The organism is Streptomyces sp. NPDC058000, from assembly GCF_042886435.1.
Taxonomy (GTDB): Bacteria; Actinomycetota; Actinomycetes; order Streptomycetales; family Streptomycetaceae; genus Streptomyces.
In genome coordinates this window covers 55,895-111,055 of sequence record NZ_JBHVQS010000023.1, presented here as the reverse complement: position 1 = coordinate 111,055, position 55,161 = coordinate 55,895, and the positions used below count along the sequence as shown (strand labels likewise).

The following is a 55,161-nucleotide window of genomic DNA, read 5'->3' as shown; positions in this document are numbered from 1 at the left end:
TGGCCCTGCGCGCGGCCGGCCTGACCGGGCTGGACGACCGGCACTCGGGCGGCACCCCGGTCAGCCGCCACCGGGTGGCCGCCGCGCTGGCCGCCACCCACCGGGGGCTGGCCCCGGCCACCGTGGCGATGGCGGCCTCGGCCGGCGCGGCCGGTGTCCTGGCGGCGGGCGAACCCGGGCTCTGGACGGTGCTCACCGCCCTGCTGCTCGCCGTCGTCCTGTTCTCCCGGGCCCGCGCCTACCCCCTGGCCGTTGAGGTGGTCGCCCTGCTCGCCGCCGGAACGGCCGTCTGCGTACGGCTGGTTCTGCTCTGCGCGACGGACGGCGGGGCGCCGGGGCTCGCACTGGCCGTATTGGGCTTGCTGGCCGTCCTCCCGGTGGCGGCGCTCGCGGTCCGGCTGCCGGAACCGCTACGGAACCGGCTGCGGCGCTGGCTGGATCTGGTGGAGTCGGTGAGCATGGTGGCGCTGATCCCGGTGGGCCTCGGCGCGTTCGGGCTCTACGGGCTGCTGCTGGGCGGGTCCTGACGGGGGACGGGTTCGGTAGAGCCGGATGAGCCGGATGAGCCGGGAGAACCGGGAGAACCGGAAGTAGGGGAGGGCCGATGCCGCCGGTGAAGCTGGGGATGACAAGGGTGCCGGGGGTGACGGGGGCGACGGGGACATCCTGTGAAGACACGTGGCCGCCGGAACGTTCCGGTCGGCTCGGGGAGTTCGGAACGCGGGGGCGCAATGCCGGGGAGGAGGTGAGGACCAGGTGACGACGGAGAGCGCGGCGCAGCCGACGACTGCGACGGGTATGCCTGATATGCCGGGTGCGGCCAGTGCGACCAGCACGGTGAGTGCGGAAGGTATGGGCGGTCCGGCGGTGGATGCGGTGAACGCGGTGAACGGAGGCGCGGCGGGCGGAGCCGCCGGCCTCGCGGGCGCTGCTGCCAACAACGTTGGTTCTTCCGGTTCTGCCGGCTCTACTGGTTCTGCCGGTTTTTCTGGTGCCGGTGCCGGTGCCGGTGCCGGTGCCGGTGCTGGTGGTGCTGCTGGTTTGGGTGGCGCGGCGGTGGCCGGTGGTGCGCCGGGCGCACTGCCCGCCGCGGTGCCGATGCCACCGGCCGCGTCCGCGCCGGCCCCGACCCGCCCGATGCCCGCGGTGGCCGAGCCGTCCCCGTTCGACCCGACGCCGTCCCCGTTCGACCCGGCCCCGGCCCAAGTGCCGACGGCTGCGCCCGCACCGGCCGCCGCGCCTGCGGCCCCGGTTGCCCCTACGGGCCCGGGTGCCCCGACGACCCCGATCGCCCCTCCGATCACGCCAGCCCCTCCGATCTCACCGGCCCCGCAAGCAACGCCGGCCCCTCAGGCCATGCCAACTCCTCAGGCAATGCCAACCCCCCAAGCCCCCCAGGCCCCTTCGGCCTCCCAGGTCCCTTCGGCTCCCCCCGCCGCTCCGGCCCCGCCGCCCGGCGCCCCGTTGCCGCCGGTCGCACCCGCCCCGGGCCACGCCCCGGGCCACACCCCCGGCCCCGCCCCATCCGCCGGCCCCGTACCGCCGGCGGCCGCGCCCCCTGCCCAGTCGCCTCCCGCCCCCGGGCGCTACGGACGTGCCGGGCTGCCCGCGCGGACGCCCGTCTCCGTACCGCTGCTGCCGCCCGAGCTGGCCGACGGGCAGCCCCGGCCGCGCCGCGGCGACCCGCTGGCGCGGCGCGCGGGCCGGGCCCTGCGCCGGGTGTTCGCGTCCTCGCCCGCCGCCGAGACGGCCGCCGTCACCCAGGCCGCGTACGCCATCCAGCAGCCGGTCTCCAGCGGTCGGCAGATCGCGGTGTCCAGCATCCGCGGCGGTGCGGGCAAGTCCACCGTCGCCGCCCTGCTCGCGCTGACCTTCGCGCACTACCGCTCCGACCCGGTCCTCGCCGTCGAGGCCGACCCGGCGCTGGGCACGCTCCCGCACCGGCTCGGCGCCCGCGAGGTCCGCTGGTCGGGCAGCGACCTCGCGCAGATCCTCGACCCGTCGATGCTGATCACCGACCTGACCGGCTACCTCCTCCCGTTCTCCGGCGGCGGCTGGTTGCTGCCCGGGAGTCAGGGCGCCATCGGCACCCGGCTGGACATCGACACCTACCGGGTGGTGATGACCTCGCTGCGCCGCCACTTCGCCGCGACGGTGGTGGACTGCGAGACGCTGCCCGCCGAAGTGGCCCGCACCGCGCTGGTGACGACCCAGGCCCGGGTCCTGGTCACCCCGGCGACCCCGGAGGGCGTGGCCGCCACCCGTTCCGTACTGGACTGGATCGGCAGTCTCCACCCCGGCCTGCTGCCGACCACGGTCGTGGTGCTCACCCACTCCTCGCCGGACAGCGGCGTCGACGTCCGTAAGGCCGCCGCGCATCTGGGCGCCGGTGGCGCGGCGGTGTTGCCGCTGCCCTACGACCGCCATCTGGCGGCGGGCGGCGCCATCCGCAGCGAGCTGCTGGGGGCCCGAACGCGGGAGGCGGCGGCGCGGATCGCGGCCGAGGTCATGGACCGCGCGGTCTCCCGGGACGGGTCCCGGCGCCGCTCGCCGCACCAGGAGCCCCCGCGGCCGTCTTCCCAGGGGACGCCCCGAGCGGAGCGATCGGCCCAGGCCCCCATGCCCCGGCCGCCGGCCCCGGCCCCCCAACCGCACCCGACACCGGCCCCGCAGGGCTACCCCCAGCCTCAGCACCAGCCCCAGCCTCAGCACCAGGCCCAGCCTCAGGCCCCCACCGGCCCCCCGCTCCCCCCTCAGCCCCAGCTGCACCCCCAGCCACCGCTGCCGCCCACCGACCCCCGGACCCCGTACGGCGGCGGCACCCCGCGCTGACGAGACCGCGGGCTGACGAGACGCCGCGCTGACGAGACGCCGCCCCGAGCCGGGGCCCGAGCCAGAGCCGAGGCCGGGGCCAGGGCCCGAGCCAGGACCTGATCCCGGCCCCGGACGCGCCACCCGCCTCTCTCTTCCCCCCGATCCCGCCAACCGGACGGCCGCCGTCCGGTCCGTGAGACACCTCATGAGACGACCGGACCAGCCGTCTACGCTGCCGGCCACCCAGGTAGGGCGAAGTGGGGACAACCCCGCCATCCGCGATCATGCGGCTGCCCAACGCGACCGGGGCAGGGCCTAGACTCCCGTTCGTACAGATCGTGTAAAAGTCGTTTCAAGAAGCGCAGTCAGGGAGCGAGGGGCGGACGTGCCGGACGCGACCGTACGCACCACCGTCGCCGCGGACTATTTCCAGGGCTATTCGGCCGTCGGGATCATGGCCGTGGTCGGAGTGCTGTTCGTCGCCGTGGCCTTCGGGGCCGGGCGGCTGCTGCGACCTGTCGTGCCCACGCCCGAGAAGCTGCTGACCTACGAGTGCGGCGTGGACCCGGTCGGCGAGGGCTGGGCGCACACCCAGGTCCGCTACTACGTCTACGCCTTCCTCTACGTCATCTTCGCCGTCGACTCGATCTTCCTCTTCCCCTGGGCGACGGTCTTCGCCGCACCGGGATTCGGTGGGGTGACGCTGGCGGAGATGTTCATCTTCCTCGGCTTCCTCGCCATCGGCCTCCTCTACGCGTACAAGAAGGGCGTCCTGGAATGGACGTGACCCCCGCCTCCGCCGGCTCCGAGGCCGCGCCCCGGAGCGCCGCCCCCGAGTTCCTGCCGGAGCCGCGGCGCCTCGGCGCACTGGCCCGGCTCGCGCCCGAACCCATGAAGGTGGTCCTGAACTGGGGCCGCCGCTACAGCCTGTGGGTCTTCAACTTCGGCCTGGCCTGCTGCGCCATCGAGTTCATCGCCGCGTCCATGGCCCGGCACGACTTCATCCGGCTCGGGGTGATCCCGTTCGCGCCCGGCCCGCGCCAGGCCGACCTGATGGTCGTCTCCGGCACCGTCACCGACAAGATGGCGCCCGCGGTCAAGCGGCTCTACGAGCAGATGCCCGAGCCGAAGTACGTCATCTCCTTCGGCGCCTGCTCCAACTGCGGCGGCCCCTACTGGGACTCGTACGCGGTCACCAAGGGCGTCGACCAGATCATCCCGGTGGACGTGTACGTCCCCGGCTGCCCGCCCCGCCCGGAGGCGCTGCTCCAGGGCATCCTCAAGCTCCAGGAGAAGATCGCCCGCGAGTCGCTCGGCGAGCGCTACGGGCAGGCCGCCCGGCCGTCCGCAGCGGCCCTCCGCAGCGGCCTGGTGACCCCGCCGGCCGCCCCGGGACCGGACGCGTCCGGCACCGCGGGGGAGGAACCCCGATGACTGAGCAGCCCCAGCAGCCCCAGCAGCCCCAGCACCCCGATCAGCCCCAGCAGCCCGAACAGCCCGAGCGGCCCCAGCAGCGGCCGGAAGAACCGACCGGGGAGCCGGCCGAGGAACAGGCCACTGCGGCAGCCGTCGAGCCGGCAGCCGCCGAGCCGGCCGCCGAGCCGCTCGTCGGCTGGTTGCCGCGGGCCGCCGGTGAACTCTTCGGCGCCGGCGCCACCGCGGAGCTGGCGTACGACCTGCTGACCGTCGACGTCCCGGCGGACGCCTGGCTCACCGCGCTGACCGCCGCCCGCGACGACCTCGGCTGCACCTACTTCGACTGGCTGAGCGCCGTCGACGAGCCCGGCACCGGCTTCCGGATCTGCGTCCACCTCGCCGACGTGGCGCGCCCCGGCACCGTACGCCGACTGATCGTCCGGACCACCGTGCCGCACGACGCGCCCGTACTGCCCACCGCCGTGGGCGTGTTCGCGGGCGCCGGCTGGCACGAGCGGGAGACCCACGAGATGTTCGGCGTGGACTTCACCGGCCACCCGCACCTGGTGCCGCTGCTCCTGCCGGACACCTTCGAGGGCCATCCGCTGCGCAAGGACTTCGTTCTGGCGGCCCGGGTCGCGAAGGCGTGGCCCGGTGCCAAGGAACCGGGGGAATCCGAGCACGGTGGGCCCAAGCGGCGGCAGATGCTGCCCCCGGGAGTGCCCGACCCCAACGAGTGGGGCCCGCTCAAAGGCCAGCTGCCGCCCGCCCCGGCACGGCCGGCCCGCGGTGCGCGGGCGGCGGGTGCCGCCGGCGAGCGCCCGGCCCGGCGGACCCGGACCGCGAGCGCGGGCTCGGCGAGCCAGCAGGCGGCGGGTGCCGAGGCGGCAGGTACCGAGGTACCGGCCGGCACCCCGGCCGAGCCTCCGGCCCGCGCCGCGCGCCCGGACCGGCCCGTCCGGCGCGCCCGCTCGGCGAGCGGGGGCTCGGCCAGCCAGCAGACGGCCGCCGCCGAGGACACGGGACCCAAGGACACTGAGCCCAAGGACACCGCGCCCGAGGGCACCGCGCCTAAGGACGCGGCGCCCAAGGCCACCGCTGGGGGTACCGCTGCCGGCGGGACCGCCCCGGCCGACGGGCGCCCCGCCGCGCCCCCGCGCTCCGCCGACGCGCCTTGGCACCACGCCCGCCCGGCCTTCGACGCACCGGAAGCCGCACCGGAAGCCGCACCCGAGCCCGGACCGGCCGCCGCGCCGACCGGCGAGCCGAAGTCGAAGCCCGAGCCGAAGCCCGAGCCGAAGCCCGAGCCGGAAGCGACCCCGACCCCGGCCCCAACCCCGGAGTCCACCCCGCAACCGTCCGACGAACCGTCAGGCGCACGCCCCGAAGGCCCCGAAAGCCCGGAAGCACGGCCCGACACACGGCCCGACGCACGACCCGAAGGAGGCGACACCCCATGAGCGACACCCTCGCCCTGGTGCTGCGCCTGCTCGCCGTCTTCGTCGTCTTCCTGGTGTTCCCGCTGGTCATCGGCCAGACCGAGCACAAGGTCATGGCCCACATGCAGGGCCGCCTCGGCCCCATGTACGCCGGTGGCTTCCACGGCTGGGCGCAGCTGGTCGCCGACGGCGTGAAGTTCGCGCAGAAGGAGGACATCGTCCCGGCCGGCGCCGACCGGCGGATCTTCCAGCTCGCGCCCGCGGTCGCCCTGCTGCCGTACCTCCTGGTCCTGGTCGCCATCCCGATAGGGCCGCACAACGCCGTCGGGCAGGCCATCGACGCGGGCATCTTCTTCGTGCTCGCCGTGATGGGCGTCGGCGTGCTCGGCTCCCTGATGGCGGGTTGGGCCTCGGCCAACAAGTTCTCCCTGCTCGGCGGTCTGCGGACGGCCGCGCAGCTGCTCGCCTACGAACTGCCGATGCTGCTGGCCGCCGCGTCCGTCGCGATGGCCGCCGGCACCCTCTCGTTGCCCGGCATCCTCGACGCCTTCCACTGGTGGTGGGTGCCGTGGCAGCTCGTCGGCGGTGTGGTGTTCTTCGTCGCCGGACTCGCCGAGCTCCAGCGGCCGCCGTTCGACATGCCGGTCGCCGACTCGGAGATCATCTTCGGCGCGTACACCGAGTACACCGGACTGCGCTTCGCGCTCTTCCTGCTCGCCGAGTACGCCGGCATCGTCGTGCTCAGCGCGCTGACCGCGGTCCTCTTCCTGGGCGGCTGGCACGGCCCGTTCGGCGCCGACGGCCTGGGCTGGCTGTGGACGCTGGTGAAGACCGTGGCGCTCAGCTTCGTCGTCATCTGGCTGCGGGTCACCTACCCGCGGCTGCGCGAGGACCAGCTGCAGAAGCTCGCCTGGACGGTCCTGATCCCGCTCGCGCTCGGCCAGATCGCCCTCACCGGCATCATCAAGGTGGTGATCTCCTAAATGGGAATCCCCGGTTCCGGCTTGGCCAAGGGCCTGGCCGTCACCCTCCGCACGATGACGCGGAAGTCCGTCACCGCGCAGTACCCGGACGTCCAGCCCGACCTCCCGCCCCGCACCCGCGGCGTCATCGGGCTGTTCGAGGAGAACTGCACGGTCTGCATGCTGTGCGCCCGCGAGTGCCCCGACTGGTGCATCTACATCGACTCCCACAAGGAGACGGTGCCGCCGGCCGCCCCCGGGGGCCGCGAACGCAGCCGCAACGTACTGGACCGCTTCGCGATCGACTTCGCGCTGTGCATGTACTGCGGGATCTGCATCGAGGTCTGTCCCTTCGACGCGCTGTTCTGGTCGCCGGAGTTCGAGTACGCCGAGACCGACATCCGCGATCTGACCCACGAGCGCGACACGTTGCGCGAGTGGATGTGGACGGTGCCCGAGCCGCCCGCGCTGGACCCGGCGGCCGAGGAGCCCAAGGAGATCGCCGCCGCCCGCAAGGCCGCGGACAAGCTCGCCGCCCAGCAGGCCACCGCAGCAGCGCAACCGCAATCCGACGGGACCGCTGCCACCCCCGACACCGACACCACCCAGGAGGGAACGTGACGCTCGCCGCCGCAAGCCACGGCTTCCTCTCGCCCACCGGCGTCGAGATCGCCTTCGTCCTCGTCGGCATCGCCACCCTCGGCGCGGCGCTGATGACCGTCACCTCCCGGCAGTTGGTGCACGCCGCACTGTGGCTGGTGGTCGCCCTCGGCGGGGTCGCCGTGGAATACCTCCTGCTCACCGCCGAGTTCATCGCCTGGGTCCAGGTGCTGATCTACGTCGGATCGGTGGTCGTGCTGCTGCTCTTCGGGCTGATGCTCACCAAGGCGCCGATCGGCCCGTCCCCGGACGCCGATTCGGGCAACCGCTGGGCCGCGCTCACGGTGGCCGGCGCCTCGGCCGCGGCCCTGGTCTGGGTCGTCGTCGACGCCTTCCGCGCCACCTGGATCGACCTCGACGGGACCGTGCAGGGCTCCGCCGAGGTCTCCGGGCGCAGCCTGTTCCGCTTCTGGGTGCTGCCCTTCGAGGCGCTCTCCGTCCTGCTGCTCGCCGCGCTCGTCGGGGCGATCGTGCTGTCCCGCCGGGGTGGCGATGCCAAGGGCGCCGCCGAGACCTCGGCCCCCGCCGCGGGGGAGGAGCGGCACTGATGCATCTCGCGTACCCGGCGGTCCTCGCCGTCCTCCTCTTCTGCACCGGCCTGTACGGCGTGCTCGCGCGTCGCAACGCGATCCTGGTGCTGATGTCCGTCGAGCTGATGCTCAACGCCGTCAACCTCAACCTCGTCGCCTTCGACGTCTGGCTGCGCGACACCCTGCACGCCGGCCAGGCGCTGACCCTCTTCACCATCGCCGTCGCCGCCGCCGAGATCGGCATCGGGCTGGCGATCGTGTTGCTCGTCTACCGCAACCGCGGCAGCTCCGACATCGACCGGCTCCGCGACCTCGCCGAGCGGCCGGACGGCCCGGACGGCCCGGACGGCCCGGACGGCCCGGACGGCCCGGACGGCCCGGACGGCCCGGACGGCCCGGACGGCCCGGACGGCCCGGACCGTGCGGACGGGGCGCGGCAGCCGCAGCCGGACACCGGGGCGGAGGCCACCGCGTGACTCTCACGACCACCGCCGTACTCGTTCCCCTCCTGCCCTTCCTCGGGGCCGTCGTCGGCCTCCTCCTGGGGCGCCGTTCGCCCAGTTTCGTCCGGCCGCTGGCGGTGCTGCCGACGCTCGCCGCGGCGGTGCTGACCGTCGCCGTCGCCGTCGGCCAGGGCGGTGGCCCGGCCACCGACGTGGCCACCCGGCTCACCCCGACCGGCTCGCTCCCCATCGACCTCGCGCTGCACATCGACGGCTTCGCCGCGCTGATCGCCGTCCTCGTCGGCGTCGTGGCGACCTGCGTGCAGATCTACTCCACGGCGTATCTGCGCGACGATCCGCGCTACCCCTCCTACGCCGCGCTGGTCTCGCTCTTCACCTCCGCGATGCTGCTGGTCGTCTACACCGGCGACCTGATGGTGCTGCTGGTCGGCTGGGAAGTCATGGGCATCTGCTCGTACTTCCTCGTCGGCCACTACTGGGAGACCGAGGCCGCCCGCGCCGCCTCGCTCAAGGCGTTCCTCGTCACCAAGCTCGGCGACGTCCCCTTCCTCTTCGGCATCTTCGCGCTGGCCGCCGACACCGGGACCTTCCGGATCACCGGCATCCTGGGCCACGTCGCCCGCGACGGCCTGCACCACCCGACGCTGATCGCGCTGCTGCTGCTGGCCGGCGTCGCGGGCAAGTCCGCGCAGTTCCCGCTGCACACCTGGCTCCCGGACGCGATGGCCGGCCCGACGCCGGTCTCCGCGCTCATCCACGCCGCGACGATGGTCGCCGCCGGTGTGTACGTCGTGGCCCGCCTCCTCCCGGTCTTCGCCGCCTCCGCGGCGGCCCTGGTCGTGCTCGCCGTCCTGGCCGCGGTGACCATGGTCGGCTCCGCCCTGGCCGCGCTCGCCCAGGACGACATCAAACGCGTGCTGGCCTACTCGACCGTCGGCCAACTCGGCTACATGACCGGTGCGCTGGCCGTCGGCAACCGCGGCGCCGCCGTCTTCCACCTCCTGTCGCACGGTGCGTTCAAGGCCCTCCTCTTCCTCGGCGCGGGCGTGGTCATCCACGCCGCGGGCACCAACTCGCTCGCCGCCATGGCCCGGATGGGCGGCCTGGCCCGCCGCGTCCCGGACGCCGCCTGGACGCTGGCCGTCGCCCTGCTCGCGCTCGCCGCGATCCCGCCGTTCGCCGGCTTCTTCTCCAAGGAAGCCGTCCTGGGCGCCGCCGAGCACGCCGCCACCGGCCACGCGGCCGGCATCCCCGGCGTCGCCGGCTGGACCGTCCTGATCTCCGGTCTGCTCACCGCCCTCCTCACCGCCGCCTACGCCACCCGGCTATGGCTGCTGACGTTCTGCGGTACCGGCCCCGAGGCCCCCGACCACGGCCCGCAGCCGCGCGCCATGACCGCCGTGCTGTGGGTGCTCTTCATCCCCACCGTCGGCTTCGGTCTGACCGCCCCCCTCCTGCCCGCCTGGTTCGACGGGCGCTCACTCACCCCGACCCTCACCACCTCCGTGCTGGGCACCGGTGTCGCCCTCGTCGGCGGCCTGATCACCTACGCCGCCTGGCGCCATACCAGCGCCCTCGCCACCCGCACCCCGCTCGGGGCCGTCGCCGTGGCGGAGGACGCCGGCCCCGCACTCGCCGAGGAACTGGCCATCGTCACCCACCCCCCGGCCTACGGCGACGTCGCCGGAGCCCCGGACCCGGCCGACCCCGGCCGGCTCCTGCTCGGCCCGCTGCACCGCCACGCGGCCGCCGGCTTCCACCTCGACGCGGTCTACTCCGCGCTGTTCGTCCGACCCACCCGCGCGGCCGCGACCCTGGTCCGCTTCCTGGACCGCGCAGTCGTCGACACCTACGTCAGCGGCGCGGGCACCGCCCCCCGCTGGCTGGGCGCCGCCGTCCGCCGCGCCCAGACCGGGAACGTGCAGACCTACCTCGGGGCGCTGCTGGCCGGTGCGCTCGTCCTGGGCATCGCCGCCGTCCTCGTCGCTACGGGCACGGGAGCCTGACCGTGCCGCCAACCACCGGGGGCCGACCCCCGCACCCCCAGCCGACAGTCCTCGTGGCCTGCCTCGCCGGAGCCGAAACCCTGAGGAGGGCCTGACCCGTGAACCACACCGCCCTGCAGATCCTCCTCGCAGGCTCCGTCGTCCTCCCGCTCGTCGGCGCGCTCGCCGCACTGCTGCCGGCCCCGCCCGGCCTGAAGGGGAAGAACCCCGACCAGGCCGTGCTGCGCCACGGCGTGACCGTCTCCGGCGTGGTGCTCGCCGCGACGATCGCGCTGGCCGTCGGCTTCGACCACGGTCACCCGGCACGTATGCAGGCCACCACCGACCTCAGCTGGATCCCGGCGCTCGGCATCCGTATCCACCTCGGCGTCGACGGCATCTCGCTCCCCCTCCTCGTCCTGACCGCCCTGCTGACCTTCCTCTGCGCCCTCTACAGCTACTTCAACATGCCAACGGGCCCGTCCCCCAAGGCATTCGTGGCGCTGATCCTCGTCCTGGAATCCGGCACCCTCGCGACCTTCGCCGTCCTGGACCTGATGCTCTTCTTCCTCGCGTTCGAGATGGTCCTCATCCCGATGTACTTCCTCATCGCCCGCTGGGGCGGAGCGGGACGGCAGGCGGCCGCCTGGAAGTTCATCCTCTACACGCTGCTCGGCTCCGTCGTCATGCTGCTCGGCCTCCTCCTCATCGGGCTGAAATCCGGCACCTTCGACATGGTCGCACTCGCCACTGACAACGGCCCGAAAGCCCAGCTCAGCCACACCGTCCAGGTCATCGCGGTGCTCGCCGTCGGCATCGGACTGGCCGTCAAGTCCCCGATGTGGCCGCTGCACAGCTGGCTGCCCGACGCGCACACCGCCGCCCCCACCGCCGGCTCGGTGCTGCTGGCCGGCGTCCTGTTGAAGATGGGTACCTACGGCTTCGTCCGGATCGCGCTGCCGATCACCCCCGAGGGCATGCACGCCTTCGCGCCGTACCTCGCCGCACTGGCCGCCGTCGGCATCATCTACGGCTCGCTGGCCTGCCTCGCCCTGGTCCGCACCGGCGCCAAGGGCGACCTCAAGCGCCTGATCGCCTACAGCTCCGTCGGCCACATGGGCTTCGTCCTGCTCGGCATCGCCAGCATGACCCCCACCGGCGTCAACGGCGCGCTGTTCGCCAACGTCGCGCACGGCCTCATCACCGGCCTGCTCTTCTTCCTCGTCGGCGGCCTCAAGGACCGTCTGGGCAGCACCGACCTGGACACCCTGGCGGGCACCACCGGCGCCGCCCTCTACGGCCGCGCGCCCCGCTTCGGCGGCCTGCTGGCCTTCGGCGCCGTCGCCTCCCTGGGCCTGCCCGGACTGGCCGGCTTCTGGGGCGAGATGCTGGCGATGTTCGGCGCGTTCCACCCGGCCGCCGGCCTCAGCCGCCCCGCGTTCCTGACGTTCATGGCGCTGGCCGGCCTCGGCACCCTGCTGACCGCCGCGTACCTCCTGCTGGTCGTCCGCCGGATCTGCATGGGCGGCACCCTGAAGGCCCCGACGTCCCCAACGGAAGCCGGCGGGCCGGCCACCGCCCTCCCCGACCTCGCGCGCTACGAATACGCGGCCTGGAGCCCCCTCGCCGTCCTCACCGTCCTCACCGGACTGTGGCCCGCGGCCCTCCTCGGCCTCACGAACCCGGCCGTCCAGCAGCTCCTCGGAGGCGGTAAGTGATGAGTCAGGTCACCTCGCTGGTCCAGTCCGTCGACTGGCTCGCCATCGCCCCGCCCACCCTCACCGCGGCCGTCGCCCTGGTGGTGCTCGTCGCCGACCTCTTCCTGCCCACCGCCCGGAAGCCGTTGCTGGGCTGGCTCGCGACCGCCGGCCTGGCCGCCTCCGCGCTCCTTCTGCTGCCCCTCCTGGACGGCCACCGCCGCACCTTCTGCCTGGCCGGCACCCCCGAGGCGTGCAGCTATGTGGCCGATCACTTCACCCTGATCGTCCAGTTCCTGGTGCTCGCCGGGGCCCTCCTGACCGCCCTGCTGTCCATCGACACCATCAAGGACCACGACCTGCCCGCCGGGGAGTACTGGTTCCTGCTGCTCTCCTCGGCCGCCGGCGCCGCCCTCCTGCCGGCCTCCCGGGACCTGGCCACCCTGGTCATCGCGCTGGAGGTCGCCTCGCTGCCGGCCTTCGCCCTGGTCGGACTGCGCCGCGGCGACCGGCTCTCCTCGGAGGCGGCGCTGAAGTTCTTCCTCTCCTCGGTGGCCGCCACCGCCGTGATGCTGCTCGGGGTGAGCTTCGTCTACGCGGCCACCGGGAGCCTCCACCTCTCCCGGGTGGCGCACGCCCTCACCGCCCTCCCGGACCCCCGCCTGGCCACCCTGGCCAGCGTCGGCGTCGCGCTCACCCTCGTCGGCTTCGCCTTCAAGACCGCCGCCGCCCCGTTCCACTTCTGGGTGCCGGACACCTACGTCGGCGCGCCGCTGCCGATCGCCGCGTACCTCTCCGTGGTCGGCAAGGCGGTCGGCTTCTCCGGCCTGATCCTGGTCGCCGTCCAGGGCTTCCCCGCGTACGCGGACGTCTGGGGCCCGGTGCTGGCCGTGCTCGCCGCGCTCACCATGACCGTCGGCAACGTCGCCGCGCTCCGCCAGGACCCGGCCCGCACCCACAGTGCCGTCCGCCTGCTCGCCTGGTCCTCCGTAGGCCAGGCCGGCTACCTGCTGGTCCCGATCGCCGCCGCCGGCTACGCCCACGACCCCGCGCACGCCATCGGCTCCACCGTCGCCTACGCCCTGATGTACGCCGCGGTGAACCTCGGGGCCTTCGCCGTCGCCACCCTGGTGGCCCGCACCCGCCCCGCCAACCGCCTCGCCGACTACCAGGGCCTCTACCACCGTCGCCCCCTGGTGGCGCTCGCCCTCGGCTTCTTCCTCCTGTGCCTGGCGGGCCTCCCGCCGGGCATCATCGGCCTGTTCGCCAAGGTGACGGTCTTCTCGGCCGCGGTCGACGCCGGGCTGGGCTGGCTCGCCGTCGTCATGGCCGTGAACGTCGTGATCGCGCTCTACTACTACCTCCAGTGGACCGGGCTCCTCTTCCGGCCCGCGAAGGCCCCGGCCGGCGAGCCCGCCGGGCAGCCCCGCGCCCCGATCCCGGCGGCGCTGTCCACCGCCCTGGCACTCGCCACCGTGCTGGGCGTCGCCCTCTCCGGCGCCCCCCAGCTGGTCCTCCGCTTCGCCGCCGGCGCCCTCCTCTAGAGCCGGCGGTTCCAGGCACCTCCCGGCCGTAGGGCCGCCCGGCAATCCGCCCGGCCCTACGGTCACCCCGCCGGCCGCACCCCACCCGGCCCCCACCAGGCACGGCCTGGGGAACCACCCCTGCTCATCTCGCGTTGACCAGTGAGTAAGGGTCCACTGGAGAGTGGAGAAACGAAGCAAAGGGTTCCCCTGCCGCACCACTTGGAGGGCGTACCGTGCACCGCCGGCACAACGGGCTCAGGACCGCCGTACTCCTTGGGGGACTGTCCGCACTCATCATCGTCATCGGCAGCTTCTTCGGCCGTACGGGTCTGATCGCCGCGGTCCTGATCGCCGTGGGCACCAACGCCTACGCGTACTGGAACAGCGACAAACTCGCCCTGCGCGCGATGCGGGCCCGCCCGGTCAGCGAGTTCGAGGCGCCCCAGCTCTACCGCATGGTCCGCGAGCTCTCGACCGCGGCCCGCCAGCCCATGCCGCGCCTGTACATCTCCCCGACCCAGGCACCCAACGCCTTCGCCACCGGGCGCAACCCCCGCAACGCCGCCGTCTGCTGCACCGACGGCATCCTCCAGATCCTCGACGAGCGCGAGCTGCGCGGCGTCATCGGCCACGAGCTCAGCCACGTCTACAACCGCGACATCCTCATCTCCTCCGTCGCGGGCGCACTGGCCTCGGTCGTGATGTTCCTGGTCAACTTCGCCTGGCTGATCCCGATAGGCCGCTCCGACGACGATGACGAGGGCCCGGGCATCCTCGGCACGCTGCTGATCATGATCCTCGGCCCGATCGCGGCCTCGCTGATCCAGCTCGCCGTCAGCCGCTCCCGCGAGTACCAGGCCGACGCCTCCGGCGCCCGGCTCACCGGCGATCCGCTCGCCCTGGCCTCCGCCCTCCGCAAACTGGAGCTCGGCACCCAGCAGCTCCCACTGCCGCCCGAGCCCCGCCTGGAGACCGCCAGCCACATGATGATCGCCAACCCGTTCCGTCCCGGCGAGGGCCTCTCCCGCCTCTTCTCCACCCACCCGCCGATGCCCGAGCGCATCGCCCGCCTGGAACAGATGGCCGGCCACCACCGCCCCTGAGGCCGGCCGCCGACCGCGCCTTTCGATCATGTGGCCCAAGGACGCAACGTTTCCCGCGGTCGGCCGCGTCTAGGACGGCGGAACCACTCCCCGACCCGCCCCTGGAAGGCTGCCGCTCATGAAGTTCATCCTCAACATCATCTGGCTGGTCCTCAGCGGCTTCTGGATGGCGCTCGGCTACGTCGCCGCCGGAATCATCTGCTGCGTACTGATCGTCACGATTCCCTTCGGCATTGCCAGCTTCCGCATCGCCGGCTACGCCCTGTGGCCGTTCGGCCGGACGACCGTGGAGCGCCGTGACGCCGGCGCCGGTTCGACGATCGGGAACATCATCTGGGTCATCTTCGCGGGCTGGTGGCTGGCCCTGGGCCACATCGTCACCGGCATCGCCCTGTGCGTGACGATCATCGGGATCCCGTTCGGCATCGCCAACTTCAAGATGATCCCGCTCTCCCTGCTGCCGCTCGGCCGCGAGATCGTCCCCACCGACCAGCCCTTCGCCACCCGCTGACCGGACGCAGTGCGCATGTCCTCATGAAGCTGAGCGGGTGTCGGATACAGCGCTACCGTGCTGCCGGACACTCTGGGGAGGGAGATCGGGGATGCTGGATCAGGCATTGGCGGCGTTGGCCGCAGCGGGCGGGACCGCGGTGGTGCAGGCCGCGGGCACGGATGCGTGGACCGGGCTGCGCCAGGCGCTGGCGCGTTGGTTCGGCCATGGCGACGAGCAGCGCGAGCGAGCGGAACTGGAGCGCCTGGACCAGGCCGCGAGCGAGCTGGAGCCCGCCGACGCGACCGGGACGGAGCGGGCACGCGTCCGTCAGGAGGCGGCATGGCAGGCCCGGATGGAAGCTCTGCTGGAAAACCTGGACGCGACGGAGCGGACCCGGGCCGCCGAGGAACTGAGCGCCCTGCTGGCCCAGCACGCCCCCCACGGCGGGGCGTCGGCCGGCGACGGGGGACAAGCCGTCGCCGGGGACGTGCGGATCCAAGCCGACCACGGCTCCGCGGCCGCCTGGACCATGGGGAACGTGACCCTGGGAAACCCTCCCCAACCGGGTCCGCACCAGGGCTGAGCGGCCCCGGAGCCACTCCCGTCACGCCCGGTTGGCCCACCAGCATCTATGCCGACCACGGCGGCCTCGCCGTCGGCTCCGCCACCGGGCCGAGGCCGACCACCTGCGGGCAGCGGTCACAGGCGGGGGCACCGCGGTACTGAGCCAGGCACTGACCGGAACCGGCGGGGCGGGCAAGACCCAACTGCCAGACACGCTCGTCGCCCGCTCCAACCTGGCCTCCTGTCGGGGCGAGGCCGGGGATGCGGCGAGAGCGGCGACCGCGTTCGCCGACCTGCTCCAGGACAACGAGCGCGTGTTGGGCCCCGACCATCCCCGCATTCCGGAACGCCGATGGGGCGGCGCGCTCCCGTGTCGCGCCGCCCCATCGGCTCACTGCGTACCGCACGCCCCCTCAGGGGACGCTCAGCGGTAGTTGACGAACTGGACCGCGAAGTCCAGGTCCTTGCCGCGCAGCAGCTGCTGAACGGTCTGCAGGTCGTCCCGGCTCTTGGAGGTGACCCGGAGCTCGTCACCCTGCACCTGCGCCTTGACGCCCTTCGGCCCCTCGTCGCGGATGATCTTGGCGACCTTCTTCGCGTTCTCCTGCGAGATCCCCTCCTGCATCGAGGCGGAGATCCGGTACTCCTTGCCCGACGCCTGCGGCTCGCCGGTCTCCAGCGCCTTGAGCGAGATCCCGCGCTTGACCAGCTTGGACTGGAAGATGTCCAGGACGGCCTTCACGCGCTCCTCGGCGTTGGCCCGCATCTCGATCTTCTCGCCCGACCACTGGATCGACGCGTCCACGCCCTTGAAGTCGTAGCGCTGCGAGATCTCCTTGGCGGCCTGGTTGAGGGCGTTGTCGACCTCCTGCCGCTCGACCTTCGAGACGATGTCGAAACTGGAGTCGGCCATTGTGGGTTGGCTCCTCGTACGTAGATCCATCAGAGATGCGGCCCTTCCTGGGCCGCCTGCCAAGCCTAGCCACCCGGCCAAGATCCAGCGCTCCCGAATCGAGTGGCAAAGCACCCCCTGTCATCGGGTAAGGTTTACGTCGTTGCCACGGAGCGCCGCCCCACAGCGGGGCTCCCGACGACACAACCCGGCGGTGTGCCCGAGCGGCCAAAGGGAGCAGACTGTAAATCTGCCGGCTTCGCCTTCCCAGGTTCGAATCCTGGCGCCGCCACAGCCAGGAAAGACCCCTGAATCGTAGAAATGCGATTCAGGGGTCTTTCGTGTTGCCGCCTTTCGGGTGGCACCGCGGCCCGGTTCCGGGTCGGGTGGATTTCTGCGTCCCGGTGTGCCGGCGTCCCGGTGTGCCGCCCGGTGGGCCTCACGGTGTCCCGGGCGCGTCCCCGTCGGCCGGCGGTACGGCGTCCAGCAGCCCGACGACCAACGCGCGCAGCGTCCCGGCCACCCGCGCGGTCTCGCCGCGCTCCAGCAGCCGCAGGACGGGTTCGTTCTGCAGGGCCCCGATGAGGAAGTGGGCCAGGAGCCCGGCGTCCAGATCGGGGCGCTGTGCGGCGAGCAGCGCGCTGACGTGACCGTGCCAGAAGGCGTGGAACGGGTGCTCGCCGTGCGGTTCGTCGTCCTCGGTGGCGGGGCGCTGGGCGGTCGTGCTGGCGTGGCAGAGCGCGGCCAACAGCCCCTTGTTGCGGGCGATCAGCTCAACGACGGCGTCCAGGAAGGCCAGCAGCCGTTCGCGTGGGGTGGTGTCCGGCCCCAGCGGCGGCGGGCCGCCGGTGACCGCCTCGCGCAGCGCCACCGCCCGCTCCTCCATCAGGGCCCGCATCAGGCCCATGCGGCTGCCGAAGCGGTGGAAGACGGTCCCCTTGCCGACCCCGGCCGCGGCGGCGACCTGCTCCATCGAGATCTTCTCCGGCGCATGGCGCGCCAGGAGTTCCTCGGTCGCCAGCAGGATGGCGCGCCGGCGCCTCGCCCCGGTACCCGACGGGGTGGACCTCGGCCTGGCCAGCATGCTCCCCATGGCTCGGCCGACGACTGGCCGGAGCGGGTCCGTGAGGCCGCACCCGAGGGCGTGGACCTGGTCCTGGACTCCGTCGGCGGCGGGATCCTGCGGCAGAGCCCGGACCTGCTGGCGCCGTTCGGCCGTGTCGTGGTCTACGGCGCCGTCGGCAACGACCTGCTCGACGTCCCCGTGACCAGCCTCTTCGCCCTGAAGGCGGTCGCCGGATTCTCCCTGCTGGCCTGGCGCACGGCCGCCCCGGAGCAGGCCCGCGCGGAGATGACCGAACTGGCCGACCACGCCGCGTCCGGACGGCTGCGGACCGCCGTCCACGCCCGGTTCCCGCTCGCCGAGGCGCCCGCCGTGCACCGGCTCATCGAGGAGCGGTCCCACCTCGGCCGGATCCTCGTCCTCCCGTAGCGGCCGGCGCGGGCCCCAGTCGACGCTGGGGCGCCCGACGCCGTCCCAACGTCCAGGGAGAGGCGCGCGGCCGTCACAGGGCGGCAGACGCGCCCTCAGGGCCGCGAGGGCGCGTCCGCCGTCGGGCACCTCAGTGCGACGCCGCGTTCCGCACCGCGTCCGCCACCGGCACGTCCCCGCCGATCAGCTCCAGCGTCCGCCCGGCCGTGTCCGGCTCGTCCAGCAGCGCCGCCAGTACGGCCGCCACGTCGTCCCGCGAGACCGCCCCGCGCCCGGTCGCGTCGGCCAGTGTCACCTGGCCGGTACCGGGGTCGTCGGTGAGCCGGCCGGGCCGCAGGATCGTCCAGTCCAGCCCGGCCCGGGCCCGTACGTCGGCGTCCGCGGCGCCCTTCGCCCGCAGATAGGCCGCGAAGACCGGATCGGTGCCCTCCGGGGGCTCCCGGTCCGCACCCATCGACGAGACGACCACGAAGCGCCGTACGCCCGCCGCCTCGGCCGCGTCCGCGAACAGCGTCGCCGCGCCGCGGTCGACCGTGTCCTTGCGCGCGGCGCCGCTGCCCGGCCCGGCGCCCGCCGCGAAGACGGCCGCGTCCGCGCCCTCAAGGTGCCGGACGACATCGGCCACCGACGCCGACTCCAGGTCACAGACCACCGGTTCGGCACCCGCTGCCAGCAGATCGCCGGCCTGTTCCGGCCGCCGGACGATCCCCGAGACCTCGTCCCCGCGCGCATGCAGCAACCGCTCCAGCCGCAGCGCGATCTGACCATGTCCACCTGCGATGACAATGCGCATGCTGCCGACCGTACGCCGAACCGCCCCGGCACACCGGAGGACCGGCCGGTGCGGCGCTCAGCGCTGCGACTGGCGGGGCAGCTCCAGCGCCACATCCACCGAATCGCAGTACTCGCGCACCGCGCTGGTGCGCGCCACCACACGCCCCCGGTGCACCACGATCCGGCTGTACGCCAACGAGAGCACCCCGGCGATCCGCTCCCCGCGCACCGCCAGCAACTCCGCCGGGAAACCCGCCTCGACCCGCACCTCCGGCAGCCCCAGCGTCGCCCGCGCCGCCGAACTCACCGTCTCGTAGGCCGCCTCCGGTGTCGCCTCTCCCAAAGAGGCCAGCAGGTACGCGGCCTCCAGAGGGTCCCCCCGCCCCACCGGGTTCGCTGCGTCCCGCAGCGCCCCGCTGCCCGCCGCCACCCGCACCCCGGCCGCCCGCAGCAGCCGCACCGGCGCCGGCCGCGACACCCGGGTGCCGTTCCTCTCCAGGCCCGTGCAGTCGCCCTGCGGCAGGCAGACGACGGTGACGTCGGCCGCCGCCAACTGCTCCGCGACCCGGGCCGCCACGCTCCGCGGCATCCGCGCCATCCCGGCGCACGGCCCGATCGCCACCCCGGGCCGCAGCCCGCCGCACATCGCCGCGAACCGGGCCAGCCGCGCCGGATCGTCGCCGTCGGTGTGCAGGTCCACCGGGCAGCCGTGCTCGCCGGCCACCTCCAGGACGGTCTCCACGTAGCCGGCCGGGTCGGGGTCCAGGTCCGGGCAGCCGCCGATGACCGTGGCGCCCATCTTGACCGCGTCCCGCAGCATCGCCACCCCGTTCGCGCCGGCCACCCCGGTCAGCACCCGCGGCACCGCCACCGCCGCCAGATCCGCCAGCCCGCGCAACGCCCGCCGGGCCTGGAGCACCGACTCCAGCGCCCGCAGCCCCTGGACGCCGCCGATCCGCACATGGCTCCGGGAGGCAGTGGCTCCGTGCCCGAGCTGGAGCAGCGCCGCCTCGGTCGTGCGGCGCTGGACGTCCTCGGCGGAGTCGGAGGCGGGCCCGTCGGCGTCCGCCGTCAGGGCGGTGTCGCAGTGCGCGTGCGGTTCGGCGGGGGCCGGGAGCAGCAGGTAGCCGGCGAGGTCCACCCGGGCTCCCTGCGGGGCGAGGCTGCCGGCCGTGCCGACCGCCTCGATGCGCCCGCCGCCGAGTCGGACGTCCACGGTGCGGCCGTCGGCGAGCCGGGCGCCGCACAGGACCAGCGCGCCGGATTCCGGCCGGGCGTACCGACCGGCACCCCCGGGCTTCCCGGGCTGCGGCGAACTGCTGTCGGACATCGCGCTCCTCGAAGCCACGGCGTGCAAGATCACGCGGGGTGGTTCCGAGCCTAGGGCGCGGCCCGGAGCACATGGCGCAGGCGCGAAATAGTCGTACCGGTGTGGTGCGGGGGGCCGTTGGGGCGCGACGCGGATACGGATTTCACGTTTGGCGGCGGGCCGTGTAATGTCTTCATCGCTCGCCCCAATAGCTCAGTCGGCAGAGCGTCTCCATGGTAAGGAGAAGGTCTACGGTTCGATTCCGTATTGGGGCTCTGATGTGTGGGGACCTCGTCCTTGGACGGGGAACTCTCGCATCGCAGCGGTGTAGCTCAGTCGGTAGAGCAAGCGGCTCATAATCGCTGTGTCACCGGTTCAAGTCCGGTCACCGCTACTGACAGTAGCCGATTGTGGGGTCGGTCCTCCGATCGGCTACTCTTCTATGCGTTCTAATCGACTACTTGTTCGTCAAGGAGCACTCACGTGGCTGCCACCGACGTCCGCCCGAAGATCACGCTGGCCTGCGTGGAGTGCAAGGAGCGGAACTACATCACCAAGAAGAACCGGCGTAATGACCCGGATCGCCTTGAGATGAAGAAGCACTGCCCTCGCTGCAAGGCGCACACCGCACACCGCGAGACGCGATAACTCAGGCTCGTCTGTGAGGCCGTCCCCATTTCCTGGGGGCGGCCTCGCGGCATTAGCACCATCAGTACAGGGAGGTTGCGAGCCCATGGCGCTCGATCAGTCATTCGTCGGACGCACGTACCCGCCCACCGACCCGTACGAGGTCGGCCGGGAAAAGATCCGTGAATTCGCCGAGGCGATCGGTGACACCAACCCCGCCTACACGGATACCGAAGCCGCCAAGGCGCTCGGTCACTCCGATGTGATCGCGCCGCCGACTTTCGTGTTTGCCATCACATTCAAGGCCGCCGGATTGGTCGTGGCCGACCCGCAACTTGGTCTGGACTACAGCCGGGTGGTGCACGGCGACCAGAAATTCGCCTACCGGCGGCCGGTGCGCGCCGGTGACCGGCTGACCGTGACCTCCACCATCGAGGCGATCAGGTCCATGGCCGGCAACGAGGTCATCGACATCCGCGGCGAGGTGCACGACGAGGCCGGCGAGCAGGTTGTGACCGCCATCACCAAACTCGTCGCCCGACGCGCTGAGGAGGTCTGAGATGACCGCGAAGATTGCCTACGACGACGTCGAGGTCGGCACCGAACTCCCCACGCAGACCTTCCCCGTGACCCGCGCCACACTCGTGCAGTACGCGGGTGCCTCCGGGGACTTCAACCCGATCCACTGGAACGAGAAGTTCGCCAAGGAGGTCGGACTGCCGGACGTCATCGCGCACGGCATGTTCACCATGGCCTCGGCGGTCCGAGTGGTCACGGACTGGGTCGGTGACCCGGGTGCGGTCGCCGAGTACGGCGTGCGCTTCACCAAGCCCGTCGTCGTGCCCAACGACGAGACCGGCGCGCTGATCGAGGTCAGCGGCACGGTCGCGGCCAAGCTCGACGACGAGGAGCGGACCGTTCGGGTCGACCTCACCGCCAAGAGCGCCGGCCAGAAGGTGCTGGGCATGTCCCGCGCCGTGGTCAGGCTCGCCTGAGGCAGCCGCGCGGGGCGGCCGGCCCGGTACCGCCGGACCGCCCCCGTACCCTTGGCCGGGTGCAGGAACGCCACGTAGAGAACAACGCCCCCCTCGCCCCGCTGACCACCTTCCGGCTCGGCGGCCCCGCGACCCGGCTCGTCACGGCCACCACCGACGACGAGGTGATCGCGGCCGTCCGTGCGGCGGACGACGCCGGCACCCCGCTGTTGATCATCGGTGGCGGCAGCAACCTCGTCATCGGCGACAAGGGCTTCGACGGCACGGCCCTGCGCATCGCCACCCGCGGTTTCGCCCTCGACGGCACCGCCCTGGAACTCGCCGCGGGCGAGAACTGGTCCGACGCCGTCGCCCGCACCGTCGAGGCCGGACTGGCCGGCGTCGAGTGCCTGGCCGGTGTCCCCGGCTCGGCCGGCGCCACCCCGATCCAGAACGTCGGCGCCTACGGCCAGGACGTCTCCGAGACCCTCACCGAGGTCGTCGCCTACGACCGCCGGACCGGCGAGACGGTCACCCTCTCCAGCGAGGAGTGCGGTTTCTCGTACCGTCACAGCCGCTTCAAGCAGCACCCCGAGCGGTTCGTCGTGCTGCGGGTCCGGTTCGCCCTGGAGGACGCGGACGGCCGCTCCGCGCCCCTGAAGTACGACCAGACGGCCCGCGCCCTCGGCGTCGGCACCGGGGACAGGGTGCCGCTCACCGTCGCCCGCAAGACCGTCCTGGCGCTCCGGGCGAGCAAGGGCATGGTGCTGGACGCCGAAGACCACGACACCTGGTCCGCCGGCTCCTTCTTCACCAATCCCGTCCTGACCGAGGCCGAGCACGCCGACCTCGTCCGGCGGGTCCACGACCGCCTCGGCCCCGACACCGCACCGCCCGCCTTCCCGGACGGCGACGGCCGGGTGAAGACCTCCGCGGCCTGGCTCATCGACCGGGCCGGCTTCACCAAGGGCTACGGCAGCGGCCCGGCCCGGATCTCCACCAAGCACACCCTCGCCCTCACCAACCGCGGCCAGGCCACCACCGAGGACCTGCTCGCCCTGGCCCGCGAGGTCCGTGACGGCGTCCGCGACGCCTTCGGGGTCACCCTCGTCAACGAACCGGTGACGGTCGGCGTCAGCCTGTAAGGGCCACCGGCGGCAGCCCCGGGTCCGTTAGGAGACCGGGGCTGCCAGCCAGGCGTCGATGTCCGCCAGCATCACCCGCTGCACCTCCTGGGGCGCGCGGGAGGCCCGCACGGACTGCCGGGCCAACTCGGCCAACTCGGCATCGGTGAACGCGTGCGAGGTGCGCGCGATCTCGTACTGGGCGGCCAGCCGCGCGCCGAACAGCAGTGGGTCGTCGGCGCCCAGCGCCATCGGGACGCCGGCCTCGTAGAACGTCCGTAGTGGCACGTCCTCCGGCTTCCCGTAGACGCCCAGTGCCACATTGGACGCCGGGCACACCTCGCAGGTCACCCCGCGGGACGCCAGCCGGCGCAGCAGCACCGGGTCCTCCGCGGCCCGCACCCCGTGCCCGATCCGGGCGGCGTGCAGATCGTCCAGGCAGTCCCGGACGCTCGCCGGCCCGGACAACTCGCCGCCGTGCGGCGCCGACAGCAGGCCGCCGTCCCGGGCGATGGCGAAGGCCCGGTCGAAGTCCCGGGCGAAACCCCGGCGTTCGTCGTTGGAGAGCCCGAAACCGACCACCCCGCGGTCGGCGTAGCGCACCGCCAGCCGGGCCAGCGTGCGGGCGTCCAGCGGGTGCTTCATCCGGTTCGCGGCGACCAGGACGCGGATGCCCAGCCCGGTGTCCCGGGCGGCCCGGTCCACCGCGTCCAGGATGATCTCCAGGGCCGGGATCAGCCCGCCCAGCCGCGGTGCGTACGAGGTCGGGTCGACCTGGATCTCCAGCCAGCGGGAGCCGTCCCGGACATCCTCCTCCGCCGCCTCCCGCACCAGCCGCTGGATGTCCTCGGGCGACCGCAGGCAGGACCGGGCGATGTCGTAGAGCCGCTGGAAGCGGAACCAACCGCGCTCGTCGGTGGCGCTGAGCCGGGGCGGATTCCCGCTCGTGAGTGCGTCCGGCAGGTGGACGCCGTATTTGTCGGCGAGGTCCAGCAGCGTCGCCGGCCGCATTGAGCCGGTGAAGTGCAGGTGCAGGTGGGCCTTCGGCAGTTGACGCAGATCACGAACACGCTCCATCCGCAGATACTGCCGCACCCGGCCGCCACGGGCATAGGCCCCGCCCCGAACGGAGGGACCACCAAAAAGGCGTGCGGGGCCGGACGATGGTCCGACCCCGCACGCCGAGCGGCCGACTGCGCCGACCGCGCCGACTACTTCGCCTCGGCCAGCAGCTTCTGGATCCGGGAGACACCCTCGACCAGGTCCTCATCGCCCAGCGCGTACGAAAGCCGCAGGTAGCCGGGGGTGCCGAAGGCCTCACCCGGGACGACGGCGACCTCCGCCTCCTCCAGGATCAGCTCGGCCAGCTCGACGCTGGACTGCGGGCGCTTGCCGCGGATCTCCTTGCCCAGCAGCCCCTTGACCGACGGGTACGCGTAGAACGCGCCCTCCGGCTCCGGGCACAGCACGCCGTCGATCTCGTTGAGCATCCGCACGATGGTCTTCCGACGCCGGTCGAAGGCCACCTTCATCTCTTCGACGGCCGTCAGGTCGCCGCTGACCGCCGCGATGGCCGCGGCCTGCGCCACGTTGGAGACGTTGGAAGTGGCGTGCGACTGGAGGTTGGTGGCCGCCTTGATGACGTCCTTGGGGCCGATCGCCCAGCCGACCCGCCAGCCGGTCATCGCGTACGTCTTCGCCACGCCGTTGACGACGATGCACTTGTCGCGCAGCTCCGGCACCACGACCGGCAGCGACGAGAACTCCGCGTCCCCGTAGACCAGGTGCTCGTAGATCTCGTCGGTCAGCACCCACAGACCGTGCTCGGCGGCCCAACGGCCGACCGCCTCGACCTGCTCGCGGGGGTAGACCGCACCGGTCGGGTTCGACGGCGAGACGAACAGCAGCACCTTGGTCTTCTCGGTGCGGGCCGCCTCCAACTGCTCGACGGTCACCCGGTAGCCGGTGGTCTCGTCGGCGACCACGTCGACCGGCACACCGCCCGCGAGCCGGATCGACTCGGGGTAGGTGGTCCAGTACGGAGCCGGGACGATGACCTCGTCACCCGGGTCCAGGATGGCCGCGAAGGCCTCGTAGATGGCCTGCTTGCCACCGTTGGTGACCAGGACGTTCGCGGCTTCGATCTCGTAGCCGGAGTCGCGCAGCGTCTTCGCGACGATCGCGGACTTCAGCTCGGGGAGGCCGCCCGCGGGGGTGTAGCGGTGGAACTTCGGGTTGTGGCAGGCCTCGACCGCCGCCTCGACGATGTAGCCGGGCGTGGGGAAGTCGGGCTCACCGGCGCCGAAGCCGATCACCGGGCGCCCGGCGGCCTTGAGGGCCTTGGCCTTGGCGTCGACGGCGAGGGTGGCGGACTCGGAGATCGAACCGACGCGGACGGAAACCCGGCGGTCGGCGGGGGACGATGCGGAGGGAGTGGCAGCGCTCATAGGGGCATCGTCGCAGACCGCGGTCGGCCCCGTTGCACGGGTTTGCGGGGTGGTACGGGAGGTTCCTGTTCGACGCCCGGCCCTGAACCACGTACACTCGCTGACCGTTGGCTTCCACCGAGTCGCCGCGGCGCACGATGCACGACAAAGTGCAGTCGCCCGCATGCGGTAGGTTGGGGGAACCACAAAGGGTCGTAGCTCAATTGGTAGAGCACTGGTCTCCAAAACCAGCGGTTGGGGGTTCAAGTCCCTCCGGCCCTGCTACACGCACTTTCATCACCAGGTGCGTGCACGCGTACGTACGAAATGCACCGCCGTGCGGCCGGGCCGGACGCGGCACACGGCCACGACCCGGATTCAGGTGAGGACGAGTGACGGACGCCCTGGGCTCCATCGACATGCCTGAGCGTGGTCGTTCTGAGGACGACACCACGGAGTCCCAGAAGAAGCCCCGCCGCGGCGGTAAGCGCGGCAAGAAGGGGCCCTTCGCGCGGCTCGCGCTCTTCTACCGTCAGGTCATTGCGGAACTCCGCAAGGTCGTCTGGCCGTCGCGCGGCCAGCTGTCGTCGTACACCACCGTGGTGATCGTCTTCGTGGCCGTCATCATCGGTCTCGTAACCGTGATTGACTTGGGAATCAACCGAGTCGTCGGGTACGTCTTCGGCTGATCCCGCGGAGGGTGCCTCTGCGGGCGGCCCTTCGCACGTTCAACCCCTTGAAGCAAGGAAGAAGCAGCCACGTGTCTGACCCGAACCTGAACGACGCCGCCAAGCCCGTCGCGGCTGCAGAGGCCGAGGTTGACGAGGCCGTCTCGGCCGAGGTCGAGGGGGACGCTGCGGCCATCGCTGACGAGGAGGCCGCCGCGGAGATCGTCGCGGGCGCCGACGACGTCGACGAGCTGGACGCCGAGGACGCCGACGCCGGCGAGCCCGCCGAGGCGGCCGCCGTGCACGTCGAGGACGAGGAGGCCGACGAGGTCTCCGAGGACGCGGAGGAGCAGGAGCCGGTCGACCCGGTGGCCGCCCTCCGTGACGAGCTGCGCGGACTCCCCGGCGAGTGGTACGTCATCCACACCTACGCGGGCTACGAGAACCGCGTGAAGACCAACCTTGAGCAGCGCGCCGTCTCGCTGAACGTCGAGGACTACATCTTCCAGGCCGAGGTGCCGCAGGAAGAGGTCGTGCAGATCAAGAACGGTGACCGCCGTACGGTTCGCCAGAACAAGCTCCCGGGCTACGTCCTGGTGCGCATGGACCTGACGAACGAGTCCTGGGGCGTCGTCCGCAACACCCCGGGCGTCACCGGCTTCGTCGGCAACGCCTACGACCCGTACCCGCTGACCCTGGACGAGATCGTCAAGATGCTCGCCCCGGAGGCGGAGGAGAAGGCTGCCAAGGAGGCCGCCGCGGCCGAGGGCAGGCCGGCTCCGTCCCGCAAGGTCGAGGTCCAGGTTCTGGACTTCGAGGTGGGCGACTCCGTCACCGTCACCGACGGTCCCTTCGCGACGCTGCAGGCCACGATCAACGAGATCAACGCCGACTCGAAGAAGGTCAAGGGTCTGGTGGAGATCTTCGGTCGCGAGACCCCGGTCGAGCTGAGCTTCGACCAGATCCAGAAGAACTAGGTTCTTCCGGACCTTCAGCTACCGACCAGGTCAGACCGGCGTACAGCCGGTCTGACCTGCGCGGTTTTTGGCCGCACGACAGTACCCGTTATCGTGGTGCGGTATGCCTCCATCCGGATGACCGGATTGCGGGGCGAACCACCTCTCACTAGGACCCGGAGAGAGCATGCCTCCCAAGAAGAAGAAGGTCACGGGGCTTATCAAGCTCCAGATCAGCGCCGGCGCGGCCAACCCGGCTCCGCCGGTCGGCCCCGCGCTGGGCCAGCACGGCGTCAACATCATGGAGTTCTGCAAGGCCTACAACGCCGCGACCGAGTCGCAGCGTGGCATGGTCGTGCCGGTGGAGATCACGGTCTACGAGGACCGTTCCTTCACCTTCGTCACCAAGACCCCGCCGGCCGCGAAGCTCATCCTGAAGGCTGCGGGCGTGGAGAAGGGCTCCGGCGAGCCGCACAAGACCAAGGTCGCCAAGATCACCGAGGCGCAGGTCCGCGAGATCGCCACCACCAAGATGCCCGACCTGAACGCCAACGACCTGGACGCCGCGTCGAAGATCATCGCCGGCACCGCCCGTTCCATGGGCATCACGGTCGAGGGCTGAACCTCAGCCCCTCACGGCACCTACGTGGCAGGGCCAGGCGCTGGTCCGTACCACGACTCCACCCCACTGCATCAGGAGCAGAAGTGAAGCGCAGCAAGACTCTTCGCAACGCGGACGCGAAGATCGACCGGGAGCGTCTGTACGCCCCGCTTGAGGCCGTCCGTCTCGCCAAGGACACCACGTCCGCCAAGTTCGACGCGACCGTCGAGGTTGCCATGCGTCTGGGCGTCGACCCGCGCAAGGCCGACCAGATGGTCCGTGGCACCGTGAACCTCCCGCACGGCACCGGTAAGACCGCCCGGGTCCTGGTCTTCGCGACCGGTGACCGTGCTGCGGCCGCGGAAGCCGCCGGCGCCGACATCGTCGGCTCGGACGAACTGATCGACGAGGTCTCCAAGGGCCGTCTGGACTTCGACGCCGTCGTCGCCACCCCGGACCTCATGGGCAAGGTCGGCCGCCTCGGCCGCGTGCTCGGTCCCCGTGGTCTGATGCCGAACCCGAAGACCGGCACCGTCACCCCGGATGTCGCCAAGGCTGTCACGGACATCAAGGGCGGCAAGATCGAGTTCCGCGTCGACAAGCACTCCAACCTCCACTTCATCATCGGCAAGGTGTCCTTCGACGACACCAAGCTGGTGGAGAACTACGCCGCTGCGCTGGAGGAGATCACCCGTCTGAAGCCGTCCGCTGCCAAGGGCCGCTACATCAAGAAGACGACGATCGCCACCACCATGGGCCCCGGCATCCCGGTGGACCCCAACCGCAGCCGCAACCTCCTCTCCGAGGACGAGGCCGTCTGATCTCGCCGATCGATGCCTCGTAGCGTGTGACGAGTTACCGTCAGGCCCCGCTCTCCGTAAGGAAGGCGGGGCCTGACGCATGTGCTGTCAGTGGCCTGCACTACAGTCGCCTCCGAGGTCCATATGGAGATCTAAGGGGGAGCCTCAGTGCGTACCACGCGTATCGCCGCCGCCGTTGCGGCGGGAGTTGTCATGATGGCCGGTCTGACCGCCTGTAACAGCGGCGGCGACAAGAGCAACGGCACCGGCGGTGGCAGCGCCAGCGGTGGCAGCAACGACGCGGCAGGGGCGAAGTCTCCGCTGGAGGCAGCTCTGGCCTCGCTGAAGACGGCTTCGCAGCAGACGAACGGCAAGAACTCCGCCAAGGTCGAGGGCACCACCAAGAACGGCACGGTGACCCAGACCCTGAAGGGCGCGATGGACTGGTCGTCCGGCATGCACATGTCCGTGGACATCACCCAGGCCGGCGGCCCGATGGGCGGCTCCGGCAAGCCCATGAAGGCGCTGTACACGCCGGACGCGATGTACATGAACATGGGCATGCCCCTGGGCGGCAAGAACTGGATCAAGTACGACTACGACGTCATGGCCAAGAAGATGGGCCCGGCCGGCGCCCTGATGAAGGACATGATGAACAACAACAACCCGGGCCGGTCGGTGGACCTGCTGATCGCCTCGGGCAAGGTCAAGGAAGTCGGCAAGGAAGACGTCCGCGGCGTCCAGGCGACCCACTACAACGGCACGCTCTCGGTGAGCGAGCTGACCCGCATGCAGACGAAGAACGTCAGCGAGGCGGACCTCAAGGCCCTGGAGCAGCAGCTGCAGCGGACGGGCGCCACGACCGAGACCATCGACCTCTGGGTGAGCTCGGACAACCTGCTGGTCAAGAAGCGCGAGCAGATGGACAGCAAGTCCGCGCCGTACGACTCGACGGTCTTCTACTCGGACTACGGCACCAAGGTCTCGGTGACGCCGCCGGCGGCCAGCGACACCAAGGTCTACCAGTAAGTCCGTTGAATTGACTCGCTGATGAGCGGGGGCCCGGGGCGCGTCCCCGAGCCCCCGCTCAGCCGATTTGCCTGCGCGCGGGCCGTTCCCGTACGGTGTCCCGGAAGCCAAAGACCGCTGGTTGTCTCTGCGCGTCCGGTCCTGGACGTGTGGTGGCCGAAGGATCCGCTAGCTGCGGACGGCCTGCGCAGGTTGTGTGGAGAGACTCCCGGACAGTTTTCTGTTCGGTTGAGTAACGCCCCGTGCCCTGCGCCGGGGCGTTTGTTTTGCCCAGCCCCTTCTGCGCGGTCCTCATCACCCGGAAGGAGGCCGAGGCTCATGGCGAGGCCCGACAAGGTCGCAGCCGTCGACGAGATTGCCGAGAAGTTCCGCAACTCGAACGCCGCTGTTGTGACCGCGTACACCGGTCTTACCGTTGCGCAGATCAAGAATCTGCGTCGTTCGCTCGGTGACAACGCTCAGTACCGTGTGGTGAAGAACACGCTGACCAAGATCGCGGCCCAGGAGGCCGGGATCACTGCGCTGGACGAGCACCTCAGTGGCTCGACGGCCGTCGCCTTCGTGACCGGTGACCCGGTCGAGGCGGCGAAGGGTCTTCGTGACTTCGCCAAGGAGAACCAGAACCTCGTCATCAAGGGCGGTGTCCTTGACGGCAAGGCGCTCTCCGCCGACGAGATCAAGAAGCTTGCGGACCTCGAGTCCCGCGAGGTTCTGCTCGCCAAGCTGGCGGGTGCCATGAAGGGCAAGCAGTCCCAGGCTGCCGCGCTCTTCCAGGCGCTCCCGTCGAAGTTCGTCCGCACCGCGGAAGCGCTTCGCGCCAAGAAGGCCGAGCAGGGCGGTGCCGAGTAATTCGGCTCGCGTCATGATCCGCGCCGTCCCGGCGCGGGTTACAGCGGGCCGCACGCCCGCCGAAATGTACATCCGGCACCAGCCGAATTAGTGGAAGGACCGCCATCATGGCGAAGCTCAGCCAGGAAGACCTGCTTGCCCAGTTCGACGAGATGACCCTCATCGAGCTCGCCGAGTTCGTGAAGGCCTTCGAGGAGCGCTTCGACGTCACCGCTGCCGCCCCGGCCGCCGTCGTCGCCGCCGGTGCCCCGGGTGCCCCGGCCGCCGCCGCCGAGGAGGAGCAGGACGAGTTCGACGTCATCCTCACCGGTGCCGGCGAAAAGAAGATCCAGGTCATCAAGGTCGTGCGTGAGCTGACCTCCCTCGGCCTGAAGGAGGCCAAGGACCTGGTCGACGGCACCCCGAAGCCGGTTCTGGAGAAGGTCGACAAGGCTGCCGCCGACAAGGCCGCCGATGCCCTCAAGGGCGCCGGTGCCTCCGTCGAGGTCAAGTGACCTCGGTGAGTCTCTGACTCCCGTCCGCTGCGGCTGAGGCTGTAACGCGGACACCGCGAAGGGCGATCACCCATACGGGTGGTCGCCCTTCCGCGTACCCGCCCCGGCTGCACTGCCCGGCGCCGGAGTGCGAGTATGGTGATCTTCGTTGTCCGGACGCACCTCCATGTGACGATCTCCCAGAGGCGGGGGGCCTTGACGAACCGGACGCGGCGCGCAATTCTCGGGACGCGACGCAGAAGCGGTCCAGGGTTCGAGGCATGGATCGCCGACGAAGAGGGAAGCATCGGTGTGCGCCACTGGCGCAGGGCTTTCGGCAGGCGCAGGGCATTGGGCGTAGAGAACAACAAAGAGGCGCTCCTCCGTTGCGGAGGGCATGACCTCCCGGAGGGAGAAGATCGGCACGCGGTGCGGTACCGGTCTCCGGAAACTCGCTCTGGACATCAGTGGGCCATGTGGCTACACTGACCCTTTGCGCTGCCTGTTAGCTGCTCCCTGCCCGTCACCAGGGGCATACCCGAACCCGAGCAAAGCTGATTGACCCGCCCTGACCTGGGCTCATCCACCGCTTTGCTGGATTCGGGACCGGTACGCGCGTAGTGAGTCCGAGCCCTCGGAAGGACCCCCTCTTGGCCGCCTCGCGCAACGCCTCGACTGCCAATACGAACAACGGCGACAGCACCGCCCCGCTGCGCATCTCTTTTGCGAAGATCAAGGAGCCCCTCGGGGTTCCGAACCTCCTTGCGCTGCAGACCGAAAGCTTCGACTGGCTGCTCGGCAATGCCGCATGGAAGGGTCGCGTCGAGGCTGCGCTGGAGAGTGGGCAGGAAGTTCCCACCAAGTCCGGTCTGGAAGAGATCTTCGAAGAGATCTCCCCGATCGAGGACTTCTCCGGGTCGATGTCGCTGACGTTCCGCGACCACCGCTTCGAGCCTCCGAAGAACTCCATCGACGAGTGCAAGGAGCGCGACTTCACGTACGGCGCTCCGCTGTTCGTCACCGCGGAGTTCACCAACAACGAGACCGGCGAGATCAAGTCCCAGACGGTCTTCATGGGCGACTTCCCGCTCATGACCAACAAGGGCACCTTCGTCATCAACGGCACCGAGCGTGTCGTGGTGTCGCAGCTGGTCCGCTCGCCGGGTGTGTACTTCGACAGTTCGATCGACAAGACGTCCGACAAGGACATCTTCTCCGCCAAGATCATCCCGTCCCGGGGTGCCTGGCTGGAGATGGAGATCGACAAGCGCGACATGGTCGGTGTGCGCATCGACCGCAAGCGCAAGCAGTCCGTGACCGTCCTGCTCAAGGCGCTCGGTTGGACGACCGAGCAGATCCTGGAGGAGTTCGGCGAGTACGAGTCGATGCGCGCCACCCTGGAGAAGGACCACACCCAGGGCCAGGACGACGCGCTGCTCGACATCTACCGCAAGCTGCGTCCGGGCGAGCCGCCGACCCGCGAGGCCGCGCAGACGCTGCTGGAGAACCTCTACTTCAACCCCAAGCGCTACGACCTCGCGAAGGTCGGCCGCTACAAGGTCAACAAGAAGCTCGGCGGCGACGAGCCGCTGGACGCCGGTGTGCTGACCACCGATGACGTCATCGCCACGATCAAGTACCTGGTCAAGCTGCACGCCGGCGAGACCGAGACGATCGGCGAGAACGGCAACAGCATCGTTGTCGAGACCGACGACATCGACCACTTCGGCAACCGCCGCCTGCGCAACGTCGGCGAGCTGATCCAGAACCAGGTCCGTACGGGTCTCGCCCGTATGGAGCGGGTCGTGCGCGAGCGCATGACCACCCAGGACGTCGAGGCGATCACGCCGCAGACCCTGATCAACATCCGGCCGGTCGTCGCCTCCATCAAGGAGTTCTTCGGCACCAGCCAGCTGTCCCAGTTCATGGACCAGACCAACCCGCTGTCGGGTCTGACCCACAAGCGTCGTCTGTCGGCGCTGGGCCCGGGTGGTCTTTCCCGTGAGCGGGCCGGCCTGGACGTCCGTGACGTGCACCCGTCGCACTACGGCCGCATGTGCCCGATCGAGACCCCCGAAGGTCCGAACATCGGTCTGATCGGTTCGCTCGCGTCCTACGGCCGCGTGAACGTCTTCGGCTTCATCGAGACGCCGTACCGCAAGGTCGTCGACGGTCAGGTCACGGAGGAGGTGGACTACCTCACCGCTGATGAGGAAGACCGCTACCTGATCGCCCAGGCGAACGCGAAGCTCTCCGACGACCTGCGGTTCGCCGAGAACCGTGTGCTGGTCCGTCGCCGTGGCGGCGAGGTCGACCTCGTCCCCGCCGACGAGGTGCACTACATGGACGTCTCGCCGCGCCAGATGGTGTCGGCGGCGACCGCCATGATCCCGTTCCTCGAGCACGACGACGCCAACCGTGCGCTCATGGGATCGAACATGATGCGCCAGGCCGTTCCGCTGATCAAGGCGGAGTCGCCGCTGGTCGGTACCGGTATGGAGTACCGCTGCGCGGTCGACGCCGGCGACGTCATCAAGGCCGAGAAGAACGGTGTGGTCCAGGAGGTCTCCGCGGACTACATCACCGTCGCCAACGATGACGGCACGTACAACACCTACCGCGTCGCCAAGTTCACCCGCTCCAACCAGGGCACCTCCTTCAACCAGAAGGTCGTCGTGGACGAGGGCGCGCGGGTCATCGAGGGCCAGGTCCTCGCCGACGGTCCGTCCACGGACGAGGGCGAGATGGCGCTCGGCAAGAACCTGCTCGTGGCGTTCATGCCGTGGGAGGGTCACAACTACGAGGACGCGATCATCCTGTCGCAGCGCCTCGTGCAGGACGACGTCCTCTCCTCGATCCACATCGAGGAGCACGAGGTCGACGCCCGTGACACCAAGCTCGGCCCCGAGGAGATCACCCGGGACATCCCGAACGTCTCCGAGGAGGTCCTCTCCGACCTCGACGAGCGCGGCATCATCCGTATCGGTGCCGAGGTCGTCGCCGGCGACATCCTCGTCGGCAAGGTCACGCCCAAGGGCGAGACCGAGCTGACCCCCGAGGAGCGCCTGCTCCGCGCGATCTTCGGTGAGAAGGCGCGCGAGGTCCGTGACACCTCGCTGAAGGTGCCGCACGGCGAGATCGGCAAGGTCATCGGCGTCCGCGTCTTCGACCGCGAGGAGGGCGACGAGCTGCCCCCGGGCGTGAACCAGCTGGTCCGCGTCTACGTCGCACAGAAGCGCAAGATCACCGACGGTGACAAGCTCGCCGGCCGTCACGGCAACAAGGGCGTCATCTCGAAGATCCTGCCGGTCGAGGACATGCCGTTCATGGAGGACGGCACCCCGGTCGACATCATCCTCAACCCGCTGGGTGTCCCGTCCCGAATGAACCCGGGACAGGTCCTGGAGATCCACCTCGGCTGGCTCGCCAGCCAGGGCTGGGACGTCTCCAGCCTCGGTGACGAGTGGGCCCAGCGCCTGCAGTTCATCGGCGCCGACCAGGTCGAGGCGCGTACCAACGTCGCGACCCCGGTCTTCGACGGTGCCCGTGAGGACGAGCTGGCCGGTCTGCTGGAGAACACCATCCCCAACCGCGACGGCGACCGCATGGTCCTCCCGTCCGGCAAGGCGCGGATGTTCGACGGCCGTTCCGGTGAGCCGTTCCCGGACCCGATCTCCGTCGGGTACATGTACATCCTCAAGCTCCACCACCTGGTCGACGACAAGCTGCACGCCCGGTCGACCGGTCCGTACTCGATGATCACCCAGCAGCCGCTGGGCGGTAAGGCTCAGTTCGGTGGTCAGCGCTTCGGTGAGATGGAGGTGTGGGCGCTGGAGGCTTACGGCGCCGCATACGCCCTCCAGGAGCTGCTGACGATCAAGTCCGACGACGTCACCGGCCGCGTGAAGGTCTACGAGGCCATCGTCAAGGGCGAGAACATCCCCGAGCCCGGCATCCCCGAGTCCTTCAAGGTGCTCATCAAGGAGATGCAGTCCCTGTGCCTCAACGTGGAGGTGCTGTCCTCGGACGGCATGTCCATCGAGATGCGCGACACCGACGAGGACGTCTTCCGCGCTGCGGAGGAGCTCGGCATCGACCTGTCCCGGCGCGAGCCGAGCAGCGTCGAAGAGGTCTGACGGGAGTTCGGCCGGGGAGCCAGTGATGGTTCCCCGGCCGGCCCCAGGACCCCCGTTTCAGACCCCTAAGACTTACAACCCTGAGAGGGATTGACGCATAGTGCTCGACGTCAACTTCTTCGATGAGCTCCGGATCGGTCTGGCCACCGCTGACGACATCCGTCAGTGGAGCCACGGCGAGGTCAAGAAGCCCGAGACCATCAACTACCGCACCCTCAAGCCCGAAAAGGACGGACTCTTCTGCGAGAAGATCTTCGGTCCTACCCGGGACTGGGAGTGCTACTGCGGTAAGTACAAGCGCGTCCGCTTCAAGGGCATCATCTGCGAGCGGTGCGGCGTCGAGGTCACTCGCGCCAAGGTGCGTCGTGAGCGGATGGGCCACATCGAGCTGGCCGCTCCTGTTACCCACATCTGGTACTTCAAGGGTGTGCCGAGCCGGCTGGGCTACCTGCTGGACCTCGCGCCCAAGGACCTCGAAAAGGTCATCTACTTCGCCGCCTACATGATCACGTGGGTGGACGACGAGCGCCGTACGCGCGACCTGCCCTCGCTGGAGGCCCACGTCTCCGTCGAGCGTCAGCAGATCGAGCAGCGCCGCGACTCCGACCTGGAGGCCCGCGCCAAGAAGCTCGAGACCGACCTGGCCGAGCTGGAGGCCGAGGGCGCCAAGGCGGATGTCCGCCGCAAGGTGCGCGAGGGTGCCGAGCGCGAGATGAAGCAGCTGCGCGACCGTGCGCAGCGCGAGATCGACCGCCTCGACGAGGTCTGGAACCGCTTCAAGAACCTCAAGGTCCAGGACCTGGAGGGCGACGAGCTCCTCTACCGCGAGCTGCGTGACCGCTTCGGCACGTACTTCGACGGCTCCATGGGCGCCGCTGCGCTGCAGAAGCGCCTGGAGACCTTCGACCTGGAGGAGGAGGCCGAGCGCCTCCGCGAGATCATCCGGACCGGTAAGGGCCAGAAGAAGACCCGTGCGCTCAAGCGCCTCAAGGTCGTCTCCGCCTTCCTGCAGACCCGCAACAGCCCCAAGGGCATGGTGCTGGACTGCATCCCGGTGATTCCGCCGGACCTGCGTCCGATGGTGCAGCTGGACGGTGGCCGCTTCGCGACCTCCGACCTGAACGACCTGTACCGCCGTGTGATCAACCGCAACAACCGCCTGAAGCGGCTTCTCGACCTCGGCGCGCCCGAGATCATCGTGAACAACGAGAAGCGGATGCTCCAGGAGGCCGTCGACGCGCTCTTCGACAACGGCCGCCGCGGCCGCCCGGTCACGGGCCCCGGTAACCGTCCGCTGAAGTCCCTCAGCGACATGCTGAAGGGTAAGCAGGGTCGATTCCGTCAGAACCTGCTCGGTAAGCGTGTGGACTACTCCGCGCGTTCCGTCATCGTCGTCGGCCCGCAGCTCAAGCTGCACCAGTGCGGTCTGCCCAAGGCCATGGCGCTGGAGCTCTTCAAGCCGTTCGTGATGAAGCGCCTGGTGGACCTCAACCACGCGCAGAACATCAAGAGCGCGAAGCGCATGGTCGAGCGTGGCCGCACCGTCGTGTACGACGTCCTCGAAGAGGTCATCGCCGAGCACCCGGTGCTGCTGAACCGTGCGCCCACCCTGCACCGCCTCGGCATCCAGGCCTTCGAGCCGCAGCTGGTCGAGGGCAAGGCCATCCAGATCCACCCGCTCGTCTGCACCGCGTTCAACGCGGACTTCGACGGTGACCAGATGGCCGTGCACCTGCCGCTGTCCGCGGAGGCGCAGGCCGAGGCCCGCATCCTGATGCTGTCCTCGAACAACATCCTCAAGCCGGCCGACGGCCGTCCGGTCACCATGCCGACCCAGGACATGGTGCTGGGCCTCTTCTTCCTCACCACGGACGAGGAGGAGCGCGAGGTCAAGGGTGAGGGCCGTTCGTTCTCCTCGGTCTCCGAGGCGATCATGGCCTTCGACGCCCGCGAGCTCTCGCTCCAGGCGAAGGTCGACATCCGCTTCCCGATCGGTACCGTGCCGCCGCGCGGCTGGACCCCGCCCGCCCCGGTCGAGGGCGAGCCGGAGTGGCAGCAGGGCGACAGCTTCCGGCTGCGGACGACCCTGGGCCGCGCGCTCTTCAACGAGCTGCTGCCCGAGGACTACCCGTTCGTCGACTACTCGGTGGGCAAGAAGCAGCTCTCCGCGATCGTCAACGACCTGGCCGAGCGCTACCCGAAGGTCATCGTGGCGGCGACGCTCGACAACCTGAAGGCGTCCGGCTTCTACTGGGCCACCCGTTCCGGCGTCACCGTCGCCGTCTCCGACATCGTCGTGCCGGAGGCCAAGAAGGGCATCGTCGCCGGCTACGAGGCGCAGGACGAGAAGGTCCAGAAGCAGTACGAGCGCGGTCTGATCACCAAGGACGAGCGCACGCAGGAGCTCATCAACATCTGGACCAAGGCGACCAACGAGGTTGCCGAGGCGATGAATGAGAACTTCCCGAAGACCAACCCCATCTTCATGATGGTGGACTCGGGTGCGCGCGGAAACATGATGCAGATGCGTCAGATCGCCGGTATGCGTGGTCTGGTGTCGAACGCCAAGAACGAGACGATCCCGCGTCCGATCAAGGCGTCGTTCCGCGAGGGTCTGACCGTGCTGGAGTACTTCATCTCCACCCACGGTGCCCGTAAGGGTCTCGCCGACACCGCCCTCCGTACCGCCGACTCCGGTTACCTCACCCGTCGTCTGGTCGACGTCTCCCAGGACGTCATCATTCGCGAGGAGGACTGCGGCACCGAGCGCGGCCTGAAGCTGCGGATCGGTTCGAAGGGCGCCGACGGCATCCTGCGCAAGGCGGACGACGTCGAGTCCTCCGTGTACGCGCGGATGCTCGCCGAGGACGTCGTGGTCGACGGCAAGGTCGTCGCCCCGGCCAACGTCGACCTCGGTGACGTGCTGATCGACCAGCTGATCGCGCACGGCGTGGAGGAGGTCAAGACCCGCTCGGTCCTGACCTGTGAGTCCGCGGTCGGTACCTGCGCCTTCTGCTACGGCCGTTCGCTGGCCACCGGCAAGCTGGTCGACATCGGTGAGGCGGTCGGCATCATCGCCGCCCAGTCCATCGGTGAGCCCGGCACCCAGCTGACGATGCGTACCTTCCACACCGGTGGTGTGGCCGGTGACGACATCACCCTGGGTCTGCCGCGTGTCGTCGAGCTCTTCGAGGCCCGTACGCCCAAGGGCGTCGCCCCGATCTCGGAGGCGGCCGGCCGCGTCCGGATCGAGGAGACCGAGAAGACCAAGAAGGTCGTCGTCACGCCGGACGACGGCAGCGACGAGACGGCCTACCCCGTCTCCAAGCGTGCCCGCATGCTGGTGACCGAGGGTGACCACGTGCAGGTCGGCCAGCCGCTGACCGTCGGTGCGATCAACCCGCACGACGTGCTGCGGATCCTGGGTCAGCGTGCCGTCCAGGTCCACCTGGTCGGCGAGGTCCAGAAGGTCTACAACAGCCAGGGCGTGGCGATCCACGACAAGCACATCGAGATCATCATCCGGCAGATGCTGCGCCGCGTGACGATCATCGAGTCCGGCGACGCGGAGCTGCTGCCGGGCGAGCTGGTGGAGCGTTCGAAGTTCGAGGGCGAGAACCGTCGTGTGGTGGCGGAAGGCGGCCACCCGGCCTCCGGCCGTCCGCAGTTGATGGGTATCACCAAGGCTTCGCTGGCCACCGAGTCCTGGCTGTCGGCGGCGTCCTTCCAGGAGACGACCAGGGTTCTGACGGACGCGGCGATCAACGCCAAGTCCGACTCCCTGATCGGCCTCAAGGAGAACGTCATCATCGGTAAGCTCATCCCGGCCGGTACGGGCCTGTCCCGCTACCGCAACATCCGGGTCGAGCCCACCGAGGAGGCCAAGGCCGCGATGTACTCGGCCGTCGGTTACGACGACATCGACTACTCGCCCTTCGGCACCGGCTCCGGCCAGGCGGTCCCGCTGGAGGACTACGACTACGGTCCGTACAACCAGTAAGCCCCACCCCGGCCGGTTCCGGTCGGCAGGGCAGCGACAGGGCGGTCACCCCACATGGGGTGGCCGCCCTGCGGCGTTCGGGCGCCCTGCCGCGGGAACTTGTCCTCCCATTGCCGCGTCTGTGATGAGAGGATGGGGACAACTGTTGAGCGGGGGGAGGTTCGCGACATGGCATTCCAGCCGTGGCAGGGTGGGCAGCCCGCGCAGAACCCGTATCAGGTGCCTGTTATGCGGGCCTCGCACGCCGATCGCGAGCGTGCGGTGGACGTGCTGAAGGCGGGCTTCGCCGAGGGGCGGCTCGGGCAGTCCGAGTACGAGCAGCGGATGTCCCGGGCCTATCAGGCGCAGACCCACGCCGAGTTGCAGATGCTCGTCGCCGATCTGCCGCAAGGCCCGGTGCCGCAGGCGCAGTTCACGCCGGGGCCAGCGGTTCCGGCCACGTTCCTCCCGATGCAGATGCCCATGCCGCAGGCCACCAACGGTTCGGCCACGGGGGCGCTGGTGTGCGGGCTGATAGCGCCGTTCACCTGGGGGCTGACGTCGATCCCCGCGGTGATTTTGGGACACAAGGCACGGGCCGAGATCCGGCGCACGGGGGAGCGCGGGGACGGTCAGGCGGTCGCCGGGCTGGTGCTCGGCTGGCTCGGGATCGGCGCCTGGGCGCTGTTCTTCCTGGTGATGGCGCTGATCGCGGTGGCCCACGCCTGAGGGCCGTGTGCCTTCTTCCGTAGCGTCGAGGTTCCCACTACCGTGGCCGCAGCGCCCAAGGAGTCCGGCGTGTCCTTCGCGTGTGCATTTGTTTTGACCGCAGCCAATGCGCTAGGTACGCTCTGACCTTGTGCCTGGGGTGTCCCTGGGCTGCCGTGCGCGCCTTCTCCCGCCAGTTTCGGCCGGAGAGTCCCGGCAGCGCGACAGCCGGGTTTTGACACCGCAATCTGCCGCCGCCCTCGTTCCAGCGAGGCAGGTCTGCAGTATTCGACACACCCGACCGCGTGGGTCGGGGAATGTTCCAGGTTAGCTTTACCGAGACTGGCACACAGAAACCGGAGAAGTAGTGCCTACGATCCAGCAGCTGGTCCGTAAGGGCCGGCAGGACAAGGTCGAGAAGAACAAGACGCCCGCACTTGAGGGTTCGCCCCAGCGCCGTGGCGTCTGCACGCGTGTTTTCACGACCACCCCGAAGAAGCCGAACTCGGCCCTGCGTAAGGTCGCGCGTGTGCGTCTGACCAGTGGGATCGAGGTCACCGCTTACATTCCGGGTGAGGGCCACAACCTGCAGGAGCACTCGATCGTGCTCGTGCGCGGCGGCCGTGTGAAGGACCTGCCGGGTGTTCGGTACAAGATCATCCGGGGCTCCCTCGACACGCAGGGCGTCAAGAACCGCAAGCAGGCTCGCAGCCGCTACGGCGCCAAGAAGGAGAAGTAAGAATGCCTCGTAAGGGCCCCGCCCCGAAGCGCCCGGTCATCATCGACCCGGTTTACGGCTCCCCCCTGGTGACCTCCCTCATCAACAAGGTGCTGCTGAACGGTAAGCGCTCCACCGCCGAGCGCATCGTTTACGGCGCCATGGAGGGTCTGCGTGAGAAGACCGGCAACGACCCGGTCATCACGCTGAAGCGCGCGCTGGAGAACATCAAGCCGACCCTTGAGGTCAAGTCCCGCCGTGTCGGTGGCGCGACCTACCAGGTCCCGATTGAGGTCAAGCCCGGCCGCGCTGCCACCCTCTCGCTCCGCTGGCTCGTGGGCTACTCCCGCGCTCGCCGCGAGAAGACCATGACCGAGCGCCTCATGAACGAACTGCTCGACGCCTCCAACGGCCTCGGCGCTTCGGTCAAGAAGCGCGAGGACACGCACAAGATGGCCGAGTCCAACAAGGCCTTCGCGCACTACCGCTGGTAGTCGCAACCCACATCGAGACCGAGAGAAGACTGAGCCACTATGGCTACCACTTCGCTTGACCTGGCCAAGGTCCGCAACATCGGGATCATGGCCCACATCGACGCGGGCAAGACGACCACCACCGAGCGGATCCTGTTCTACACCGGTGTTTCGTACAAGATCGGTGAAGTCCACGACGGCGCTGCCACGATGGACTGGATGGAGCAGGAGCAGGAGCGCGGCATCACGATCACGTCTGCCGCGACGACCTGCCACTGGCCGCTGGACAACGTCGACAACACCATCAACATCATCGACACGCCGGGCCACGTAGACTTCACGGTCGAGGTGGAGCGTTCGCTGCGCGTGCTCGACGGTGCCGTGACGGTGTTCGACGGCGTTGCCGGTGTCGAGCCCCAGTCCGAGACTGTTTGGCGTCAGGCGGACCGCTACGGCGTTCCGCGCATCTGCTTCGTCAACAAGCTCGACCGTACGGGTGCCGAGTTCCACCGCTGCGTCGACATGATCTCGGATCGCCTGGGCGCGACCCCGATCGTGATGCAGCTGCCGATCGGTACCGAGATGGACTTCAAGGGCGTCGTCGACCTCGTGACGATGAAGGCCCTGGTCTGGTCGGCCGAGGCCGCCAAGGGCGAGATGTACGACACCGTCGACATCCCGGACACGCACATCGAGGCCGCCGACGAGTGGCGCGGCAAGCTCCTCGAGACCGTGGCCGAGAACGACGAAGAGGTCATGGAGCTGTACCTGGAGGGCCAGGAGCCCACCGAGGAGCAGCTCTACGCCGCGATCCGTCGTATCACCATCGCCTCCGGCAACGCCGACGTCACCACCGTCACGCCGGTGTTCTGCGGTACCGCGTTCAAGAACAAGGGCGTGCAGCCCCTGCTCGACGCGGTCGTGCGCTACCTCCCCTCCCCGCTGGACGTCGAGGCCATCGAGGGCCACGCGGTCAACAACCCGGACGAGGTCGTCAAGCGCAAGCCGTCCGTGGACGAGCCGCTGTCCGCCCTCGCGTTCAAGATTGCGAGCGACCCCCACCTGGGCAAGCTCACCTTCATCCGGGTGTACTCGGGCCGCCTTGAGGCCGGCACGCAGGTGCAGAACTCGGTGAAGGGCAAGAAGGAGCGCATCGGCAAGATCTACCGGATGCACGCGAACAAGCGTGAGGAGATCGACGCGGTGGGTGCCGGCGACATCGTCGCCGTCATGGGTCTGAAGCAGACCACCACCGGTGAGACCCTCTGCGACGCGGGTTCCCCGGTGATCCTGGAGTCGATGGAGTTCCCGGCCCCGGTCATCCAGGTCGCCATTGAGCCCAAGTCCAAGGGCGACCAGGAGAAGCTGGGTGTCGCCATCCAGCGCCTCGCCGAAGAGGACCCCTCGTTCCAGGTGCACACCGACGAGGAGACCGGCCAGACCATCATCGCGGGTATGGGCGAGCTGCACCTCGACGTGCTGGTCGACCGTATGAAGCGTGAGTTCCGGGTCGAGGCCAACGTCGGCAAGCCGCAGGTCGCGTACCGCGAGACCCTGCGCAAGCCGGTCGAGCGTCTCGACTACACGCACAAGAAGCAGACTGGTGGTTCCGGCCAGTTCGCGAAGGTGCAGATCGCGCTCGCGCCGCTCGAGGGCGACGGGTACGAGTTCGAGAACAAGGTCACCGGTGGCCGCATCCCGCGGGAGTACATCCCGTCCGTGGACGCGGGCTGCCAGGAGGCCATGGAGTTCGGTGTTCTCGCCGGCTACCCGCTGACCGGTGTCAAGGTCACGCTCCTCGACGGCGCGTTCCACGAGGTCGACTCGTCGGAAATGGCGTTCAAGATCGCCGGCTCGATGGCCTTCAAGGAGGCCGCCCGCAAGGCCAGCCCGGCCCTGCTCGAGCCGATGATGAAGGTCGAGGTCACCACGCCCGAGGACTACATGGGCGACGTGATCGGCGACATCAACTCCCGCCGTGGTCAGATCCAGTCCATGGAGGAGCGCGCCGGCGCCAAGCTCGTCACGGGCCTGGTTCCGCTCTCGGAGATGTTCGGCTACGTCGGAGACCTCCGCAGCAAGACGTCGGGTCGCGCAAGCTACTCGATGCAGTTCGACTCCTACGCCGAGGTTCCCAAGAACGTCGCCGAGGAGATCATCGCCAAGGCCAAGGGCGAGTAACTCACCCGTCGAGTTCACGCTCTAGGCTTGACTCCGGAGCCTGCCGGGGTATTCCGCCGCTACGGCGGAGGAATGCCCCCGGGCCCCGGGCTATCCAGCAAAGATCACCTGGCGCCGATGAGTAAGGCGTACAGAACCACTCCACAGGAGGACCCCAGTGGCGAAGGCGAAGTTCGAGCGGACTAAGCCGCACGTCAACATCGGCACCATCGGTCACATTGACCACGGTAAGACGACCCTCACGGCCGCCATTACCAAGGTGCTGCATGACGCGTACCCGGACCTGAACGAGGCCTCGGCCTTCGACCAGATCGACAAGGCTCCTGAGGAGCGCCAGCGCGGTATCACCATCTCCATCGCGCACGTCGAGTACCAGACGGAGACGCGTCACTACGCCCACGTCGACTGCCCCGGTCACGCGGACTACATCAAGAACATGATCACCGGTGCCGCCCAGATGGACGGCGCCATCCTGGTGGTCGCCGCCACCGACGGCCCGATGCCGCAGACCAAGGAGCACGTGCTCCTGGCCCGCCAGGTCGGCGTTCCGTACATCGTTGTCGCCCTGAACAAGGCCGACATGGTGGACGACGAGGAGATCCTGGAGCTCGTCGAGCTCGAGGTCCGTGAGCTCCTCTCCGAGTACGAGTTCCCCGGCGACGAGCTTCCGGTCGTCAAGGTCTCCGCTCTGAAGGCCCTTGAGGGCGACAAGGAGTGGGGCAACACCGTCCTCGAGCTGATGAAGGCCGTCGACGAGTCGATCCCGCAGCCCGAGCGTGACGTCGACAAGCCGTTCCTGATGCCGATCGAGGACGTCTTCACGATCACCGGCCGTGGCACCGTTGTCACCGGTCGTATCGAGCGTGGTGTCCTCAAGGTCAACGAGACCGTCGACATCATCGGCATCAAGACCGAGAAGACCACCACCACGGTCACCGGCATCGAGATGTTCCGGAAGCTCCTCGACGAGGGCCAGGCCGGTGAGAACGTCGGTCTGCTGCTTCGCGGCATCAAGCGCGAGGACGTCGAGCGCGGCCAGGTCATCATCAAGCCGGGCTCGGTCACCCCGCACACCGAGTTCGAGGCGCAGGCCTACATCCTGTCCAAGGACGAGGGCGGCCGCCACACGCCGTTCTTCAACAACTACCGTCCGCAGTTCTACTTCCGTACGACTGACGTGACCGGTGTTGTGACCCTCCCCGAGGGCACCGAGATGGTCATGCCGGGTGACAACACCGAGATGAAGGTGGACCTCATCCAGCCCGTCGCCATGGAGGAGGGCCTGAAGTTCGCCATCCGTGAGGGTGGTCGGACCGTGGGCGCCGGCCAGGTCACCAAGATCGTCAAGTAAGACGGTCCGGTTGATCCGGTAGCACTTCCGGAAGCCCCGCTCACCACCAGGTGGGCGGGGCTTCTTGACAGTTGGGCTTCGATTGGCCTTACGCAACCCGGGTATGGCACACTGTCCAGGTTGCTCGGTTGAGTGCCGATGTTGCGCGCCTCCCGCCGGGAGGACTGGAAGCGAGTCCCAGGTATTCGTCGCCTCTTTTCAGGGGCGGAAGTACGGGAATCTTCCGGGAAGCGTCAGCGGGGTGCCTCTGCCAGGCGCCCGGTGGGTGTTCTTCCCCCACGTTCTCCTCCTTGAGGGATCTCCCATGTGGAGATTTACGAGAAGGGGTGCGACACGCCCGACCGCGTGGGTCGGAGAAGAACGGTGACCTCCCGGGTCCCAGAGCGTTACGAGAGACAGGACTACGAAGTAGCCATGGCGGGACAGAAGATCCGCATCCGGCTCAAGGCCTACGACCACGAGGTCATCGACTCTTCGGCAAAGAAGATCGTCGAGACGGTGACTCGCACTGGTGCGTCGGTCGCGGGCCCGGTGCCGCTGCCCACTGAGAAGAACGTGTACTGCGTCATCAAGTCGCCGCACAAGTACAAGGACTCGCGCGAGCACTTCGAGATGCGCACGCACAAGCGCCTGATCGACATCCTCGACCCGACGCCCAAGACCGTTGACTCGCTGATGCGCCTGGACCTTCCGGCCGGCGTTGACATCGAGATCAAGCTCTGAGAGGCGCGGAAGAGATGGCAAAGCAGATCAAGGGCATCCTGGGCGAGAAGCTCGGCATGACCCAGGTCTGGGACGAGAACAACCGTGTCGTCCCGGTGACCGTGGTGAAGGCCGGCCCCTGTGTCGTTACCCAGGTGCGCACCAATGACCAGGACGGTTACGACTCCGTCCAGATCGCCTTCGGCGAGATCGACCCGCGCAAGGTGAACAAGCCCCTCAAGGGCCACTTCGCGAAGGCCGACGTCACCCCCCGTCGCCACCTCGTCGAGGTTCGTACGCCGGATGCGTCCGAGTACTCCCTCGGCCAGGAGCTGACCGCTGAGACCTTCGAGTCCGGCGTCAAGGTGGACGTGACCGGCAAGAGCAAGGGCAAGGGCTTCGCCGGTGTCATGAAGCGTCACGGCTTCCACGGCGGCAAGGCCTCGCACGGTGCCCACCGCGTGCACCGTAAGCCTGGTTCCATCGGTGGCTGCGCCACCCCGGGCCGCGTGTTCAAGGGCATGCGGATGGCCGGCCGTATGGGCAATGAGCGGGTCACCACCCAGAACCTGACCGTCCACGCCGTTGACGCGGAGAAGGGTCTGCTGCTCATCAAGGGCGCAGTTCCTGGTCCGAACGGCGGCCTCGTCCTGGTCCGTACCGCGGCCAAGGGGGCCTGAGGTAACCGATGAGCACCATTGACATCCTTTCGCCGGCAGGCGACAAGGCCGGGACCGTCGAACTCCCCTCGGAGATCTTCGACGCGAAGGTCAGCGTTCCGCTGATCCACCAGGTCGTCGTCGCACAGCTGGCCGCTGCCCGTCAGGGCACGCACAAGACCAAGACCCGCGGCGAAGTCCGTGGCGGTGGCAGGAAGCCGTACCGCCAGAAGGGCACCGGCCGCGCGCGCCAGGGTTCGACCCGTGCGCCGCAGTTCGCCGGCGGTGGCGTCGTCCACGGCCCGCAGCCGCGTGACTACTCGCAGCGGACCCCGAAGAAGATGAAGGCCGCCGCGCTGCGCGGTGCCCTCTCCGACCGGGCCCGCCACAGCCGCATCCACGTCGTCGCCGGCGTGGTTGATGGCGCGGTGTCCACCAAGGCCGCCAAGGGCCTGCTCGGCAAGATCAGCGACCGTAAGAACGTCCTGCTGGTCGTCGAGCGCTCCGACGAGGCCGCGTGGCTGTCCGCCCGTAACCTGCCCCAGGTGCACATCCTGGAGCCGGGCCAGCTGAACACGTACGACGTGCTCGTCTCCGACGACGTGGTCTTCACCAAGGCCGCTTTCGAGTCCTTCGTGTCTGGCCCCAAGGCCGTTGAGACCGAAGGGAGCGACGCCTGATGAGTGAGGCCGTCGTCACCAGCAAGACCTTCACGGACCCGCGTGACGTTCTCGTCAAGCCGGTTGTGTCCGAGAAGAGCTACGCGCTGCTGGACGAGAACAAGTACACGTTCATCGTCGCGCCCGGCTCGAACAAGACCCAGATCAAGCAGGCCGTCGAGGCGGTCTTCTCGGTCAAGGTCACCGGGGTCAACACGATTAACCGTCAGGGTAAGCGCAAGCGCACCAAGACCGGTTTCGGTAAGCGCGCTGACACCAAGCGCGCCATCGTGACCCTCGCCGAGGGCGACCGTATCGACATCTTCGGCGGCCCGGTCTCCTAACGGAGTCCGAGTCGTCCGGAATCGGACGAGGACTGAGAAATGGGTATCCGCAAGTACAAGCCGACGACCCCGGGCCGTCGTGGCTCCAGCGTCGCCGACTTTGTCGAGATCACGCGGTCCACGCCGGAGAAGTCGCTGGTCCGCCCGCTGCACAGCAAGGGCGGCCGTAACAACGCCGGTCGTGTGACCGTTCGCCACCAGGGCGGTGGCCACAAGCGCGCCTACCGCGTGATCGACTTCCGTCGTCACGACAAGGACGGCGTGCCGGCCAAGGTCGCGCACATCGAGTACGACCCCAACCGCACCGCGCGCATCGCGCTGCTGCACTACGCGGACGGCGAGAAGCGCTACATCATCGCCCCGCGTGGCCTGCAGCAGGGTGCACGGATTGAGAACGGCGCTGGCGCCGACATCAAGCCGGGCAACAACCTGCCGCTGCGCAACATCCCGGTCGGTACGACCATCCACGCCATCGAGCTGCGGCCCGGCGGCGGCGCGAAGTTCGCCCGCTCCGCGGGTGCCTCCGTGCAGCTGCTGGCGCGGGAGGGCTCCATGGCCCACCTGCGCATGCCGTCCGGTGAGATCCGCCTGGTCGACGTCCGCTGCCGCGCCACTGTTGGCGAGGTCGGCAACGCCGAGCAGTCGAACATCAACTGGGGTAAGGCCGGCCGCATGCGCTGGAAGGGCGTTCGCCCGACCGTGCGTGGTGTCGTGATGAACCCGGTTGACCACCCGCACGGTGGTGGTGAGGGCAAGACTTCCGGTGGTCGCCACCCGGTCTCGCCCTGGGGCAAGAAGGAGGGTCGTACTCGCTCGCCGAAGAAGGCCAGCAACAAGTACATCGTCCGCCGCCGCAAGACGAACAAGAAGCGCTAGGAGCGGGTTTAGATGCCGCGCAGTCTCAAGAAGGGGCCCTTCGTCGACGACCACCTCGCCAAGAAGGTGGACGTACAGAACGACGCAGGCACCAAGAACGTCATCAAGACCTGGTCCCGCCGCTCCATGATCGTCCCGGCCATGCTCGGCCACACGATCGCGGTGCACGACGGCCGCAAGCACGTCCCGGTGTTCGTCACCGAGTCGATGGTCGGCCACAAGCTCGGCGAGTTTGCGCCGACCCGCACCTTCCGCGGCCACGAGAAGGACGACCGCAAGTCGCGTCGTCGCTGATCGACCGGAGTGCGAAGACTATGACTGACACCGAAGGGACAACCATGGAAGCCAGGGCCCAGGCGCGGTACATCCGCGTCACGCCCATGAAGGCCCGCCGCGTGGTGGACCTTATCCGTGGCATGGATGCCACGGAGGCTCAGGCGGTCCTGCGTTTCGCCCCGCAGGCCGCGAGCGTGCCGGTGGGCAAGGTGCTGGACAGCGCCATTGCCAACGCCGCGCACAACTACGACCACACCGACGCCTCTTCGCTGGTCATCAGCGAGGCGTACGTGGATGAGGGCCCGACCCTGAAGCGGTTCCGTCCGCGTGCTCAGGGCCGTGCCTACCGGATCCGTAAGCGGACCAGCCACATCACCGTGGTCGTCAGCAGCAAGGAAGGAACCCGGTAATGGGCCAGAAGGTAAACCCGCATGGGTTCCGGCTCGGCATCACCACCGACTTCAAGTCGCGTTGGTACGCCGACAAGCTGTACAAGGACTACGTCAAGGAAGACGTCGCCATTCGTCGCATGATGACGAAGGGCATGGAGCGCGCTGGTATCTCCAAGGTGGAGATCGAGCGCACCCGTGAGCGCGTCCGCGTTGACATCCACACCGCTCGCCCGGGCATCGTCATCGGCCGCCGCGGCGCCGAGGCCGACCGCATCCGCGGTGAGCTGGAGAAGCTGACCGGCAAGCAGGTCCAGCTGAACATCCTCGAGGTCAAGAACCCCGAGACCGACGCTCAGCTGGTGGCCCAGGCCGTCGCCGAGCAGCTGTCCTCCCGCGTCTCCTTCCGTCGCGCCATGCGTAAGAGCATGCAGTCGACGATGAAGGCCGGCGCCAAGGGCATCAAGATCCAGTGTGGTGGCCGTCTCGGCGGCGCCGAGATGTCCCGCTCGGAGTTCTACCGCGAGGGCCGTGTGCCCCTGCACACGCTCCGCGCGAACGTCGACTACGGCTTCTTCGAGGCCAAGACCACCTTCGGCCGTATCGGCGTGAAGGTCTGGATCTACAAGGGCGACGTCAAGAACATCGCCGAGGTGCGTGCCGAGAACGCCGCCGCCCGTGCGGGCAACCGCCCGGCTCGTGGTGGTGGCAACGAGCGCCCGCGTCGCGGTGGCGAGCGTGGCGGTCGCGGCCGCAAGCCGCAGCAGCAGGCTCCGGCTGCCGAGGCCCCCAAGGCCGAGGCTGCTGCCGCTGCTCCGGCGGAGAACCCTGGAACGGAGGGCTGACCGACATGCTGATCCCTCGCAGGGTCAAGCACCGCAAGCAGCACCACCCGAAGCGGAACGGTATGGCCAAGGGCGGTACCGAGCTCGCCTTCGGTGAGTACGGTATTCAGGCTGTGACCGCGGCCTACGTGACGAACCGGCAGATCGAGTCCGCTCGTATCGCCATGACCCGTCACATCAAGCGTGGCGGCAAGGTGTGGATCAACATCTACCCCGACCGCCCGCTGACGAAGAAGCCGGCCGAGACCCGCATGGGTTCCGGTAAGGGTTCTCCGGAGTGGTGGATCGCGAACGTCAAGCCCGGTCGGGTGATGTTCGAGCTGTCTTTCCCGAACGAAAAGGTTGCCAAGGAGGCGCTGACCCGCGCCGCCCACAAGCTTCCGATGAAGTGCCGCATCGTTCGGCGCGAGGCAGGTGAATCGTGATGTCGGCCGTTACCAAGGCGTCCGAGCTGCGCGAGCTGAACAACGAGGAACTCGTTGCCAAGCTCCGTGAGGCCAAGGAAGAACTGTTCAACCTCCGCTTCCAGGCGGCGACCGGACAGCTCGAAAACCACGGCCGGCTGAAGGCCGTCCGGAAGGACATCGCCCGGATCTACACCCTGATGCGGGAGCGCGAGCTCGGCATCGAGACGGTGGAGAGCGCCTGATGAGCGAGAAGAATGTGACTGAGACGAACGAGCGCGGTTTCCGCAAGACCCGCGAGGGTCTGGTCGTCAGCGACAAGATGGACAAGACCGTCGTCGTCGCCGTCGAGGACCGCGTCAAGCACGCGCTGTACGGCAAGGTCATCCGCCGTACCAACAAGCTCAAGGCGCACGACGAGCAGAACGCTGCCGGTGTCGGCGACCGCGTCCTCCTGATGGAGACCCGGCCGCTGTCCGCCACCAAGCGCTGGCGCATCGTCGAGATCCTCGAGAAGGCCAAGTAATTCCCTCGCGGGGATTTCGACAGGCAAGCACATCCCTCCTGGGGGGACCCCCTAGGAAAAGTTCCGCCAGGCTCGGCAGGGGCTGACATCCCGTCAGCCCTTGCCGGGAACCGGCAGACATTCAGGAGATAGACGTGATCCAGCAGGAGTCGCGACTGCGCGTCGCCGACAACACTGGTGCGAAGGAGATCCTTTGCATCCGTGTTCTCGGCGGTTCCGGTCGCCGCTACGCGGGCATCGGTGACGTCATCGTCGCCACCGTCAAGGACGCGATCCCCGGTGGCAACGTGAAGAAGGGTGACGTCGTCAAGGCCGTCATCGTTCGCACCGTCAAGGAGCGCCGCCGTCCGGACGGCTCGTACATCCGCTTCGACGAGAACGCGGCCGTCATCCTCAAGAACGATGGCGACCCCCGCGGCACCCGTATCTTCGGCCCCGTGGGCCGTGAGCTGCGCGAGAAGAAGTTCATGAAGATCATCTCGCTCGCGCCGGAGGTGCTGTAACCGATGAAGATCAAGAAGGGCGACCTGGTCCAGGTCATCACCGGCAAGGACAAGGGCAAGCAGGGCAAGGTCATCGCGGCCTACCCCCGCGAGGACCGTGTCCTGGTCGAGGGTGTCAACCGGGTCAAGAAGCACACCAAGGCCGGACAGACCGCTCGTGGTTCGCAGACCGGCGGCATCGTGACGACCGAGGCCCCCGTCCACATCAGCAACGTTCAGCTGGTTGTGGAGCAGGACGGCAAGAAGGTCGTTACCCGCGTCGGGTACCGCTTTGACGACGAGGGCAACAAGATCCGCGTTGCCAAGCGGACCGGTGAGGACATCTGATGACTGCCACCACCAACGCGCCGCGTCTCAAGACGCGCTACCGCGAAGAGATCGCCGGGAAGCTGAAGGACGAGTTCTCGTACGAGAACGTCATGCAGATCCCCGGTCTGACCAAGATCGTGGTCAACATGGGTGTGGGCGACGCCGCCCGCGACTCCAAGCTGATCGAGGGCGCCATCCGCGACCTCACCACGATCACTGGCCAGAAGCCGGCCGTCACCAAGGCCCGTAAGTCCATCGCGCAGTTCAAGCTGCGCGAGGGCCAGCCGATCGGTGCCCACGTCACCCTCCGCGGTGACCGCATGTGGGAGTTCCTGGACCGCCTGCTGTCGCTCGCGCTGCCGCGCATCCGCGACTTCCGTGGTCTGTCCCCGAAGCAGTTCGACGGTCGGGGCAACTACACCTTCGGTCTCACGGAGCAGGTCATGTTCCACGAGATCGACCAGGACAAGATCGACCGTACCCGGGGTATGGACATCACCGTGGTCACCACGGCGACCAACGACGACGAGGGCCGCGCCCTGCTTCGTCACCTCGGCTTCCCGTTCAAGGAGGCGTGAGCGAGATGGCGAAGAAGGCTCTTATTGCCAAGGCTGCTCGCAAGCCGAAGTTCGGTGTGCGCGCGTACACCCGCTGCCAGCGCTGCGGCCGTCCGCACTCCGTTTACCGCAAGTTCGGCCTCTGCCGCGTGTGCCTTCGTGAGATGGCTCACCGTGGCGAGCTGCCGGGCGTGACCAAGAGCTCCTGGTAATCCCCTAGTTGGGCATTACCGGAGGCTCTCGGTAAGCAACCGGCCGGCGGGCGCCCGGACCCTTTTCCCGTAGGGTAGAAGGGTTTGGGCGTCCCGCCGCCCGAGACCGACCGCGGGCTCCGCCCGCATAACGTCGCTTACTACGCCGTAGGTCCCCGTGCCGCACCCGTCCCGACCATGTTCGGGGAGAGGGATGGCGCATATAGGAAACCCCGGCGAGAGAGGCCGAAGGCCAATTCATGACCATGACTGATCCCATCGCAGACATGCTGACCCGTCTGCGGAACGCAAACTCGGCATACCACGACACCGTGGGGATGCCGCACAGCAAGATCAAGTCGCACATCGCGGAAATCCTCCAGCAGGAGGGTTACATCACCGGCTGGAGCGTCGAGGACGCCGAGGTTGGAAAGAACCTCGTCCTCGAGCTGAAGTTCGGGCCGAACCGCGAGCGCTCGATCGCCGGCATCAAGCGGATCTCGAAGCCGGGTCTGCGGGTCTACGCCAAGTCCACCAACCTGCCGAAGGTCCTGGGCGGCCTGGGCGTGGCCATCATCTCCACGTCCCACGGTCTCCTGACCGGCCAGCAGGCGCAGAAGAAGGGCGTGGGTGGGGAAGTCCTCGCCTACGTCTGGTAACAGGGAACGGAGGAATAGCTAATGTCGCGAATTGGCAAGCTGCCCATCCAGGTTCCCGCTGGTGTGGACGTCACCATCGAGGGCCGCACGGTCAACGTGAAGGGCCCCAAGGGTTCCCTTTCGCACACCGTCGCGGCTCCCATCGAGGTCGCCAAGGGTGAGGACGGCATCATCGCCGTTTCCCGCCCGAACGACGAGCGTCAGAACAAGGCCCTGCACGGCCTGTCCCGCACGCTGGTGGCGAACATGATCACCGGCGTGACCCAGGGCTACGTGAAGAAGCTCGAGATCAGCGGTGTTGGTTACCGCGTCCAGGCGAAGGGCTCCAACCTGGAGTTCGCCCTGGGCTACAGCCACCCGATCCTGATCGAGGCCCCCGAGGGCATCTCGTTCAAGGTCGAGTCGCCGACGAAGTTCAGCGTCGAAGGCATCGACAAGCAGAAGGTCGGCGAGGTCGCCGCGAACATCCGCAAGCTGCGGAAGCCCGACCCGTACAAGGCCAAGGGCGTCAAGTACGAGGGCGAAGTCATCCGCCGCAAGGTCGGAAAGGCGGGTAAGTAAGCCATGGCATACGGTGTGAAGATCGCTAAGGGCAACGCCTACAAGCGCGCTGCTGCCAAGCGTCGCCACATCCGCATCCGCAAGCGGATTTCGGGTACTTCGGAGCGTCCGCGTCTGGTTGTGACGCGGTCCAACCGCGGCATCTTCGCGCAGGTGATCGACGACATCGCGGGCCACACTCTGGCCTCGGCGTCGACCCTGGACGCGTCGATTCGTGGTGGCGAGGGCGACAAGAGCGCCCAGGCTCAGAAGGTGGGCGCCCTGGTCGCCGAGCGTGCCAAGGCCGCCGGTGTCGAGGCCGTCGTGTTCGACCGTGGTGGCAAGCAGTACGCCGGGCGGATTGCCGCTCTGGCCGACGCCGCCCGCGAAGCCGGGCTGAAGTTCTAAGCCCCGGTTCCGGAGCTAGCGGACGTAACAGAGAGAGGTAAATCCAATGGCTGGACCCCAGCGCCGCGGGAGCGGTGCCGGTGGCGGCGAGCGGCGGGACCGGAAGGGTCGCGACGGTGGCGCTGCCGCCGAGAAGACCGCGTACGTTGAGCGCGTTGTCGCGATCAACCGCGTCGCCAAGGTTGTCAAGGGTGGTCGTCGCTTCAGCTTCACCGCGCTGGTTGTGGTGGGCGACGGTGACGGCACCGTAGGTGTCGGTTACGGCAAGGCCAAGGAAGTTCCGGCTGCCATCGCCAAGGGCGTGGAAGAGGCCAAGAAGAACTTCTTCAAGGTCCCCCGTATCGCCGGTACCGTCCCGCACCCGATCCAGGGCGAGAAGGCTGCGGGCGTCGTCCTGCTCAAGCCGGCTTCCCCCGGTACCGGTGTGATCGCCGGTGGCCCGGTGCGCGCCGTGCTGGAGTGCGCGGGCATCCACGACGTGCTGAGCAAGTCGCTCGGCTCGTCGAACCCGATCAACATCGTGCACGCCACGGTGACGGCGCTCAAGGGCCTGCAGCGGCCCGAGGAGATCGCCGCCCGTCGTGGCCTGCCGCTGGAGGACGTGGCCCCCGCCGCTCTGCTGCGGGCGCGTGCAGGGGTGAGTGCGTAATGGCTCGCCTCGAAATCACGCAGGTCAAGTCCGTGATCGGCAGCAAGCAGAACCACCGCGACACGTTGCGTTCGCTTGGTCTCAAGCGGATCAACGACGTGGTTGTCAAGGACGACCGTCCCGAGTACCGCGGCATGGTGCACACCGTCCGCCACCTCGTGTCGGTCAAGGAGGTCGACTGACATGGCGGAGAGCAACCCGCTGAAGGTCCACAACCTCCGGCCCGCCCCGGGCGCCAAGACCGCCAAGACCCGTGTTGGTCGTGGTGAGGCGTCCAAGGGTAAGACCGCTGGTCGTGGTACCAAGGGCACCAAGGCCCGTTACCAGGTTCCGGAGCGCTTCGAGGGTGGGCAGATGCCCCTCCACATGCGCCTCCCGAAGCTGAAGGGCTTCAAGAACCCCGCCCACAAGCAGTTCCAGGTCGTGAACCTGGACAAGCTGGCCGCGCTCTACCCGCAGGGTGGCGAGGTTACGGTGGCCGACCTGGTCGCCAAGGGCGCGGTGCGCAAGAACGAGCTCGTCAAGGTGCTCGGCACCGGCGAGATCTCCGTGGCTGTGCAGGTGACGGTGGACGCCGTCTCCGGCTCCGCCAAGGAGAAGATCGCTGCCGCTGGCGGCAGCGTCACCGAACTCCTCTGAGTTCGTTGGTTCAACTGACCGGGGATGCCCATCGTTTGGGGCATCCCCGGTTGGTCGTTCCACGGGGGTACGGTCGCCGGTAAGGTGGCCTGCACTGTTTGTCTTGTCCGGGGTTCGCCCCGGAACCCGCCGTGCGGGCGGTGTCCGCGCGGTACAGCCGCTACGTATTCGTCGATCCTCAAGACCGTCACCTCCTTGCCCACAAAGGCGGGAGGCGCAGGAGGCACCGTGCTCACCGCGTTCGCCCGAGCGTTCAAGACGCCCGACCTGCGCAAGAAGCTGCTGTTCACATTGGGCATCATCGTGCTCTACCGGATCGGAGCGCACGTCCCGGTCCCCGGGGTGAACTACGCGAACGTCGAGACCTGCATGAAGCAGGCCGGCGGCAACAGCGGGTTGTTCGCCCTGGTGAACATGTTCAGCGGTGGAGCGCTGCTGCAGATCACGATCTTCGCGCTGGGGATCATGCCGTACATCACGGCGAGCATCATCCTCCAGCTGCTGACCGTGGTGATCCCCCGGCTGGAGGCCCTCAAGAAGGAGGGGCAGTCCGGACAGGGGAAGATCACCCAGTACACCCGCTATCTGACCGTGGCGCTCGCCGTGTTGCAGGGCACCGGCCTGGTGGCCACGGCCCGCAGCGGCGCGCTCTTCCAGAGCTGCCCGGTCGCCAACCAGATCGTGCCCAACAACTCGATCTTCACCACCATCACGATGGTGATCACGATGACCGCCGGCACCTGCCTGATCATGTGGCTCGGTGAACTCGTCACCGACCGCGGTATCGGCAACGGCATGTCGATCCTGATGTTCATCTCGATCGCCGCCGGCTT

At 69.1% G+C, this 55,161-nt stretch carries 62 protein-coding genes and 4 tRNA genes (2 of these 66 only partly in view); 60 read left to right on the top strand and 6 right to left on the bottom strand.

Annotated features, from left to right (window positions below):
* From ACFVT2_RS22840 to ACFVT2_RS22770, 15 genes are all read left to right on the top strand, one after another.
* On the top strand, positions 1-527 hold the final stretch of the coding sequence (locus tag ACFVT2_RS22840) for a secretion protein snm4 (protein ID WP_390020699.1). 637 nt of this gene lie to the left of the window's left edge; the window shows 527 of its 1,164 coding nt (coding positions 638-1,164); its start codon lies beyond the left edge, outside the window; the stop codon is at positions 525-527.
* A gap of 937 nt (positions 528-1,464) precedes the next feature.
* Positions 1,465-2,832, top strand: coding sequence for a hypothetical protein (locus tag ACFVT2_RS22835; RefSeq protein ID WP_390020696.1), 1,368 nt, complete (start codon positions 1,465-1,467; stop codon positions 2,830-2,832).
* A 367-nt stretch (positions 2,833-3,199) separates the two neighbouring features.
* Complete coding sequence (locus ACFVT2_RS22830) at positions 3,200-3,601, top strand: NADH-quinone oxidoreductase subunit A (RefSeq protein ID WP_390020693.1); 402 nt, start codon at positions 3,200-3,202, stop codon at positions 3,599-3,601.
* Complete coding sequence (locus tag ACFVT2_RS22825) at positions 3,592-4,248, top strand: NADH-quinone oxidoreductase subunit B (protein WP_390020690.1); 657 nt, start codon at positions 3,592-3,594, stop codon at positions 4,246-4,248. Before ACFVT2_RS22830 ends, ACFVT2_RS22825 begins: the two co-directional genes overlap by 10 nt.
* Positions 4,245-5,690: an NADH-quinone oxidoreductase subunit C gene (locus ACFVT2_RS22820; protein WP_390020687.1), complete on the top strand. Its 1,446-nt coding sequence runs from the start codon at positions 4,245-4,247 to the stop codon at positions 5,688-5,690. Before ACFVT2_RS22825 ends, ACFVT2_RS22820 begins: the two co-directional genes overlap by 4 nt.
* The gene (locus ACFVT2_RS22815) at positions 5,687-6,652 is read left to right on the top strand and encodes an NADH-quinone oxidoreductase subunit H (protein WP_390020684.1); all 966 of its coding nucleotides are present in this window, start codon (positions 5,687-5,689) and stop codon (positions 6,650-6,652) included. Before ACFVT2_RS22820 ends, ACFVT2_RS22815 begins: the two co-directional genes overlap by 4 nt.
* Positions 6,653-7,252, top strand: a complete 600-nt coding sequence (locus ACFVT2_RS22810) for a NuoI/complex I 23 kDa subunit family protein (RefSeq protein WP_390020681.1) — start codon at positions 6,653-6,655, stop codon at positions 7,250-7,252.
* The gene (locus tag ACFVT2_RS22805) at positions 7,249-7,839 is read left to right on the top strand and encodes an NADH-quinone oxidoreductase subunit J (protein WP_390020678.1); all 591 of its coding nucleotides are present in this window, start codon (positions 7,249-7,251) and stop codon (positions 7,837-7,839) included. Before ACFVT2_RS22810 ends, ACFVT2_RS22805 begins: the two co-directional genes overlap by 4 nt.
* Entirely contained in the window at positions 7,839-8,297 is a 459-nt protein-coding gene (gene nuoK, locus ACFVT2_RS22800; protein WP_390020675.1) for an NADH-quinone oxidoreductase subunit NuoK, read from the top strand. The genes ACFVT2_RS22805 and nuoK overlap by 1 nt, the downstream gene beginning before the upstream one ends.
* A complete protein-coding gene (locus tag ACFVT2_RS22795; RefSeq protein WP_390020673.1) occupies positions 8,294-10,291 on the top strand; it encodes an NADH-quinone oxidoreductase subunit L in 1,998 nt (665 codons plus the stop codon). The genes nuoK and ACFVT2_RS22795 overlap by 4 nt, the downstream gene beginning before the upstream one ends.
* A 113-nt stretch (positions 10,292-10,404) precedes the next feature.
* Entirely contained in the window at positions 10,405-11,988 is a 1,584-nt protein-coding gene (locus ACFVT2_RS22790; protein ID WP_390020757.1) for a NuoM family protein, read from the top strand.
* On the top strand, positions 11,988-13,511 hold the full coding sequence (locus ACFVT2_RS22785) for an NADH-quinone oxidoreductase subunit N (RefSeq protein WP_390020671.1): 1,524 nt from the start codon (positions 11,988-11,990) through the stop codon (positions 13,509-13,511). The genes ACFVT2_RS22790 and ACFVT2_RS22785 overlap by 1 nt, the downstream gene beginning before the upstream one ends.
* Positions 13,512-13,726: 215 nt before the next feature.
* Positions 13,727-14,596: a zinc metalloprotease HtpX gene (gene htpX / locus ACFVT2_RS22780; protein WP_390020669.1), complete on the top strand. Its 870-nt coding sequence runs from the start codon at positions 13,727-13,729 to the stop codon at positions 14,594-14,596.
* A 118-nt stretch (positions 14,597-14,714) separates the two neighbouring features.
* Positions 14,715-15,107, top strand: coding sequence for a YccF domain-containing protein (locus ACFVT2_RS22775; RefSeq protein WP_390020666.1), 393 nt, complete (start codon positions 14,715-14,717; stop codon positions 15,105-15,107).
* A 91-nt stretch (positions 15,108-15,198) separates the two neighbouring features.
* On the top strand, positions 15,199-15,672 hold the full coding sequence (locus ACFVT2_RS22770) for a hypothetical protein (protein WP_390020663.1): 474 nt from the start codon (positions 15,199-15,201) through the stop codon (positions 15,670-15,672).
* Positions 15,673-16,077: 405 nt separating this feature from the next.
* Here the strand turns inward: ACFVT2_RS22770 and ACFVT2_RS22765 are convergent, their stop codons facing one another.
* Positions 16,078-16,566 (bottom strand): YajQ family cyclic di-GMP-binding protein, encoded by a 489-nt coding sequence (locus ACFVT2_RS22765; protein WP_390020660.1) that lies wholly within the window; start codon positions 16,564-16,566, stop codon positions 16,078-16,080.
* 189 nt (positions 16,567-16,755) lie between these two features.
* Between ACFVT2_RS22765 and ACFVT2_RS22760 the strand changes: the two genes are divergently transcribed.
* Positions 16,756-16,837: transfer RNA gene (locus ACFVT2_RS22760), tRNA-Tyr, on the top strand.
* Between the two features lie 147 nt (positions 16,838-16,984).
* Here the strand turns inward: ACFVT2_RS22760 and ACFVT2_RS22755 are convergent.
* Entirely contained in the window at positions 16,985-17,629 is a 645-nt protein-coding gene (locus ACFVT2_RS22755) for a TetR/AcrR family transcriptional regulator (RefSeq protein WP_390020657.1), read from the bottom strand.
* Positions 17,630-17,689: 60 nt separating this feature from the next.
* Between ACFVT2_RS22755 and ACFVT2_RS22750 the strand changes: the two genes are divergently transcribed.
* Entirely contained in the window at positions 17,690-18,037 is a 348-nt protein-coding gene (locus ACFVT2_RS22750; protein WP_390020654.1) for a zinc-binding dehydrogenase, read from the top strand.
* 130 nt (positions 18,038-18,167) lie between these two features.
* Here the strand turns inward: ACFVT2_RS22750 and ACFVT2_RS22745 are convergent, their stop codons facing one another.
* Positions 18,168-18,830, bottom strand: coding sequence for an NAD(P)H-binding protein (locus tag ACFVT2_RS22745; RefSeq protein ID WP_390020652.1), 663 nt, complete (start codon positions 18,828-18,830; stop codon positions 18,168-18,170).
* 57 nt (positions 18,831-18,887) lie between these two features.
* A complete protein-coding gene (locus tag ACFVT2_RS22740; RefSeq protein WP_390020650.1) occupies positions 18,888-20,141 on the bottom strand; it encodes an amidohydrolase family protein in 1,254 nt (417 codons plus the stop codon).
* A gap of 181 nt (positions 20,142-20,322) precedes the next feature.
* Between ACFVT2_RS22740 and ACFVT2_RS22735 the strand changes: the two genes are divergently transcribed.
* The 6 genes from ACFVT2_RS22735 (at position 20,323) to ACFVT2_RS22710 (ending at position 22,866) form a co-directional block, all read left to right on the top strand.
* Positions 20,323-20,395, top strand: a tRNA-Thr gene (locus ACFVT2_RS22735).
* A gap of 46 nt (positions 20,396-20,441) precedes the next feature.
* Positions 20,442-20,514: transfer RNA gene (locus tag ACFVT2_RS22730), tRNA-Met, on the top strand.
* Positions 20,515-20,603: 89 nt separating this feature from the next.
* Positions 20,604-20,768, top strand: coding sequence for a 50S ribosomal protein L33 (gene rpmG / locus ACFVT2_RS22725; RefSeq protein WP_087927546.1), 165 nt, complete (start codon positions 20,604-20,606; stop codon positions 20,766-20,768).
* 85 nt (positions 20,769-20,853) lie between these two features.
* Positions 20,854-21,306, top strand: a complete 453-nt coding sequence (locus ACFVT2_RS22720; RefSeq protein ID WP_390020647.1) for a MaoC family dehydratase N-terminal domain-containing protein — start codon at positions 20,854-20,856, stop codon at positions 21,304-21,306.
* 1 nt (position 21,307) lies between these two features.
* Positions 21,308-21,742, top strand: coding sequence for a MaoC family dehydratase (locus ACFVT2_RS22715; RefSeq protein WP_390020645.1), 435 nt, complete (start codon positions 21,308-21,310; stop codon positions 21,740-21,742).
* 59 nt (positions 21,743-21,801) lie between these two features.
* On the top strand, positions 21,802-22,866 hold the full coding sequence (locus tag ACFVT2_RS22710) for a UDP-N-acetylmuramate dehydrogenase (RefSeq protein ID WP_390020643.1): 1,065 nt from the start codon (positions 21,802-21,804) through the stop codon (positions 22,864-22,866).
* A 27-nt stretch (positions 22,867-22,893) separates the two neighbouring features.
* Here the strand turns inward: ACFVT2_RS22710 and ACFVT2_RS22705 are convergent, their stop codons facing one another.
* Positions 22,894-23,922, bottom strand: a complete 1,029-nt coding sequence (locus ACFVT2_RS22705; protein ID WP_390020641.1) for an adenosine deaminase — start codon at positions 23,920-23,922, stop codon at positions 22,894-22,896.
* Between the two features lie 134 nt (positions 23,923-24,056).
* Entirely contained in the window at positions 24,057-25,292 is a 1,236-nt protein-coding gene (locus tag ACFVT2_RS22700; protein ID WP_390020638.1) for a pyridoxal phosphate-dependent aminotransferase, read from the bottom strand.
* Positions 25,293-25,480: 188 nt separating this feature from the next.
* On the opposite strand from ACFVT2_RS22700, the gene ACFVT2_RS22695 reads away from it, so the two are divergent.
* The 37 genes from ACFVT2_RS22695 to secY form a co-directional block, all read left to right on the top strand.
* Positions 25,481-25,553, top strand: a tRNA-Trp gene (locus tag ACFVT2_RS22695).
* Positions 25,554-25,663: 110 nt separating this feature from the next.
* Positions 25,664-25,960 carry a preprotein translocase subunit SecE gene (gene secE / locus ACFVT2_RS22690; protein WP_100604435.1) on the top strand — a complete coding sequence of 99 codons (297 nt, stop codon included), beginning with the start codon at positions 25,664-25,666 and terminating at the stop codon, positions 25,958-25,960.
* 71 nt (positions 25,961-26,031) lie between these two features.
* Positions 26,032-26,916, top strand: a complete 885-nt coding sequence (gene nusG, locus ACFVT2_RS22685; RefSeq protein WP_390020635.1) for a transcription termination/antitermination protein NusG — start codon at positions 26,032-26,034, stop codon at positions 26,914-26,916.
* Positions 26,917-27,082: 166 nt separating this feature from the next.
* Positions 27,083-27,517, top strand: coding sequence for a 50S ribosomal protein L11 (gene rplK / locus ACFVT2_RS22680; protein WP_128507227.1), 435 nt, complete (start codon positions 27,083-27,085; stop codon positions 27,515-27,517).
* Positions 27,518-27,600: 83 nt separating this feature from the next.
* The gene (gene rplA / locus ACFVT2_RS22675) at positions 27,601-28,317 is read left to right on the top strand and encodes a 50S ribosomal protein L1 (protein ID WP_390020630.1); all 717 of its coding nucleotides are present in this window, start codon (positions 27,601-27,603) and stop codon (positions 28,315-28,317) included.
* A gap of 192 nt (positions 28,318-28,509) precedes the next feature.
* Positions 28,510-29,325 (top strand): hypothetical protein, encoded by an 816-nt coding sequence (locus tag ACFVT2_RS22670; RefSeq protein WP_390020754.1) that lies wholly within the window; start codon positions 28,510-28,512, stop codon positions 29,323-29,325.
* A gap of 318 nt (positions 29,326-29,643) precedes the next feature.
* Positions 29,644-30,174, top strand: coding sequence for a 50S ribosomal protein L10 (rplJ, locus tag ACFVT2_RS22665; RefSeq protein WP_390020628.1), 531 nt, complete (start codon positions 29,644-29,646; stop codon positions 30,172-30,174).
* 107 nt (positions 30,175-30,281) lie between these two features.
* On the top strand, positions 30,282-30,668 hold the full coding sequence (rplL, locus tag ACFVT2_RS22660) for a 50S ribosomal protein L7/L12 (RefSeq protein WP_390020626.1): 387 nt from the start codon (positions 30,282-30,284) through the stop codon (positions 30,666-30,668).
* Positions 30,669-31,297: 629 nt separating this feature from the next.
* Positions 31,298-34,783 carry a DNA-directed RNA polymerase subunit beta gene (rpoB, locus tag ACFVT2_RS22655; RefSeq protein WP_390020624.1) on the top strand — a complete coding sequence of 1,162 codons (3,486 nt, stop codon included), beginning with the start codon at positions 31,298-31,300 and terminating at the stop codon, positions 34,781-34,783.
* A 100-nt stretch (positions 34,784-34,883) separates the two neighbouring features.
* Positions 34,884-38,783, top strand: a complete 3,900-nt coding sequence (locus ACFVT2_RS22650; RefSeq protein WP_390020621.1) for a DNA-directed RNA polymerase subunit beta' — start codon at positions 34,884-34,886, stop codon at positions 38,781-38,783.
* A 228-nt stretch (positions 38,784-39,011) separates the two neighbouring features.
* Entirely contained in the window at positions 39,012-39,491 is a 480-nt protein-coding gene (locus tag ACFVT2_RS22645; RefSeq protein ID WP_390020751.1) for a DUF1707 and DUF4190 domain-containing protein, read from the top strand.
* Between the two features lie 346 nt (positions 39,492-39,837).
* On the top strand, positions 39,838-40,209 hold the full coding sequence (gene rpsL, locus ACFVT2_RS22640; protein ID WP_003948652.1) for a 30S ribosomal protein S12: 372 nt from the start codon (positions 39,838-39,840) through the stop codon (positions 40,207-40,209).
* Positions 40,210-40,211: 2 nt separating this feature from the next.
* A complete protein-coding gene (gene rpsG, locus ACFVT2_RS22635) occupies positions 40,212-40,682 on the top strand; it encodes a 30S ribosomal protein S7 (RefSeq protein ID WP_030986135.1) in 471 nt (156 codons plus the stop codon).
* Positions 40,683-40,721: 39 nt separating this feature from the next.
* Positions 40,722-42,842: an elongation factor G gene (gene fusA, locus ACFVT2_RS22630; protein WP_390020619.1), complete on the top strand. Its 2,121-nt coding sequence runs from the start codon at positions 40,722-40,724 to the stop codon at positions 42,840-42,842.
* A 157-nt stretch (positions 42,843-42,999) separates the two neighbouring features.
* Positions 43,000-44,193: an elongation factor Tu gene (tuf, locus tag ACFVT2_RS22625; RefSeq protein ID WP_390020616.1), complete on the top strand. Its 1,194-nt coding sequence runs from the start codon at positions 43,000-43,002 to the stop codon at positions 44,191-44,193.
* A 414-nt stretch (positions 44,194-44,607) separates the two neighbouring features.
* Positions 44,608-44,916: a 30S ribosomal protein S10 gene (rpsJ, locus tag ACFVT2_RS22620; protein ID WP_003948644.1), complete on the top strand. Its 309-nt coding sequence runs from the start codon at positions 44,608-44,610 to the stop codon at positions 44,914-44,916.
* Positions 44,917-44,930: 14 nt separating this feature from the next.
* Complete coding sequence (gene rplC, locus ACFVT2_RS22615) at positions 44,931-45,575, top strand: 50S ribosomal protein L3 (protein WP_390020613.1); 645 nt, start codon at positions 44,931-44,933, stop codon at positions 45,573-45,575.
* Between the two features lie 8 nt (positions 45,576-45,583).
* Positions 45,584-46,234, top strand: a complete 651-nt coding sequence (gene rplD / locus ACFVT2_RS22610) for a 50S ribosomal protein L4 (RefSeq protein WP_390020611.1) — start codon at positions 45,584-45,586, stop codon at positions 46,232-46,234.
* On the top strand, positions 46,234-46,557 hold the full coding sequence (gene rplW / locus ACFVT2_RS22605) for a 50S ribosomal protein L23 (protein WP_016571055.1): 324 nt from the start codon (positions 46,234-46,236) through the stop codon (positions 46,555-46,557). Before rplD ends, rplW begins: the two co-directional genes overlap by 1 nt.
* A 39-nt stretch (positions 46,558-46,596) precedes the next feature.
* Positions 46,597-47,433 (top strand): 50S ribosomal protein L2, encoded by an 837-nt coding sequence (gene rplB, locus ACFVT2_RS22600; protein WP_390020609.1) that lies wholly within the window; start codon positions 46,597-46,599, stop codon positions 47,431-47,433.
* Between the two features lie 12 nt (positions 47,434-47,445).
* Positions 47,446-47,727 (top strand): 30S ribosomal protein S19, encoded by a 282-nt coding sequence (rpsS, locus tag ACFVT2_RS22595; RefSeq protein ID WP_016571057.1) that lies wholly within the window; start codon positions 47,446-47,448, stop codon positions 47,725-47,727.
* A gap of 44 nt (positions 47,728-47,771) precedes the next feature.
* Positions 47,772-48,119 carry a 50S ribosomal protein L22 gene (gene rplV, locus ACFVT2_RS22590; protein ID WP_004571827.1) on the top strand — a complete coding sequence of 116 codons (348 nt, stop codon included), beginning with the start codon at positions 47,772-47,774 and terminating at the stop codon, positions 48,117-48,119.
* Positions 48,119-48,943 (top strand): 30S ribosomal protein S3, encoded by an 825-nt coding sequence (gene rpsC, locus ACFVT2_RS22585; protein WP_016571058.1) that lies wholly within the window; start codon positions 48,119-48,121, stop codon positions 48,941-48,943. Before rplV ends, rpsC begins: the two co-directional genes overlap by 1 nt.
* 5 nt (positions 48,944-48,948) lie before the next feature.
* Entirely contained in the window at positions 48,949-49,368 is a 420-nt protein-coding gene (gene rplP / locus ACFVT2_RS22580) for a 50S ribosomal protein L16 (RefSeq protein ID WP_016571059.1), read from the top strand.
* Positions 49,368-49,592 (top strand): 50S ribosomal protein L29, encoded by a 225-nt coding sequence (gene rpmC, locus ACFVT2_RS22575; RefSeq protein WP_159503182.1) that lies wholly within the window; start codon positions 49,368-49,370, stop codon positions 49,590-49,592. The genes rplP and rpmC overlap by 1 nt, the downstream gene beginning before the upstream one ends.
* Positions 49,592-49,873, top strand: a complete 282-nt coding sequence (rpsQ, locus tag ACFVT2_RS22570; RefSeq protein WP_006604882.1) for a 30S ribosomal protein S17 — start codon at positions 49,592-49,594, stop codon at positions 49,871-49,873. Before rpmC ends, rpsQ begins: the two co-directional genes overlap by 1 nt.
* 134 nt (positions 49,874-50,007) lie before the next feature.
* Complete coding sequence (gene rplN / locus ACFVT2_RS22565) at positions 50,008-50,376, top strand: 50S ribosomal protein L14 (protein ID WP_003998823.1); 369 nt, start codon at positions 50,008-50,010, stop codon at positions 50,374-50,376.
* Positions 50,377-50,379: 3 nt separating this feature from the next.
* Entirely contained in the window at positions 50,380-50,703 is a 324-nt protein-coding gene (gene rplX / locus ACFVT2_RS22560) for a 50S ribosomal protein L24 (protein WP_100604420.1), read from the top strand.
* On the top strand, positions 50,703-51,263 hold the full coding sequence (gene rplE / locus ACFVT2_RS22555) for a 50S ribosomal protein L5 (protein WP_016571061.1): 561 nt from the start codon (positions 50,703-50,705) through the stop codon (positions 51,261-51,263). The genes rplX and rplE overlap by 1 nt, the downstream gene beginning before the upstream one ends.
* 5 nt (positions 51,264-51,268) lie before the next feature.
* Positions 51,269-51,454: a type Z 30S ribosomal protein S14 gene (locus ACFVT2_RS22550; RefSeq protein ID WP_003956452.1), complete on the top strand. Its 186-nt coding sequence runs from the start codon at positions 51,269-51,271 to the stop codon at positions 51,452-51,454.
* Between the two features lie 239 nt (positions 51,455-51,693).
* Complete coding sequence (gene rpsH, locus ACFVT2_RS22545; protein WP_390020604.1) at positions 51,694-52,092, top strand: 30S ribosomal protein S8; 399 nt, start codon at positions 51,694-51,696, stop codon at positions 52,090-52,092.
* Between the two features lie 21 nt (positions 52,093-52,113).
* Positions 52,114-52,653 (top strand): 50S ribosomal protein L6, encoded by a 540-nt coding sequence (rplF, locus tag ACFVT2_RS22540; RefSeq protein ID WP_390020601.1) that lies wholly within the window; start codon positions 52,114-52,116, stop codon positions 52,651-52,653.
* A gap of 3 nt (positions 52,654-52,656) precedes the next feature.
* Positions 52,657-53,040: a 50S ribosomal protein L18 gene (gene rplR / locus ACFVT2_RS22535; protein ID WP_039635373.1), complete on the top strand. Its 384-nt coding sequence runs from the start codon at positions 52,657-52,659 to the stop codon at positions 53,038-53,040.
* A gap of 46 nt (positions 53,041-53,086) precedes the next feature.
* On the top strand, positions 53,087-53,689 hold the full coding sequence (gene rpsE, locus ACFVT2_RS22530; RefSeq protein WP_016571065.1) for a 30S ribosomal protein S5: 603 nt from the start codon (positions 53,087-53,089) through the stop codon (positions 53,687-53,689).
* On the top strand, positions 53,689-53,871 hold the full coding sequence (gene rpmD, locus ACFVT2_RS22525) for a 50S ribosomal protein L30 (RefSeq protein ID WP_016571066.1): 183 nt from the start codon (positions 53,689-53,691) through the stop codon (positions 53,869-53,871). The genes rpsE and rpmD overlap by 1 nt, the downstream gene beginning before the upstream one ends.
* 1 nt (position 53,872) lies before the next feature.
* Positions 53,873-54,328, top strand: coding sequence for a 50S ribosomal protein L15 (gene rplO / locus ACFVT2_RS22520; protein ID WP_390020597.1), 456 nt, complete (start codon positions 53,873-53,875; stop codon positions 54,326-54,328).
* 228 nt (positions 54,329-54,556) lie between these two features.
* Positions 54,557-55,161, top strand: partial view of a preprotein translocase subunit SecY gene (secY, locus tag ACFVT2_RS22515; protein WP_390020595.1) — the 5' end (the start) only. The gene runs 709 nt beyond the window's last position; 605 of the gene's 1,314 nt are visible here — the first part of the coding sequence; the start codon lies at positions 54,557-54,559; the stop codon falls past the right edge of the window.

Coding starts and splice junctions, on each gene's coding strand:
- ACFVT2_RS22825 (WP_390020690.1), top strand. CDS start 3,592: ATGGACGTGACCCCCGCCTCCGCCGGCTCCGAGGCCGCGCCCCGGAGC.
- ACFVT2_RS22820 (WP_390020687.1), top strand. CDS start 4,245: ATGACTGAGCAGCCCCAGCAGCCCCAGCAGCCCCAGCACCCCGATCAG.
- ACFVT2_RS22815 (WP_390020684.1), top strand. CDS start 5,687: ATGAGCGACACCCTCGCCCTGGTGCTGCGCCTGCTCGCCGTCTTCGTC.
- ACFVT2_RS22810 (WP_390020681.1), top strand. CDS start 6,653: ATGGGAATCCCCGGTTCCGGCTTGGCCAAGGGCCTGGCCGTCACCCTC.
- nuoK (WP_390020675.1), top strand. CDS start 7,839: ATGCATCTCGCGTACCCGGCGGTCCTCGCCGTCCTCCTCTTCTGCACC.
- ACFVT2_RS22785 (WP_390020671.1), top strand. CDS start 11,988: ATGAGTCAGGTCACCTCGCTGGTCCAGTCCGTCGACTGGCTCGCCATC.
- ACFVT2_RS22775 (WP_390020666.1), top strand. CDS start 14,715: ATGAAGTTCATCCTCAACATCATCTGGCTGGTCCTCAGCGGCTTCTGG.
- ACFVT2_RS22770 (WP_390020663.1), top strand. CDS start 15,199: ATGCTGGATCAGGCATTGGCGGCGTTGGCCGCAGCGGGCGGGACCGCG.
- ACFVT2_RS22765 (WP_390020660.1), bottom strand. CDS start 16,566: ATGGCCGACTCCAGTTTCGACATCGTCTCGAAGGTCGAGCGGCAGGAG.
- ACFVT2_RS22755 (WP_390020657.1), bottom strand. CDS start 17,629: ATGCTGGCCAGGCCGAGGTCCACCCCGTCGGGTACCGGGGCGAGGCGC.
- ACFVT2_RS22745 (WP_390020652.1), bottom strand. CDS start 18,830: ATGCGCATTGTCATCGCAGGTGGACATGGTCAGATCGCGCTGCGGCTG.
- ACFVT2_RS22740 (WP_390020650.1), bottom strand. CDS start 20,141: ATGTCCGACAGCAGTTCGCCGCAGCCCGGGAAGCCCGGGGGTGCCGGT.
- ACFVT2_RS22720 (WP_390020647.1), top strand. CDS start 20,854: ATGGCGCTCGATCAGTCATTCGTCGGACGCACGTACCCGCCCACCGAC.
- ACFVT2_RS22715 (WP_390020645.1), top strand. CDS start 21,308: ATGACCGCGAAGATTGCCTACGACGACGTCGAGGTCGGCACCGAACTC.
- ACFVT2_RS22705 (WP_390020641.1), bottom strand. CDS start 23,922: ATGGAGCGTGTTCGTGATCTGCGTCAACTGCCGAAGGCCCACCTGCAC.
- ACFVT2_RS22700 (WP_390020638.1), bottom strand. CDS start 25,292: ATGAGCGCTGCCACTCCCTCCGCATCGTCCCCCGCCGACCGCCGGGTT.
- rplK (WP_128507227.1), top strand. CDS start 27,083: ATGCCTCCCAAGAAGAAGAAGGTCACGGGGCTTATCAAGCTCCAGATC.
- ACFVT2_RS22670 (WP_390020754.1), top strand. CDS start 28,510: ATGATGGCCGGTCTGACCGCCTGTAACAGCGGCGGCGACAAGAGCAAC.
- rplJ (WP_390020628.1), top strand. CDS start 29,644: ATGGCGAGGCCCGACAAGGTCGCAGCCGTCGACGAGATTGCCGAGAAG.
- rplL (WP_390020626.1), top strand. CDS start 30,282: ATGGCGAAGCTCAGCCAGGAAGACCTGCTTGCCCAGTTCGACGAGATG.
- ACFVT2_RS22645 (WP_390020751.1), top strand. CDS start 39,012: ATGCGGGCCTCGCACGCCGATCGCGAGCGTGCGGTGGACGTGCTGAAG.
- rpsG (WP_030986135.1), top strand. CDS start 40,212: ATGCCTCGTAAGGGCCCCGCCCCGAAGCGCCCGGTCATCATCGACCCG.
- fusA (WP_390020619.1), top strand. CDS start 40,722: ATGGCTACCACTTCGCTTGACCTGGCCAAGGTCCGCAACATCGGGATC.
- rpsJ (WP_003948644.1), top strand. CDS start 44,608: ATGGCGGGACAGAAGATCCGCATCCGGCTCAAGGCCTACGACCACGAG.
- rplC (WP_390020613.1), top strand. CDS start 44,931: ATGGCAAAGCAGATCAAGGGCATCCTGGGCGAGAAGCTCGGCATGACC.
- rplD (WP_390020611.1), top strand. CDS start 45,584: ATGAGCACCATTGACATCCTTTCGCCGGCAGGCGACAAGGCCGGGACC.
- rplW (WP_016571055.1), top strand. CDS start 46,234: ATGAGTGAGGCCGTCGTCACCAGCAAGACCTTCACGGACCCGCGTGAC.
- rplB (WP_390020609.1), top strand. CDS start 46,597: ATGGGTATCCGCAAGTACAAGCCGACGACCCCGGGCCGTCGTGGCTCC.
- rpsS (WP_016571057.1), top strand. CDS start 47,446: ATGCCGCGCAGTCTCAAGAAGGGGCCCTTCGTCGACGACCACCTCGCC.
- rplV (WP_004571827.1), top strand. CDS start 47,772: ATGGAAGCCAGGGCCCAGGCGCGGTACATCCGCGTCACGCCCATGAAG.
- rpsC (WP_016571058.1), top strand. CDS start 48,119: ATGGGCCAGAAGGTAAACCCGCATGGGTTCCGGCTCGGCATCACCACC.
- rplP (WP_016571059.1), top strand. CDS start 48,949: ATGCTGATCCCTCGCAGGGTCAAGCACCGCAAGCAGCACCACCCGAAG.
- rpmC (WP_159503182.1), top strand. CDS start 49,368: ATGTCGGCCGTTACCAAGGCGTCCGAGCTGCGCGAGCTGAACAACGAG.
- rpsQ (WP_006604882.1), top strand. CDS start 49,592: ATGAGCGAGAAGAATGTGACTGAGACGAACGAGCGCGGTTTCCGCAAG.
- rplX (WP_100604420.1), top strand. CDS start 50,380: ATGAAGATCAAGAAGGGCGACCTGGTCCAGGTCATCACCGGCAAGGAC.
- rplE (WP_016571061.1), top strand. CDS start 50,703: ATGACTGCCACCACCAACGCGCCGCGTCTCAAGACGCGCTACCGCGAA.
- ACFVT2_RS22550 (WP_003956452.1), top strand. CDS start 51,269: ATGGCGAAGAAGGCTCTTATTGCCAAGGCTGCTCGCAAGCCGAAGTTC.
- rpsH (WP_390020604.1), top strand. CDS start 51,694: ATGACCATGACTGATCCCATCGCAGACATGCTGACCCGTCTGCGGAAC.
- rplF (WP_390020601.1), top strand. CDS start 52,114: ATGTCGCGAATTGGCAAGCTGCCCATCCAGGTTCCCGCTGGTGTGGAC.
- rplR (WP_039635373.1), top strand. CDS start 52,657: ATGGCATACGGTGTGAAGATCGCTAAGGGCAACGCCTACAAGCGCGCT.
- rpsE (WP_016571065.1), top strand. CDS start 53,087: ATGGCTGGACCCCAGCGCCGCGGGAGCGGTGCCGGTGGCGGCGAGCGG.
- rpmD (WP_016571066.1), top strand. CDS start 53,689: ATGGCTCGCCTCGAAATCACGCAGGTCAAGTCCGTGATCGGCAGCAAG.
- rplO (WP_390020597.1), top strand. CDS start 53,873: ATGGCGGAGAGCAACCCGCTGAAGGTCCACAACCTCCGGCCCGCCCCG.